The organism is Solibacillus sp. FSL R7-0668 (assembly GCF_038006205.1).
Taxonomy (GTDB): domain Bacteria; phylum Bacillota; class Bacilli; order Bacillales_A; family Planococcaceae; genus Solibacillus.
Genome location: NZ_JBBOUU010000001.1, coordinates 3,946,029 through 3,988,176 on the forward strand (window position 1 = coordinate 3,946,029; position 42,148 = coordinate 3,988,176).

At 37.1% G+C, this 42,148-nt stretch carries 42 protein-coding genes; 6 read left to right on the forward strand and 36 right to left on the reverse strand.

Going from position 1 to position 42,148, the window contains the following annotated elements; all coding sequences use genetic code 11:
* The first annotated feature begins 121 nt into the window (after window positions 1-121).
* Genes MKX47_RS19840 through MKX47_RS19855 form a run of 4 tightly spaced genes read left to right on the forward strand, consistent with a single transcriptional unit; the run spans window position 122 to window position 4,163 of the window.
* Window positions 122-712 carry a restriction endonuclease subunit S gene (locus MKX47_RS19840; protein WP_340777577.1) on the forward strand — a complete coding sequence of 197 codons (591 nt, stop codon included), beginning with the start codon at window positions 122-124 and terminating at the stop codon, window positions 710-712.
* Between the two features lie 22 nt (window positions 713-734).
* Window positions 735-2,288, forward strand: a complete 1,554-nt coding sequence (locus tag MKX47_RS19845) for a type I restriction-modification system subunit M (protein ID WP_340777579.1) — start codon at window positions 735-737, stop codon at window positions 2,286-2,288.
* Window positions 2,289-2,290: 2 nt separating this feature from the next.
* Entirely contained in the window at window positions 2,291-3,478 is a 1,188-nt protein-coding gene (locus MKX47_RS19850) for a restriction endonuclease subunit S (RefSeq protein ID WP_340777581.1), read from the forward strand.
* Window positions 3,479-3,500: 22 nt separating this feature from the next.
* Entirely contained in the window at window positions 3,501-4,163 is a 663-nt protein-coding gene (locus MKX47_RS19855) for a hypothetical protein (protein ID WP_340777584.1), read from the forward strand.
* A gap of 73 nt (window positions 4,164-4,236) precedes the next feature.
* On the opposite strand, the gene rlmH is transcribed toward MKX47_RS19855, so the two are convergent.
* From rlmH to rpsF, 22 genes are all read right to left on the reverse strand, one after another.
* Window positions 4,237-4,716 carry a 23S rRNA (pseudouridine(1915)-N(3))-methyltransferase RlmH gene (gene rlmH, locus MKX47_RS19860; RefSeq protein ID WP_340777586.1) on the reverse strand — a complete coding sequence of 160 codons (480 nt, stop codon included), beginning with the start codon at window positions 4,714-4,716 and terminating at the stop codon, window positions 4,237-4,239.
* Window positions 4,717-4,806: 90 nt separating this feature from the next.
* Window positions 4,807-4,971 (reverse strand): CxxH/CxxC protein, encoded by a 165-nt coding sequence (locus MKX47_RS19865; RefSeq protein ID WP_340777588.1) that lies wholly within the window; start codon window positions 4,969-4,971, stop codon window positions 4,807-4,809.
* Between the two features lie 166 nt (window positions 4,972-5,137).
* Window positions 5,138-6,412 carry a S1C family serine protease gene (locus tag MKX47_RS19870; RefSeq protein ID WP_340777590.1) on the reverse strand — a complete coding sequence of 425 codons (1,275 nt, stop codon included), beginning with the start codon at window positions 6,410-6,412 and terminating at the stop codon, window positions 5,138-5,140.
* 163 nt (window positions 6,413-6,575) lie between these two features.
* Entirely contained in the window at window positions 6,576-7,364 is a 789-nt protein-coding gene (locus MKX47_RS19875; RefSeq protein WP_340777592.1) for an MBL fold metallo-hydrolase, read from the reverse strand.
* A 15-nt stretch (window positions 7,365-7,379) separates the two neighbouring features.
* On the reverse strand, window positions 7,380-8,210 hold the full coding sequence (locus MKX47_RS19880; protein ID WP_340777594.1) for a two-component system regulatory protein YycI: 831 nt from the start codon (window positions 8,208-8,210) through the stop codon (window positions 7,380-7,382).
* Window positions 8,197-9,522 carry a YycH family regulatory protein gene (locus MKX47_RS19885; protein ID WP_340777596.1) on the reverse strand — a complete coding sequence of 442 codons (1,326 nt, stop codon included), beginning with the start codon at window positions 9,520-9,522 and terminating at the stop codon, window positions 8,197-8,199. Before MKX47_RS19885 ends, MKX47_RS19880 begins: the two co-directional genes overlap by 14 nt.
* Window positions 9,519-11,357 carry a cell wall metabolism sensor histidine kinase WalK gene (walK, locus tag MKX47_RS19890; RefSeq protein ID WP_340777598.1) on the reverse strand — a complete coding sequence of 613 codons (1,839 nt, stop codon included), beginning with the start codon at window positions 11,355-11,357 and terminating at the stop codon, window positions 9,519-9,521. The genes MKX47_RS19885 and walK overlap by 4 nt, the downstream gene beginning before the upstream one ends.
* A gap of 5 nt (window positions 11,358-11,362) precedes the next feature.
* Window positions 11,363-12,073, reverse strand: a complete 711-nt coding sequence (yycF, locus tag MKX47_RS19895; RefSeq protein ID WP_340777600.1) for a response regulator YycF — start codon at window positions 12,071-12,073, stop codon at window positions 11,363-11,365.
* A 225-nt stretch (window positions 12,074-12,298) separates the two neighbouring features.
* Window positions 12,299-13,765: a peptidoglycan DD-metalloendopeptidase family protein gene (locus MKX47_RS19900; RefSeq protein WP_340777601.1), complete on the reverse strand. Its 1,467-nt coding sequence runs from the start codon at window positions 13,763-13,765 to the stop codon at window positions 12,299-12,301.
* 400 nt (window positions 13,766-14,165) lie between these two features.
* On the reverse strand, window positions 14,166-15,452 hold the full coding sequence (locus MKX47_RS19905; protein WP_340777603.1) for an adenylosuccinate synthase: 1,287 nt from the start codon (window positions 15,450-15,452) through the stop codon (window positions 14,166-14,168).
* 184 nt (window positions 15,453-15,636) lie between these two features.
* Window positions 15,637-16,989 (reverse strand): replicative DNA helicase, encoded by a 1,353-nt coding sequence (gene dnaB, locus MKX47_RS19910; protein ID WP_340777605.1) that lies wholly within the window; start codon window positions 16,987-16,989, stop codon window positions 15,637-15,639.
* 12 nt (window positions 16,990-17,001) lie between these two features.
* On the reverse strand, window positions 17,002-17,448 hold the full coding sequence (rplI, locus tag MKX47_RS19915; RefSeq protein WP_340777608.1) for a 50S ribosomal protein L9: 447 nt from the start codon (window positions 17,446-17,448) through the stop codon (window positions 17,002-17,004).
* Complete coding sequence (locus MKX47_RS19920) at window positions 17,445-19,418, reverse strand: DHH family phosphoesterase (protein ID WP_340777611.1); 1,974 nt, start codon at window positions 19,416-19,418, stop codon at window positions 17,445-17,447. Before MKX47_RS19920 ends, rplI begins: the two co-directional genes overlap by 4 nt.
* A 13-nt stretch (window positions 19,419-19,431) precedes the next feature.
* Window positions 19,432-20,379, reverse strand: a complete 948-nt coding sequence (locus MKX47_RS19925) for a YybS family protein (RefSeq protein ID WP_340777613.1) — start codon at window positions 20,377-20,379, stop codon at window positions 19,432-19,434.
* Between the two features lie 250 nt (window positions 20,380-20,629).
* A complete protein-coding gene (gene rpsR / locus MKX47_RS19930; protein ID WP_188227411.1) occupies window positions 20,630-20,869 on the reverse strand; it encodes a 30S ribosomal protein S18 in 240 nt (79 codons plus the stop codon).
* A gap of 169 nt (window positions 20,870-21,038) precedes the next feature.
* A complete protein-coding gene (locus MKX47_RS19935; RefSeq protein ID WP_340777618.1) occupies window positions 21,039-21,491 on the reverse strand; it encodes a DUF6262 family protein in 453 nt (150 codons plus the stop codon).
* Window positions 21,484-23,121, reverse strand: coding sequence for a tyrosine-type recombinase/integrase (locus MKX47_RS19940; protein ID WP_340777620.1), 1,638 nt, complete (start codon window positions 23,119-23,121; stop codon window positions 21,484-21,486). The genes MKX47_RS19935 and MKX47_RS19940 overlap by 8 nt, the downstream gene beginning before the upstream one ends.
* On the reverse strand, window positions 23,114-24,523 hold the full coding sequence (locus tag MKX47_RS19945) for a tyrosine-type recombinase/integrase (RefSeq protein ID WP_340777622.1): 1,410 nt from the start codon (window positions 24,521-24,523) through the stop codon (window positions 23,114-23,116). The genes MKX47_RS19940 and MKX47_RS19945 overlap by 8 nt, the downstream gene beginning before the upstream one ends.
* On the reverse strand, window positions 24,524-25,612 hold the full coding sequence (locus tag MKX47_RS19950) for a tyrosine-type recombinase/integrase (protein WP_340777624.1): 1,089 nt from the start codon (window positions 25,610-25,612) through the stop codon (window positions 24,524-24,526).
* Window positions 25,613-25,955: 343 nt separating this feature from the next.
* The gene (gene rpsR / locus MKX47_RS19955; protein ID WP_172954456.1) at window positions 25,956-26,195 is read right to left on the reverse strand and encodes a 30S ribosomal protein S18; all 240 of its coding nucleotides are present in this window, start codon (window positions 26,193-26,195) and stop codon (window positions 25,956-25,958) included.
* 326 nt (window positions 26,196-26,521) lie between these two features.
* Window positions 26,522-27,082 (reverse strand): single-stranded DNA-binding protein, encoded by a 561-nt coding sequence (ssb, locus tag MKX47_RS19960; protein ID WP_340777625.1) that lies wholly within the window; start codon window positions 27,080-27,082, stop codon window positions 26,522-26,524.
* 38 nt (window positions 27,083-27,120) lie between these two features.
* Complete coding sequence (gene rpsF, locus MKX47_RS19965; RefSeq protein WP_340777627.1) at window positions 27,121-27,411, reverse strand: 30S ribosomal protein S6; 291 nt, start codon at window positions 27,409-27,411, stop codon at window positions 27,121-27,123.
* 176 nt (window positions 27,412-27,587) lie between these two features.
* Here rpsF and MKX47_RS19970 point away from each other — a divergent pair, with 176 nt between their 5' ends.
* Window positions 27,588-28,127: a DUF3267 domain-containing protein gene (locus MKX47_RS19970; protein WP_340777630.1), complete on the forward strand. Its 540-nt coding sequence runs from the start codon at window positions 27,588-27,590 to the stop codon at window positions 28,125-28,127.
* A 44-nt stretch (window positions 28,128-28,171) separates the two neighbouring features.
* Here the strand turns inward: MKX47_RS19970 and ychF are convergent, their stop codons facing one another.
* The 3 genes from ychF to MKX47_RS19985 form a co-directional block, all read right to left on the reverse strand.
* Window positions 28,172-29,272, reverse strand: a complete 1,101-nt coding sequence (gene ychF, locus MKX47_RS19975) for a redox-regulated ATPase YchF (RefSeq protein WP_340777633.1) — start codon at window positions 29,270-29,272, stop codon at window positions 28,172-28,174.
* A 95-nt stretch (window positions 29,273-29,367) separates the two neighbouring features.
* Window positions 29,368-29,568, reverse strand: a complete 201-nt coding sequence (locus tag MKX47_RS19980) for a DUF951 domain-containing protein (protein ID WP_340777636.1) — start codon at window positions 29,566-29,568, stop codon at window positions 29,368-29,370.
* A gap of 3 nt (window positions 29,569-29,571) precedes the next feature.
* Window positions 29,572-30,462, reverse strand: a complete 891-nt coding sequence (locus MKX47_RS19985) for a mechanosensitive ion channel family protein (RefSeq protein WP_340777638.1) — start codon at window positions 30,460-30,462, stop codon at window positions 29,572-29,574.
* A gap of 109 nt (window positions 30,463-30,571) precedes the next feature.
* Between MKX47_RS19985 and yyaC the strand changes: the two genes are divergently transcribed.
* Window positions 30,572-31,195: a spore protease YyaC gene (gene yyaC / locus MKX47_RS19990; RefSeq protein ID WP_340777641.1), complete on the forward strand. Its 624-nt coding sequence runs from the start codon at window positions 30,572-30,574 to the stop codon at window positions 31,193-31,195.
* Here the strand turns inward: yyaC and MKX47_RS19995 are convergent.
* The 11 genes from MKX47_RS19995 to rpmH form a co-directional block, all read right to left on the reverse strand.
* Window positions 31,112-31,819 (reverse strand): DUF554 domain-containing protein, encoded by a 708-nt coding sequence (locus tag MKX47_RS19995; RefSeq protein WP_340777643.1) that lies wholly within the window; start codon window positions 31,817-31,819, stop codon window positions 31,112-31,114. The genes yyaC and MKX47_RS19995 overlap by 84 nt on opposite strands.
* Before the next feature lie 207 nt (window positions 31,820-32,026).
* Window positions 32,027-32,872 carry a ParB/RepB/Spo0J family partition protein gene (locus MKX47_RS20000; RefSeq protein WP_340777645.1) on the reverse strand — a complete coding sequence of 282 codons (846 nt, stop codon included), beginning with the start codon at window positions 32,870-32,872 and terminating at the stop codon, window positions 32,027-32,029.
* On the reverse strand, window positions 32,865-33,626 hold the full coding sequence (locus tag MKX47_RS20005; protein WP_340777646.1) for a ParA family protein: 762 nt from the start codon (window positions 33,624-33,626) through the stop codon (window positions 32,865-32,867). Before MKX47_RS20005 ends, MKX47_RS20000 begins: the two co-directional genes overlap by 8 nt.
* 234 nt (window positions 33,627-33,860) lie before the next feature.
* The gene (gene noc / locus MKX47_RS20010; RefSeq protein ID WP_340777649.1) at window positions 33,861-34,748 is read right to left on the reverse strand and encodes a nucleoid occlusion protein; all 888 of its coding nucleotides are present in this window, start codon (window positions 34,746-34,748) and stop codon (window positions 33,861-33,863) included.
* Between the two features lie 180 nt (window positions 34,749-34,928).
* A complete protein-coding gene (gene rsmG / locus MKX47_RS20015; RefSeq protein ID WP_340777651.1) occupies window positions 34,929-35,645 on the reverse strand; it encodes a 16S rRNA (guanine(527)-N(7))-methyltransferase RsmG in 717 nt (238 codons plus the stop codon).
* An 89-nt stretch (window positions 35,646-35,734) separates the two neighbouring features.
* Window positions 35,735-37,630, reverse strand: a complete 1,896-nt coding sequence (mnmG, locus tag MKX47_RS20020) for a tRNA uridine-5-carboxymethylaminomethyl(34) synthesis enzyme MnmG (RefSeq protein ID WP_340777653.1) — start codon at window positions 37,628-37,630, stop codon at window positions 35,735-35,737.
* A gap of 43 nt (window positions 37,631-37,673) precedes the next feature.
* Window positions 37,674-39,059: a tRNA uridine-5-carboxymethylaminomethyl(34) synthesis GTPase MnmE gene (gene mnmE / locus MKX47_RS20025; RefSeq protein ID WP_340777655.1), complete on the reverse strand. Its 1,386-nt coding sequence runs from the start codon at window positions 39,057-39,059 to the stop codon at window positions 37,674-37,676.
* A gap of 172 nt (window positions 39,060-39,231) precedes the next feature.
* Window positions 39,232-39,990: an RNA-binding cell elongation regulator Jag/EloR gene (gene jag, locus MKX47_RS20030; RefSeq protein ID WP_340777657.1), complete on the reverse strand. Its 759-nt coding sequence runs from the start codon at window positions 39,988-39,990 to the stop codon at window positions 39,232-39,234.
* Window positions 39,991-40,767: a membrane protein insertase YidC gene (gene yidC, locus MKX47_RS20035; protein WP_340777660.1), complete on the reverse strand. Its 777-nt coding sequence runs from the start codon at window positions 40,765-40,767 to the stop codon at window positions 39,991-39,993.
* A gap of 199 nt (window positions 40,768-40,966) precedes the next feature.
* Entirely contained in the window at window positions 40,967-41,320 is a 354-nt protein-coding gene (gene rnpA / locus MKX47_RS20040) for a ribonuclease P protein component (protein ID WP_340777662.1), read from the reverse strand.
* A 90-nt stretch (window positions 41,321-41,410) separates the two neighbouring features.
* Window positions 41,411-41,545, reverse strand: coding sequence for a 50S ribosomal protein L34 (gene rpmH / locus MKX47_RS20045; RefSeq protein ID WP_008408389.1), 135 nt, complete (start codon window positions 41,543-41,545; stop codon window positions 41,411-41,413).
* Between the last annotated feature and the right edge of the window lie 603 nt (window positions 41,546-42,148).

Here is a 42,148-nt window from a genome sequence, read left to right on the forward strand (position 1 = left end):
CTTTTTTGTTATTTTAAAAAATATCACAAAAAAATAAAATTTAGTGTTGATATTTTTTAAAATATCATTTATTATTTATTTATCAGCAATGATATATTAAAAAATATCAAGGAGGTGTACGATGAAGCTTTATGAGATTGCCGAATTTACACAAGGTGCATTTGCAAACCGTTTAGAAACTTTATCAACAGATATTGAAACAACAAAAGTTAAGCCTCTTTCATTAAAAGAGTTTAACGAAACACTTGGTTTAGCTTATCGAATTTCAAATGAAAAAGATGTAAAAATTACTGTACCGAAAGAAAAATTAGTCCCACAACTGTTAACTGATACGGATAGTCTTGTTTTACACACTCATACGCAAAAAATTGCGTTGTTACCTGAGAAATATAGTGGTTTATTGTTAACTAATAACTTTATCAAAATTCAATTATCCTGTGTTGTAGACAAAGCCTTTTTTGAGTGGTACTTTAATGAACACCCTGCCATTCAAAAACAATTAGCCTTTTTAAGTGAAGGGACAGTTAGTTCATTATTGAAACTGTCACATTTGAAAGATTTAGAAATTGAATTACCGCCTATCCAACAGCAAATTACAATTGGAAAAATTGCTCAGTTAAAAAAGAAAAAAGAATCATTAATGACTGAGAAAAATGAATTACAGCAACTGTATATTCAACAAATGCTAATTCATAGTATGGAAAATAACTAATACACTCCTGGAGGAATTAATAATGACGACAAGCGAAAAACAACGCCAGCAACAAGCTGAACTGCATAAAAAATTATGGGCAATGGCAAATGACTTACGAGGTCAAATGGATGCCAACGAATTTAAAGATTATATTCTAGGATTAATTTTCTATCGTTACCTTTCAGAAAAAGTAGAAGCACGCGCTAACGTGTTACTAAAAGAAGATAATATTTCATTTGCATATGCATGGGAAAACGACGAATATCGTGAAGACTTAGCAGAATATCTAATCGATGAATTGGGTTATATCGTAGAGCCACAATTTCTATTCTCTCACTTCCTTGAAGAAATCGAAAAAGGGACAAACGGTAACTTTGACGTAGAAATGCTTCAAAATGGTGTCAAAGCCATTGAATCTTCTACTTTAGGAACAGATAGCCAAGACGATTTCCAAAACCTATTTGATGATATGGACTTAACTTCCTCACGTTTAGGACGTACAGTAAAGGATCGTACGAGCTTAATTAGTAAAGTTATTGTCAATATTGCAGACATTCCATTTTTACAAGACGATGTCGAAATTGATATTTTAGGCGATGCCTACGAATACATGATTTCTCAATTCGCAGCAAACGCTGGGAAGAAAGCTGGAGAATTCTATACACCACAACAAGTCTCAAAAATTTTAGCCAAAATCGTCACTGCTGGAAAGTCAGAAATTCGTGATGTATATGATGGTGCTTGTGGTTCAGGTTCATTACTATTACGTGTAGGGAAAGAAGCGAAAGTACACAAATATTATGGGCAAGAAAAAGTATCAACAACATACAACTTAGCACGTATGAACATGTTGCTACATGATGTTCCTTACCAACGCTTTGATATTCGTAATGCTGATACATTAGAAGAGCCACAGCATATCGACCAACGTTTTGAAGCAATTGTTGCCAATCCTCCGTACTCTGCTAAATGGAGCGCAGATGATAAGTTCATGGATGATGAGCGCTTTAGTGCCTATGCAAAACTAGCACCAAAATCTAAGGCAGACTTCGCCTTTATTCAACACTTTATTCATCAATTAGATGATAACGGGACAATGGCTGTCGTACTACCACATGGTGTTCTATTCCGTGGTGCAGCAGAAGCATCAATTCGTAAGTATCTAATCGAAGAAAAAAACTACTTAGATGCGGTAATCGGATTACCAGCAAATATTTTCTACGGTACAAGTATTCCAACATGTATCCTTGTATTCAAAAAATGTCGTAAAGATGATGATAAGGTGTTATTCATTGATGCATCGAATGAATTTGAAAAAGGTAAAAATCAAAACCTTTTATCTGATGAACACGTTGAAAAAATTATTGCAACTTTCCTAAGTCGTGAAACAATCGATAAGTATTCATACGCAGCTACATTAGCTCAAATCAAAGAAAACGACTACAACTTAAACATCCCTCGCTATGTAGATACATTTGAAGAAGAAGAACCGATTGATTTACAAGTAGTAGCGCAACGTCTGAAAGAAATTGATAAGGAAATCGCAGAAGTGGATCGTGAGCTAGAGAAGTACTTTAAGGAGTTGGGAGTTTAAGGATGAATGCACCTAAAGTTAGATTCAAAGATTTCACAGAGGGTTGGAAAGTCATTAAATTAAACAGCTTGATGTCATTTAATAATGGCATTAACGCTGAGAAAGACAATTATGGACATGGGCGGAAATTCATTAACGTATTAGATATATTAAATAATAATTTTATAAAATATAAAGATATTATTGGTTCTGTATCTGTTTCTGAAAAAGTAGAAAAATCAAACAAAGTTGAATACGGAGACTTATTATTTTTGCGTAGCTCTGAGACTAGAGAAGATGTAGGTAAAAGTTCTGTTTATTTAGATGAAGATGAGTTTGCATTATTCGGTGGATTTGTTATACGTGGAAAAAAACAAGCTGAATATCACCCATATTTTTTGAAGCTCAATCTGGAATCACCTAAAGTACGTGACCAAATTAGTACCAAAGCGGGCGGTAGTACACGCTTTAACGTTAGTCAATCTATTTTAAGCTCTATTGAAATTAGTATTCCTAGCGAAAGTGAACAAGAAAAAATTGCTGACTTCATAAGTTATTTCGATAAAAAAATCCAACTTCAACAAGAAAAAATAGCCTTGCTGAAAGAACAGAAAAAAGGTTATATGCAGAAGATTTTTAATCAAGAATTGCGGTTTAAAGATGATATGGGAAAAGATTTTCCACAATGGACAATATCGTTTTTAAAAGACATTGTTTCAAAAAAGTTTAAAGGAAGCAATGCAGATTATACCGAAGACCCATCTCAAGGAAATTTACTTTTACACAATGAATTTCTTGAACTTGGTATAAACCCCCTATATGTAAAAAAAGAAAATGATGTTTCTAATAAAAACATTTTGATTTTATGGGATGGTTCTCAAGCAGGTAATATTTATTTTAATAGAGAAGGTGTACTTGGGTCAACTTTCATTGCATTAGAATTGAATTCAAAAATAAACTCAAACTTTATTGGCCAACAATTGCAATACTTTGAGCCAATTATAAAACAATCTTGGAGGGAGGGTTCAGGAGTTCCTCACGTTTCAAAAAGCTTTATAGATAGATTTAATGTCAAGATTTGCTGTGAAGAAGAACAACAAAAGATTTCAGACTTCTTGAATACGTATGATAAGAAAATTAGCATTGAAAAGTCTTTACTCCTAGAACTTGAAAAACAAAAACAAGCCTTCATGCAACAAATATTTATTTAATAAAAAATAAGGGGGTTTCCCAATGAAAAATATTTTCTCCTATAATAGTGATATCGACAAAAATGCTTACATGAATTGGAGAACAAACCGGTTTGATCATATTCATAATATGCATGTAATAGCGGAAGGATTTATGAATTCTGCAATCTCATTAGCCCAAACATGCTTAAAGGATAATCGTGACAAAAAAGCAGATATGTTAATTTTTCCGATACTATTTAATTTAAATCATGGTATCGAAGTATACTTGAAAGCCATGTGTTGGAACTTAAATCAGCTATTAAATAAAACTGAAACCTTTGAGTCATCTCATAATCTTAAGAGTTTATTAGCGGCAACGAAAAAACTTACAGTAGATTTTGATAACAGGACTGAAGCATTACAATGGTCTTTACGGTTAGAAAAATATATTGATGAACTTTACACTAAAATGGAAACTGTCAAAGATAATGGAAAAAAAGTATATGATATTACTTTTGCTCGTTATTCATTAACAAGAGATTTGGAGCCCCAATTTTATATTACAGAGCTTAACAACGTTGTTATTGACTTAGAAAACTTTTTACAATTCTTTACTGAGGTATATAAAGATTTAGACAATATGTCATCTTATTTGTTAGATATATTGGATCAAAGAAATGAACTTAAATCTGAAATGGAATCTGAATATTATTCAAATTTATAAATAATATTAATTAAAACAGCACCTTCCACACATGTTGGAATGGTGCTGCATCTATTTTCAGAAAAAACCGCACTTACTTATGATACGGTTCACCCTTAATAATCCGAAAACTGCGATAAATCTGCTCCACAAGCACTAGCTTCATTAGCTGATGTGGCAGTGTCATCTTGCCGAAGCATAGCTTTTCGTCCGCGCGCTTCAATACTTCATCATGCAAGCCTAGTGAGCCGCCAATGACAAAGGCTATTTTACTTTTGCCATACGTCATCAGTCCATCCAAATCTGCGGCCATTTCTTCACTCGTTTTCATTTTGCCATCAAGTGCCAGGGCAATGACATAGGTCCCGTCATGAATCTTAGCTAAAATACGCTCGCCTTCCTTACGCTTTACCATATCCATTTCGATTTCACTTAATGTTTCTGGCGCCTTTTCATCAGGCACCTCCACTAAATCGATTTTCGCATAGCCACCTAGACGCTTTACGTATTCATCGATGCCCATCTTTAAATACTTTTCTTTCAATTTACCGACAGAGATGATTGTAATATTCACAACTTATCCACCTTTACATTCCATTTACAAACAAGTTATCCACAAAAGTTATCCACATATTCACAGTTGATATCCATATATTGTGTAAAGTTATTTACTTGATACAATATATGTTGCTTGCTGTTCACAGTAAGAACAAGCTGTTGATAACTTTTTGTCTTCTTTTAAAAATTCCATTATTGGGTATTCTCCCGTTTGTGCCACATGCATATCTAAAGCATGGTCTATATGGGTTTCACAGCTATAATTTGTCATTTTGTAATCCTTCTTTCTTTTCTGAAATTTCCACAAACTTATTCACAATTTCAAAGATGTTATCCACAATCCATTGTAACAAACTAAAAACAGGTAGAAAAGAAAAGCCTTTTTTCTTCTCTACCTGCTGTGAGTAATTGTTTAAATGTATTCAGTTATCCACAAATTATAATTGTGCATTTTCTACTAACTCTAATTGAGCTTCTACTAATTTCCCTTGACGGTACACTTTCATTTGTAAAGTATCACCGATTTGTTTTTCATTGTATAAATGTTTACGCAATTGAATGGCATTTTCAATTTTTTGACCATCCATCTCTACGATGACATCATATTGTTGTAAACCAGCTTTTTCAGCTGCTGAATTGCGTACTACTTGAGAAATCACGACACCGCCTGTGACTTCTTGCGGTATTTGTAATGTTTGTTGCTGATAGTAAGCAGGTACTTCGGCTAGATCAATTAATGAAATACCCATTGTTGGACGCTTTACTTCACCATTTTTCTCTAATTGCTCTATAATCGGAATCGCAGAGTTAATCGGAATCGCAAAGCCTAATCCTTCTACTGATGATTGGGCAATTTTCATTGAGTTAATCCCTATTAAATCACCTGCAATATTGACTAATGCACCACCTGAGTTCCCTGAGTTTATCGCAGCATCCGTTTGCAGCACATCTGTTGACCAGTCTTCCACACCATCTTCATTTAAATCGACTGGCACAGAACGGTCTTTCCCCGAAATAACACCTGTAGTCACAGAGCCATAGAAATCTAATCCAAGTGGGTTACCAATAGCAATAACCGTTTCCCCTTGCTTTAACACATCTGAATCACCAAACTGGGCCACGGTTTCAATACCTTTACCTGCAATCGAAATAACGGCTAAGTCTGTCCACATATCCCCTCCGACTAATTGGGCTTCCGTCTTTGAGCCATCATCTAATGTTACTTCAATTTGTTTCGCACCATCTACTACATGATAATTCGTCACAATAAATGCTCGGTCACCTTCAACTTTATATATAACACCAGAGCCACTTCCTACTGCTTCTGTTGTTGATGTGTTTTGGCTCCAGAAATTCGGTGCCACATCTTGAATATTGGTAATACCTACAACCGCGCTCGATACTTTTTCTACCGCGCCTGTTACATCAGATGTCACTTCCGTTGCAGTTTGTCCAATTGTTGTACCCGATGCATTATTAACCTGGCTAGACCCTGGGAGCTGATTTGCTAAAGACGGTAACAGTAGCCAAAGTAATAGCGCTCCGACAATGATTCCGCTTAGACCTGAAACAAAATAGCCCCACTTACTGCCACCCTTTTTTTGCTTGCTATTTTGACGTTGTTTTCGCTCTTCTTCCTCGCGTTTTAAACGGGCTTCAAGCTCTGCAATACGGTCTAATTGTTTTTGCTCGTCCTCTGGAAAATAACCCATTTTACTCATCCTCTCTGTTGTTTCTATTCTTACTGTTAGAATACACAGTAAACATTAAAATTAGATGAAAATTAGTTAAAACATGCCTAAAATAATTTAAAAAACTAAAAAAGAAGTGCCGCAAAGATTATTACTTCACGGACACTTCCTATTATACCCCTATTTAGATCGTTACAAGCTTTGTTGGAATATTGGCATCGGTGTCATGCAAATTCAAGTATTCACCGGTAATAATCCCGCATGATTCTAGTGTTTGCGAAACACTCATACGTGCTAATTCCTTCATATTATTGTCTTTACTTAAATGCGCTAAGTAAATTTGTGTTGGCTTTTCGGCTACAACATCTGCCATCGCAACAGCAGCATCTTCATTTGAAACATGCCCCACATCCGATAGAATACGACGCTTTATGCTCCATGGATATTTGCCCATTTGCAGCATACTCACATCATGATTACTCTCAAATACATACGCATCTGCTGCGGCAATATAGCCCTTCATTCGGTCGCTTACATAGCCTGTATCTGTAATTACGACCAATTTACGACCATCCTGCTGGAATGTATAAAACATCGGGTCTGCCGCATCATGTGATACCGCAAAGGATTGAATATCAATACCACCGAAAGTTTTAACCGTTTCCATATCAAAATGATAGCGCAAATCAGAAGGGATTGTACCGATTAATCCATCCATCGCTCCCCATGTTTTGGCATTCGCAAAAATCGGGATATTGTATTTACGTGCCACAACACCCAGCCCTTTAATATGGTCACTATGCTCATGCGTCACTAAAATACCCGATAAATTTTTCATATCACGGTCAATTTCAGCAAATAACTGCTCCATCTTTTTACCGCTCAAGCCAACATCCACTAGAAAGGAATGCTCATCATTTTCTACATATACTGCATTGCCAGTACTACCACTTGCTAAAACGCTGAATCGCATCGTTAAAACTCCCTACTACTCCAAATCCTCTTCAGGCTCAACAATTTCAGATAAATCATTTTGAATTTCTACAATCTTGCCATCTACTGCATTCACAAAATGAATTTCCTCAGATTTATCCGCTAAACGCACACGTACTTCCCAAGTTGGGGCAAATACCTGTGTTTGTGTTAATTGCACAATTGTTGAATAGCCTACTTTCATTTTTAAAATTTGAGAATCTGGTTTCAATAAATTTTTGCCATATAAAATTTGTAACACTTGAATCGGTGTTAATAAATTTTGTTGTTTTTCTAATTTTTCATGTTTTTCGAGCATCGTTTGCTCATACGCTATGACACGGTCCTCATCATTCCAAAAAATTTTCACATAGCCACGGACATTATAGTAAAGGGTTAAATCATTTACTTTTTGGAAGAAGGTCGCGACTTTATTTTCATTATCAACATTCCATAATTCATAGGAATCCCCTTTATGAACATGGCTATGGAGGAATTCTGTAAATTTATCATGTGTGCCCGTTTCCTGTAGCTTCACAGGCTTGTCCATCGTCACAACCAGCTTATTGCCATTTTCGATTTCTGTACGCTGATTTGCAAAATACGGCACTTCAGATGGCGTAAAGTTTTTAATTTGACCCGAGTAATAGGCCGCGCTTTCATTATTATTTGGTAAAGCCGAATACGTAATATTATCCTCTTTCAAAAGTGATTCTAATTTTGTCGTTTCCCCAAGCACTTCAATCTCTTGCCCTTCATTGTAGCGCTCTAAATATTGCGTATATAAAAAGACATTTAAAATTAAAAATACCCAAATAAAAATCGTCTTCGTTCTATTCCAGTCCATTCATTACACCTCCTATTTGTTCCGGTGTAAGGCGTGTCCGAGCATTATTAGAAATAACGAACCAACTTGGCTCTAAAATATACGAGTCCGGATTTTGCATTAAAAAGTAGCCCATCACAATTTCATCAATCTCATCAAATGGATAATCCTCTAAATTACGCAAATATTTGACCACTGCTTCCCCTGAAGGCAAGCTTTGCACCGAGCGTTCATTCGGAATATCTCCCTCAAGTGAATAATACGGACGGCGATAACGGAATAGTCGGTTTTCCCCCCAAGTCGTAATAATTTGCGTTGTTGTTATATTGCTACTATATACAGGATAGCCTTGTAAAAAGAGCTGATATACCATATTATGCTTTTCAATATTCATCGAGGACAAACGGAAATCGGCTGTAAAGCCCCCATGATCATTTACAAAATCAAAGCTCTCTGATAATAATTTTGAGGCTGGAATCGGCGCTATGCTTTCTGCAGGTGGATATACATAATTTAAAATACGGTTTTGCCTATCCACCGTCATTAATGATGTACCATCTGTATATTTATCCGACTGCTCATTTTCGACATTACGCTGAACAATAGTCGGATCGGTAAAGACAATATTTTTAAAGTTTTCTGGTGATATTTCATCATCTAAGTATGTGTATTTCGTAGCCTCAATGGCATCCTTTGGTACATATAATGAACGCATAGCATCGCGTTCCACTTCAATATAGCTCGTATAGTTTTGGGATGGCTGAATGACCTGTGCTAAAAAGCGTTGACTATCAGGTAAATTAACATAGCCTTGTAGCAATATGCGCTGTTCAGTATTTAAAAACAAAAGCTGGAGCTGATCATATTGTTCTGCATTCGACCAATCAATAATTAAGTGGGTAAAACTCGTATCTAGCTGATCCTTATCCGCAAAGGTTAAGACATTTGAAAAGGATTGCATCGGAATTTCTTCATTGAAAAATAAGGTTACTCGATTATTGATGCTTAATTGCTCATTCACTTTAGTATCTGTAATCGAATTATTGAGTAATTTAATGCCTTGAACCTGCCAAGTTATTAAATTACTATAAAACTCATTTAATACGCTGTTTGAAACGGTTCCTGTAAATGCATCATTTTCACGAAATAACACGCGATACGGCTTCAGGATATCCTGATATTGCTTTGGACCTCCAATCGGCACTTCTTCCACTTGTGTTTCTTCGATGAGCTCATAATCTGGCTGGTAATTCCAAATGATCAGTGTAAGGACGACGCTTAAAAACACAAGGAACGCCAATATAAATGATTTGATTTGCTCAACATATTTCATTCCCAATCCTCCGCCTCATCCAGTGCATATGGTAATGTGAAAAAGATTGTTGTTCCTTGTCCTTCCTCACTTTCTGCCCAAATTTTCCCGCCATGTGCTTCAATCATCTCACGTGCAATGGCAAGACCTAAACCCGTACCACCCATTGATCGTGCACGTGCACGGTCTACGCGGTAGAAGCGGTCAAAAATACGACCGACATTTTCTTTTGGAATCCCCATGCCATCATCTGAAATCATGACGCGCAGCATATTATCATGCACGGTAAAACCAAAGCGAATATTACCGCCGTCTGGAGAGTATTTCAGTGCATTCGAAATAATATTGTCAATTACTTGTGTTAATTTATCAGTATCAATATCTACGTAATAGCTTTTCTCTGGTAAAAGACGTATAAATTCTACATGTTGCGATTTTGACATTTCAAAGCGGTCAATAATACGCGTAAAGAATTTATTGAACTCGACGAATTCAAAATTCAACTCATACTCTTGGCTATCCATTTTCGATAGCTGTAATAAATCATTCACTAAACGAATCATGCGCTCGGTTTCTGTTTGCGTAACATTTAAAAATGTCGGTGCGATATTTTCATCACGCCACGCGCCATCAGCCAATGCTTCTAAATAGCTGCGCATCGTTGTAAGTGGTGTGCGTAACTCATGCGATACATTGGCCACAAATTCACGGCGCTCCATATCGATTTTTTCCTGCTCGGTAATATCGTGTAATACGGTAATTAGACCATTAACAAAGCCTGTTTCCTTTTGAATAACTGAAAAATTCGCACGCAAAATATACGGGGCATCATTCATACTGAAGTCCAGATTTACCGGCTCCTTCATATGAATCAAGTCTTCAAAACTATATTCCTGATCGAGCCCTAACACCGATGCGATAGGTCGATTCAAGGTTGTTTCACGTGAATCATGCAATAATTCGAGAGCAGGCTCATTGATTAAGATAATTTTTCCTTTACGGTCTGTTGCAATGACGCCGTCCGTCATATTACTTAATACACTTGCTAGCTTGCGTCTCTCTGCCTCTGTTGTCGATTGTGCTTCTTGCAGGCGATTGGTTAAATGATTAAATGCAATGGCAAGCTGTCCAATTTCATCGGTTCCATAAACCCGTACTTTACGCGAATAATTCCCTCTCGACATGGCCTGTGCCTGCTTTCGCATATCTGAGATTGGTCGTGTAATGGTACGCGCTACTAAAATACCTAATATAATCGTAATAACGAGTGACATCGCAATTCCCGCAGCAAAAATGCGGTTAATCTCACTTAACTGCTCATAAACCTTTTCAATATTTGACTCGACATAAACAGCACCCATTACCTCACCACTTGGACCAACTGTTTCCGTAATAGGAGAAGCGAGTACCCACACACGCTTGCCTGTATCACGATCCAGCGAAATCGAATCAAACATTGTTTCTGCTGAAATCGCTTTACGTATATTTTCTTCGTTTGCCCGTTGCCCCACAAGTGATTGGTTATTTGCACCCGATATCGCTAATATACGATTCCGATTATTGACCACGTAAATTTTATTAATATCTTCCGTCGAAAATTCATGTAAAATCGTGCCTAACCTTACCTCTAATGGTGGTGCTGTATCATCACTCTCTTTTTTTAACATTTCCTCACGAATGCTATAGTGTACCAGCTCAATACGCTGACGAATCGAATCCTGAAAATTGGTTTTTAAATTGGTCTCTAATTGCTTCATAAAGTAAATCCCAATAATTTGAAGAGCAATGATGATCAACAACATATAAATTAATACAAGCTTGACATGAATTGATTTGAAAAAACCTACTTTTTGCATGTAATTTACTCCTGTTCAGGATTTCGTAAGTAGTAGCCGACTCCTCGTCTTGTCACAATCCACAAAGGATGGCTTGGATTGTCCTCAATTTTTTCACGTAAGCGACGAATCGTTACGTCTACTGTTCGTACATCACCAAAATAATCATAGCCCCATACCGTTTGTAAAAGATGCTCTCGCGTCATTACCTGTCCGATATGCTTCGCTAAATAATGCAATAATTCAAATTCACGGTGCGTTAATTCGATTGCCTCGTCACGCTTTAACACTAGATACGCATCCGGCTGTATTGTCAGTGAACCAATGACAATATCATTCGTCTCCGCTGGTGCTTCTTCCACTTGTGCAGGTACATTCAATCGACGCATATTTGCCTTCACACGCGCGATTAATTCACGCGTACTAAATGGCTTTGTTACATAGTCGTCCGCACCCATTTCAAGACCTAACACTTTATCGATTTCCGAGCCCTTTGCTGTCAGCATAATAATTGGAAAATTATATTTTTTGCGTATTTCGCGACACACTTCCATGCCATCACGCTTTGGTAACATAATATCTAACAGCATCAAATCTGGCTGCTCTTCTTCCACCTTTTGTAGTGCTTCTTCACCGTCATACGCGCAAATTACACGATAACCTTCTTTAATTAAATTAAATTGCAAAATATCTGCAATCGGCTTCTCATCATCAACAACTAAAATCGTTTTATCCATCTTACATTCCTCTTTTCTTTAGAATAGCTCTATATGAAAGATTCTATATATTACTCTATCACGCTTTCGCTTTTGACGCATTATACAGATGTTTGTAAATTATTTTCCGGGAAATAATTCATTATTTCAATAACATAAATCGGTTAAATTTTCTGCTGAAATAAACTCAACTCTGATTTAACCAAAAAGCAGTCTCACAAACAATTGTGGACTGCTTTTGAATCATTAATTTAAATAAGCTAATGGATTTACCTCTGCTCCATTTTTGTGAACTTCAAAGTGTAAATGTGTTCCCGTTGAACGACCTGTTGAACCCATCACACCTATAGCAGCACCTTGTCCGACAACTTGACCTACTGACACGTCAATTTTTGATAAATGTGCATATAATGTTTCATAACCGTTATTATGATTAATCACTACATAGTTTCCGTAAGTTGAATGACGGCCTGCTGTTTTGACAACACCGTTATCCGATGCTTTAATTGTATATCCTGATGGACGCGCGATATCAATCCCATAGTGGTAACGCCCCCAACGACTACCCATCTGACTTGAAATATGGCCTCCCTCTGCTGGCCAAGCAAATTCACCTGTACCAACTGAAGGAATTACTTTTGTTCCAACGACCACGATATTATCTTTAGGCTCAATAACGATATTCTCATCTGTTTGAATACGCTCTGTGCGTACGCCGTTTTCTTCAATAAGGGTATATGATACTTCCTTCTTACCGATAGCCCCTTCTTGCTCTACAATTTCTTCACCCTTTAACATCGTTGGATCTTCTTTAACCACTTTTTCATAGTTGATTGGTTCTAACGTTTTCTTTTCATAAATAGCCTTCACAGTTACGTATGGCTTTTCTACAGTTACATTTAGTTCCTGGCCAATTTGTAAAGTCGTATTGGCATTTAATGAAGGATTTAATGCTAATAGCTCTCGTGTTGTTAAGTTGTGTGCTTTCGCGATTGAGCCTAAAACATCACCCGATTTCACGATATATGTTTCTTTTGCCTCTACACCCGTCTGTAAAAGATTTATTGCCTTTTCAACAGATGTCACTTCCGCAGGCTCTACTAAAACTTCTTCATTCGTAATATCTGCTGATAATGTAACATCTACTAATTGTGTTTCATCCTTCTGTAATGCGGGTATAGCAGAAGGAGTATTATTTTTTAATTCATCTAGCTGACTTGGTGTAACATATTGAAGCTTTAATCCATCAATTACGGCTTCAACATCTTCTTTGGCCTTCAATGTAGCTACTGCTGTATTGCCTACTTTTAGCGAGTAGGCCTTTGCCTTTGCAGTAATCGCTTCTTGAAGGTCTTTTATTGCTTGATCCTCATTTGTTGCTACTTCAAATACTTGCTCTGGCACAATCGTAATATCTGCTCCAGCATCAAGCTCTATATTTTGATATTGCTGACTTGCCTCTTGTTCCTTTTGCTTTACAATTTTTTGTACGGTTGCTTCATCCGCAACTGAACTTACGTAATCATTTGCTACGTAAACATGATAAATTTTCGCGAATTCGTCTTTATCTGTCTCATTCGCAAAACCAAGATTAAATGTCACTGTCGAAACTAGTAATGCTAAGATTGCAGCGATTTTAAGTTTACCATTGTGACGATTAATTAGACTTGATTGTTTATGATTCAAGTCTAACTGGCTTTCGTTTGTTTCCATGCTTATGCTCCTTTCGAGAATTTTTATACTATATATTAAAATGAAATATTCTAATGATTTATAAAACACACTTTGCTACTGTACCATAATTCTTATTTCAATTGAACTATTTCAAACTTTTTGTAATGTATTTGTATTATTTTCTAAAAATTTGTTACATTCTCAATACTAGCATCGGCAATACTATATCTTTATATTCATTTACTACTTTTTTTATTCTTTGGATGTATCAATCTCACGTATTCATATAGAAAGAGGCTAATCCAGAATATGATTTCCGGACTAGCCTCTCATAATAAAAATATCAGACTTTCTTTCCAATCAAACTCCAATAATGAATAGAAAAGCGTTGTGTTAAGTTTATACTTTCGCAACGCTTTCCTTTATGTGAATCTATTTTTTAAGCCCAAATCTCATTGACAATGTTCGTTTGTTCGCGTGCTGGACCCACAGAAAATGTCATTAATTGTATACCTGTAAGCTCTAAAACACGGTTAACATAGTGCTGTGCATTTTGTGGTAAGTCCTCAAATTTCCGCACGCCTGTAATATCCTCAGACCAGCCAGGTAGCTCTTCATACACCGGCTTGCACTGCTCTATTATTTCTAAATTGGCTGGGTATTCCGTAATAATTTCGCCATTATAGTCATATGCCGTACAGATTTTCACGGTTTCAAGACCGGATAATACATCAATTGAATTTAGCGCTAAATCCGTAATCCCTGATACACGGCGAGAGTGACGTACGACAACGGAATCAAACCAACCAACACGACGTGGGCGACCCGTTGTTGTACCATATTCACGGCCTACTTCACGAATTTGATGACCTACTTCATCATGTAATTCTGTAGGGAACGGACCATCGCCAACGCGTGATGTATATGCCTTACACACACCTACAACGCGTGATACTGCATTTGGACCAACGCCTGAACCAATGGCAATTCCGCCTGCTACAGGATTGGATGAGGTTACGAAAGGATATGTCCCCTGGTCGACATCAAGCATAATTCCCTGCGCACCTTCAAATAATACTTTACCGCCATCATCGATAATATCATTTAGCACCTTTGATGTATCCGTTACATATTGGGCAATTTCTTGTCCAAATGCATAATATCCTTCAAAAATATCCTCAAACTGTATTGCTTCTACTTCATAAAATTTCGTAAATAAACGATTTTTTAATGCCAAGTTTGCTCGCAGCTTCTTTTCAAAAACCGCTTTATCTAATAAATCTGCCACACGAATTCCAATACGTCCTACTTTGTCTTGGTAGCATGGGCCGATTCCTTTCGCCGTTGTTCCAATCTTTTGATCACCACGGCTTTGCTCGTCCACAATATCTTGATGAATATGGTACGGTAAAATGACATGCGCGCGATTTGAAATACGTAAATTTGATGTATCAATGCCACGTGCCTGTAAACCTTTTAATTCTGTCACAATTGACTTTGGATTTATCACGACACCATTCCCAATAATCGATAATTTATCCGAATAAAAAATACCTGAAGGAATTAAATGCAACTTGTACGTTTCTTCACCAATTTTGATGGTATGACCTGCGTTATCGCCACCTGCAAAACGGGCAATGGCATCTGCCTTTTTTGAAAGGAAGTCAGTAATTTTCCCCTTACCTTCGTCTCCCCACTGTGTACCTACTACCACTACTGCTGTCATCTATACGCACCTCCAACGAATGAGTCCCCTAAAATGATTTAGGCGCTCCATTCTTATTCATAAAATAGTCTCTCCAAGCTTTTTCATATTGAAGCATGAACATTTTAACAATAAAAAATAAAAAAAGTCAACAAAAAACACGAACATCTCTGAATCACTATCAAAGAACGTTCGTGTTTAATCGCTATTCCTCACGTGGAGGTGGGGTAAATTCTAAATTTAAGAATTTATTATATTCTTTTCTGAATGCTAAGCTCACTGTACCGGTAGGACCATTACGTTGCTTCGCTATAATAATCTCGATAATATCCTTACTTTCTGATTCTTTATCGTAGTAGTCATCACGGTAAAGGAACGCTACAATATCGGCATCTTGCTCGATTGAACCCGATTCACGTAAGTCACTCATCATCGGACGCTTATCTTGGCGCTGCTCTACACCACGAGAAAGCTGTGATAGTGCAATAACAGGTACTTGTAATTCACGCGCCAGACCTTTTAACGAACGAGAAATCTCAGATACTTCCTGCTGACGGTTTTCTCCAGGTTTACCACTTCCTAAAATCAGCTGTAAATAATCAATTAGGATCATGCCTAGCCCATTTTCCTTTGCTAAGCGTCGGCATTTGGCACGGATATCGGCCATACGTACACCCGGTGAGTCGTCGATATAAATGCCGGAGTTCGATAAACTTCCCATTGCCATCGTCAGCTTGCCCCAATCTTCCGTTTCTAAAGCGCCGGTACGTAAGCGCTGTGCGTCAATATTGCCCTCTGCACATAACATACGCATGACAAGCTGGTCGGCACCCATCTCTAGAGAGAAAATCGCGACATTTTCACGCGCCTTTACGGCAACACTTTGGGCGACATTTAACGCAAAGGCTGTTTTACCAACGGATGGACGTGCTGCTACAATAATTAAATCATTGCGCTGGAACCCTGCCGTCATTTTGTCTAAATCACGGAACCCTGTCGGAATACCTGTCACGTCCCCGTCACGAGCTTGGAGCTGCTCAATATTATCAAATGTTTGAACTAATACATCCTTCACATGCTTAAAGTCGCCCGCATTTTTACGGTTTGATACTTCAAGCATTTTCTTTTCAGCTTCTGCTAAAAGAACTTCTACTTCATCTTCACGCGTATAGCCATCATCCGCAATTTTCGAAGCGACGCGAATAAGGCGACGTAATATCGCCTTTTCTTCTACGATTTTTGCATAGTGTGCAATATTGGCAGCAGTCGGAACCGCATTGGCAAGCTCCGTCATATACGTTAAGCCACCAACATCCTCCAGCTCTTTTTTTGCAGATAATTCTTCTGTAACAGTAACAACATCAATCGCTTTCCCTTGGTCGCTTAAATTCAGCATTGTTTGGAAAATCTTCTGATGCGCAATATGATAAAAATCATCAGCAATAACTATTTCAGATGCTGTAATCAATGCTTGTGGCTCAAGGAAAATGGCGCCAAGTACCGAGGCTTCTGCTTCGGTATTATGTGGCGGAACGCGGTCCATCATGGATTCGCTCATTGTTGTCGCTCCTTATTCTGCAATAACATGTACTTTTAATGTTGCCTTTACATCGTGATGTAACTTAACAGGAACATCCGTAAAGCCTAATGAACGGATACCATCATTGCAATCCATTTTACGTTTATCTACTTTAAAGCCGTGTTTCTTTTGTAATTCATCAGCAATTTGCTTTGTTGAAACAGAGCCAAATAAACGGCCGCCTTCACCTGATTTTGCTTTCACTTCTACTGTTATTTTTTCTAATTCAACCTTTAAATCTTTCGCTGCTTGTAATTCAGCTGCGGCATTTTTTTCTGCTAGACGTTGTTGCCCTTGTAATTCGCTCATTGCTTGGTTGTTTGCTTCTTTTGCATGACCATTTTTAATTAAAAAGTTGCGTGCATAGCCTTCTGCAACCTCTTTAATTTCGCCTTTTTTCCCTTTACCTTTAACATCCTTTAAAAATACTACTTTCATGATTGTTTACTCCCTTCGACTATTTCAGTAATTGCTGCATATAAATGCTGTTTTGCCTCATCAATCGAGCTAACGGCCATTTGTGTTGCAGCATTTGTTAAATGACCGCCACCGCCGAGCTGCTCCATTATCAGCTGTACATTCACTTCGCCTAATGATCGGGCGCTAATCCCCATTAGGCCATCACTACGATGTGCGATTACAAACGAAGCACCAATATCTTTCATCGTTAACAAAATATCGGCCGTTTGTGCGATGAGCACCGAATCATATACTGTTGAATTTTCGCCATGTGCTACTGCAATCCCTTTATAAGGAAATTCAACGGTTTGGATAATTTTCGAGCGCGTTACATACGTTTCAATATCTTCCTTCAATAAACGCTGAATGAGTACAGTATCTGCACCAAATGTACGTAAATACGAGGCCGCCTCAAAAGTACGGGCGCCTGTTCGCAATGTAAAGCTTTTCGTATCAACAATAATACCAGATAACAGCGCGGTTGCCTCTAATGGCACTAGCTTTTCATTCTGTGGCTGATATTCAAGCAACTCTGTCACAAGCTCTGCTGTAGACGAGGCATAGGGCTCCATATAAACTAATGTCGGGTTCGTAATAAATTCCTCACCGCGACGATGATGGTCAATAACAACGACCTTATCCGTTTTACTTAATAAACGGCTATCTATTACTAAACTTGGTTTATGCGTATCAACAATAATGACGAGCGACTTTGAAGTCATTTTTGATAATGCATCATCTGGTGTGATAAAACGATCATAGAAATCCGTTTTTGCCTCTAGCTCATTCATTAAACGTTCGACACTACCATGTACTTCATCAAAGTTCACGATAATATCGCCCTCTATGCCATTCATTGCTACCATTTTACGTACACCCACACAAGCACCAATTGAGTCCATATCCGGATTTTTATGACCCATAACAAATACGCGATCACTATCTTGAATTAAGTCACTTAGTGCATGTGAAATAACACGAGCACGTACCCTTGTGCGTTTTTCAACAGGGTTGGTTTTTCCGCCATAAAAACGGATTTTCCCATTCGATTGCTTAATCGCTACCTGGTCACCACCACGTCCTAATACTAAATCCAATCCCGACTGTGCAAGCTGCCCAAGCTCTACTAAAGATTGAGAGCCTGCGCCAACACCAATACTTAACGTCAGCGATAGATTTTTCTGCATCGTGCGCTCACGAACAACATCTAAAATCGAAAAACGCTTTTGTTCTAGCTCTGCTAAAATTGCATCATTAAATACCGCAATATAACGATCCGATGCAAAACGTTTTACGAAAATATCATATTGCGCAGCCCATTCATTAATAATTGACGTCACCATGGTATTCGTTAAACTGCGAGATTGATCGTCCATACCAGACGTTAATTCATCATAATTATCTATAAATATTATCCCAAGCACAGTACGATCTGCTAAATATTGCTTTTCAATCTGTACTTGCTTCGTCACATCAAAGAAATACAAGATCTTTTCTTCTTTTTTATAAAACACATTATATTTGCGATCAAATAAAGCAATCGTCATTTCTTCTTTCTTCCCTTGCATCACAAGGGTATGCAGCGTTTCAGAAATACTAAATAGCTCCTGCCCTACTAATGATTCTAGTTGAACTACACGTTGCATAAATGGATTAGCCCATTCAATTGAAAAATCATCATTTAAAATAAGAATCCCAAACGGCATCTCCAAAAATGCCTCTTCACCAACATCCTTCAGACGAAACGATAATGCTTCAATATGCTTTTCCGTTTCTAAATACGTTAAGAGCTCTACACGCCACGTATAATACATCGCTACCGCAAAAACGAATACAAAGGCAATCCCAATCCATACATTCCACATCATAATAAGGACAGCTGCTACTAAGCTTAGTAAGAACAATACTAGCAATGGATATCGAATTGGTCGTTTACGAAAAATCCCCATTTCAATCAGCTCCTCATTTTTGACTCTTTTGTACAATAAATTCTCGAGCATTAAACCCTAAATCAATAATACCAATTAGAATAACAAACGAATAAAATGGAATCGCCATTAGCGTACTAATCACCTTTAAAAACTTCGGTTGTTTATAGCAATCCAGCACATAGTGGATAAACGAGATCCCTTGTATTGTTAGTAATACCCATAAAATCATCGAAACATTTAACATAACCATCCCTAATGTTGAATCTATCTCAGGACGGACAAATAAATTAACTGCTAATACAATGAAGTAATACCAAAGAATCGAGCGTGGTAAGCGTAGTTTACTAAATTCAGCAAATTTAGGTACATCTACTTTCAAGCGTTTTAATATCGGTAAGTTCACCGAAATAAGTACCAACGCAAATAAGAGCATCGAAAGCGTGATTGCAGCCGGAACAACCATGTCTAACATATCTAACATATTCGTTAAATTATCCATTGTTTCCTTTGGCATTGCTTGTCCTGTCATTTGCTCTGTCATTTTAATGGATTCTAAATACGTTTTCCGCATCAAATCCAATGACTCTCTAATAAAATCAACTGCAAATAAACGAACCGCGATTACATATTGAATCGCAAATGTAATGATTAAAATGACACTTGTGGATAAAAACATAAATACTTTGCTTTTTTTATTATAAATGGCGTCACCAATCGTCATACCTGCTGCTGCAAAGATTATCGAAGCGGGTATTAGGAGCAATCCACCAATAAAAAAAGTAACGATAATTGCCGCAATAGTTACGAATAGCGATGATTTTCGATCATAGTGTGCACTATACCAAATAAGTGGTAGTGGTGCGACTACTGCTGCAAGTAAGTTCGCTATAGGCACATAAAAAACGATGGCCATCAACACTGTAAACAGTGCAATCATCATCGCGCCGTGTGCTAACTTCCTTGATTGATTATTTTGCATGGAGAACCTTCCTTATCTAATGTTCGAAAGACTACATAAAGTGCAAATACACACAGGTCTTTCCTATGCCGAGTCCTATATATGATTCATCGGCCCTTTCAACTTTTCTCACCATTCTATTGTACCATTTTTACATGTTCAAACAAACTAACGCCACATACAATACATAAAATTGAACAACAAAAAACCACTCAAATCCAAAAATAGATTGAGTGGTTTTTAAAATGGTTACCTAATAACCAAATGAGACTTATTTGTCTTCAGCAACGAATGGTAATAATGCCATAATACGTGAAACTTTGATTGCAGATGTAAGTTTACGTTGGTATTTAGCAGAAGTACCTGTTACGCGACGTGGTAAAATTTTACCGCGCTCAGAGATGAATTTCTTTAAAAGATCTACATCTTTGTAGTCGATGTGCGTAATGTTATTTGAAGTGAAGTAGCAAACTTTACGGCGTTTGCGGCCTCCGCGACGTGGTGCCATTATCGTGTTCCTCCTTTTAATTTTTAAGTTTATAGATGCGTGTTCTTAGAACGGTAATTATGTTTACCGCCCTATGTGTAATCTTTGATTTAACAATGGTTACTTAAATAGTATACGCTTTACTGTGTAATCTTCAAATGAAAATATCTTTACTTCCAAGAGGTTTTACATTTTACGAATCTTTATTCAGCTTAGTTATTTTTGACGCTTGAATATGCTGGATATATTGTTCAAGGTCATAAATTCTTCGCTTCAAATTTTGATTCTCAATTGTTAGAGATGCATTTTGGTCTAACGTCATTTTCTTTTCTTCCTTTAGCTGTTTATTTTCAGCTCTTAGTTTTTCAATTCTTTCAGCTTGTAATGTTCCATTTGCCCGTTTTTCACGTTTAGGAGCCTCTACAGGGGCGTTTTGGTCTTCTTGTAGAGAAATAGCTTCTTCTACTAACTCCTTTAAATCGAGGCGATTGTAAAGAGTTTTACGGGATATTCCTGCTGCCGCAGCTACACCAGCTATTGTAATAGGCTTACAAGCCTTTTTGAGCTTCTTTAAAGCTTCTTCAACCTTAATAGTTGATTTTGTTCGGTTAAACTCTGCTAAAGGCATCTTTTTATTTTCAGTCATCAATAGAACCTTCTTTCAATGCGACTTTTAGCTGTAAATCAGTAATGTATTTCACTAATTTCCCTTGTTGGTAGTTTAATTTTGTAGTATAAACACTATCAGTAGGGGAGTTGGCTAACTCTGCTTTCACTTTTTCTAACCGTCTTTCGTATACAGGTAAGTGATCTGCTGAAGCGATAAACTCACTACAACCTAAACATACTCCATCTTGTGCACAAGGTTCGCCTCGCATTGGATGATGTAAACATAATCCGTGTGGTAGAAGTTCGATTTTTAATGCTCTACGCATCTTATCAATTTGTTCGACTGTTTTCCCCTTAAATGGATTTACTTCGCCTTCAATTGACTCTAAGACAATTTTATTTGTTGAAGAAATAGGTGTTTCACCAGTTAAAATATTTTCAATTATTTTCTGCTTCTGTCCTTTAGTATGGTCATATGTTTCAGTCATCATAATGGATTCGTGATTTAACATTTCTGCTACATCGTGTATTTTCATTCCATCTTTTAATGCGTACGTCGCAAAAATATGTCTGAAATAATGTGACGTTAATACCAATGGCTTTCCATTAGAATCTAATATGTTATTTTCTTTGACGAAAGGATTTAAAAAACTTCGATTCCAGTTACCGTGATCAGCCAATAGAATACGAGGTGTATTATTTAGTGAATCTTTATATGCTGACACATATAAGAATAAATATGACATTCCTGAAAGTTCTCGTAATGGTTTAGAGAATTCCTCTAGCTTATGAATAGCTTTAACGACCATCTCATTTGCAGGTCTATCAACATCAACTTTAGTTTTCTTAGTCTTAGTAGTTGTATAAGTAATCTGATACTCTCCACCAATCACTTTTACACATCCCGATTTAACTGTTAGACATTCACTAATACGTATACCTAGTTGAGTCATTAAGATTACGCTAGTGGCTGCGAAGTAACGTGAAACGTCTTTAATCTTGTATGTTGAAATGTTTTCGGTATCAATCACTTCAAATATATCAGAAATTGTTTTTTCAGCTGTCTGTAGTAATAAATCGATTTCACTGTTTGCTGGTAGAACTTTATTTGTTTTACCGAATTTAGTGTCAATTTTGATGCCTTTGTTATTAATGATCAGCTCATCGTAAACAAGTTCATAACCTGCGGTTTCCTTTGCAGAATCCCATCCACGAGTGGAACCTCTAAGTAATAGCTCTTTCATTACCTGACCATTTTTCTTTTTACTTACACCTGATAATTCTGATCCTAGAACGAAATTCAAGTAGGATACAAATTCAGTCTTAGTAAAGTCTTTAAACGAAGTTATATGTTCATTTTGTTGTAAGAATATTGGTAGTCGAGAAAACGCTGATAGCTTTCTTTTAACAGAGTTAAAAGTATTAAGCGTAAGCTCACTTAGAATATAGTGTTTGATTACTTTTTGTATACGAGGGTAATCTTTAAACTCACTAAAATTTAGTCGCAGTTTACCTGGTTTAAGATGTTCAAATTCATCTGCTAGGATTTCACTGAAGTCCCATATATCATCTGAAAAAGTACTCTTTCCTACTTTGAAATCTTTCTCATTATTTTTTTGGATTGGACCTTGTTCAGTTATTAAAAGTTTCAGCTTTAATTCACCCAATATTTTCACCACCTTGTAAAGCTTTTAAGCGATCTATAATAGTCTCTAAAGCTTTCTCAGTTTGGTTCAATACGTGTTCATTTCCAAAAAGGTCTTCTGCCATATATCTTGCCTTGTCAGCTCTTATACGTCTTAAATGATCTTCGTGAACATCTAGAAACTCAGGAGTCGTAATAAACTTAGGACAGAATAGACATGCATTAGGTTTTTTACAATTAGGTACTTCTTTTGCCAATGGCTTACCACAAGCACCGTCAGGTAGCTGTACAACTAACTTCGTTTCCTGCGTTATTTCTTCACCAGAATCAGTTTTAATGTCTTCTAGAGACTCTTTAACAGTACCGATAAATCCTAATTTCTTGTATTCTTCCGTTAGCTTGTCATTTCGAACTTTTGCATACAGCCTTGTTGAGTGCATCGATTGGTGACCGAGATATTGTTGTATCTCAAAAGGGGACAGACCGTTGTTCAACATTTCGGTTCCTAAAGTATGTCTAAAACTGTGAAAAGTTATCGTTCGAGGTAAATGGTTTCTAGCTAACCAAATTTCAAGTTTTTCCCTTGAGTCTTTTGGATTAATAACTCTGATATCACCATTTTGTCCTCGATAAGAAAACAACTTATCTTTAGGATTATTCAACCCTAATTCGTCAAGTTTTTTTACTAGATATTGAACTGCCGACTTCACTTTATTATTTACAGGAATGTAGCGTTCAGTTAGATTTTTAGGGCTTACAACTTCTAAAAGGTTCTTACCTAAAATATCTACTTCTATACAATCTTTAGTTAATAATAAAGCTTCTGAAATTCGAATTCCTGTGTGTCTAATAATAGCGACCATAGGATGTATTAAATAACCTTTAATATTTCGCTTCCCATCTTCTTTTTCCTTTATTTCAAAAGGAACTTCGAGAGACTTGTCGATTACTGCCAAATGGTCATCTTCAATAACTTTCGTTTTCAGAGTATCTTGTGTTTTTAACATTCGAAATTCTGTTCCATCAAATATTGTATGTTTAGGGAACCCAAGCATTTGAAAGAAAGTCCCGTGATCTAGAATAGATTTTAATGCTGCAATAACAATAGATCTTGTACTAGCAGAAGACTTATTCTCTAACAAATAAAGTACGAATAGCTCAATCATTTCGTATTCAATTTCTTCAAATGTTTTAATATCTATTTCTTCTTCCTTTAGGAATTCAAAAAAGGCTTTTAAGGAATAGTTGTATCGATGTAGTGTTGAAACACTTTTAGTTTCCATATTTAAAAGTTTGCTGGTAATTTCCTTGATGGTATCTCTAAAATACCCTTCGGGTATGAAGTCGAAGCTGAAATTATACATTTCATTTTTTCCATCAATTGACCAATAATCACTTTTAATATCCAGTAATAAGCTAGTCATCTACTTTAGCCCCCTAGTATTTAAAAATCTCTCGTACGATAAGGACAAAGTTTTTAGTGATGGCTTTGCATATTTAGCTGTAGTTTCAATACTTCCATGTCCCAATCTTTCTTTGATAACATTAATGTCTACGCCCATATCTTGTAATTCAGACGCATGCGTGTGTCTTAATGTATGAGCTGTTAATTTAACACCTTTTACATCTAGTGCTGCATTTAACTTTGCAAAGAAAGCAATAATAGACTGTCTAGTTATTGGTTGCCCTAATGTGTTACTTGAGTGAGAAACAAATAAATACTCAACATCTGTTTTGCCAGGTCTGTGATATAAAACATACTCATCAATTTCCTGTAACAGTTCTGAAGCAACAGGCACAGTACGTTCACCAGTTTTTAATTGCCTATCCTCTAATTCATTTGGACGTTCTATAAGATAGATATTACCTGTCTTTTTATCAGGATCAGGATAATCAAAATCATCCATTCTTAAATGCAATAATTCTGATGTTCTAAAACCTGTTTCGTATAAGATTTTAAAGATTAATTTATTTCTAATTAATAAATCTTCATTACCACCATATAAGGTTTCAATCGCTTCATAATATCTAATCGCATCATTATCATATAGCCTCTTTTTATCTGTTTTCTTAGGTGCTTTCCTCTTGAAATAACTTTGGAAATTCCCCCATTTAGGGGCTATATGCTTTAAGAATCCATAATTCATATTGTTGTTACTTTCTACAGTTACAACAGGGGATTCCACATACCCACCTATAACTTCTAAATGTCTATAAAATGAACCTAATGTTGCTAGATATCTATTCCAAGTAGGGGGAGATATCTTTCTTCCTTTTCGTTGGTCTAAAAACTCTAAAAACCCTAATAATTCTGATGGGTGAACACTATAAAATTTTAAATCATGTTGTTCTAACCAAATATAATAAAGTTTCAAATCATCCAAATAGCCTTTAATGGTATTAGGAGACAAACCTTTTTTCTCTAACGTGTTCGTAAAATTTAAAACCTCTGGAAGTATCCTCATATTAGAATCAACTAATACATATGAGGTTAAAGTTCTTTCAATTCTCAAAAAGCATCACCCTATACACGATATTCTGATTACACACTTATACACCAAAGTATATCATCTGAACATTGCCATATAAAGTTTTAAAAAGGATTACACACACCAATTAATCGATGTGAATAATCTGTTCTTATATACTTTTTAAGAAGTTACTCATTACATTTAAAATTGAACCTTACCTATCGCTATTACAACCTATGGAGAAAATAAGCAATCTTTTTTATAAAAATCAATCTTAGTAGCTCCACTTTTTCTTTAGAGCAGTATTCTTTGTGAATACAGCGTAAATAAAAAAGCACAACAAAGGTTATGAAAACCCTGTTGTGCTTTTATTAATAAATAAATTTTATTTCTCTTCAGCAACGAATGGTAATAAAGCCATAATACGTGAAACTTTGATTGCAGATGTAAGTTTACGTTGGTATTTAGCAGAAGTACCTGTTACGCGACGTGGTAAGATTTTACCGCGTTCAGAAATGAATTTTTTTAATAAATCTACATCTTTGTAATCGATGTGCGTAATGTTGTTTGAAGTGAAGTAGCAAACTTTACGGCGTTTGCGACCTCCGCGACGTGGTGCCATTATGGGTGTCCTCCTTTAATAATTTTTTTGTAGACTATTCGACACTAGAATATTAATTATCCTATTAGACGTATCTGAATAAACTCACCAGAATCTTAATATTTCCCCCTATTACACAATATTCTAATTACACACTTATACACTAAAGTATATCGTCTGAACATTGCCATATATAGGTTTGGAAAGGATTATACACACCAATTAATCGATGTGCATAATCTGTTTTTATATACTTTTTAAGAAGTTACTGGTTACACATTAAAAACGTAAATAAACTTAGGTATATCAACGTTATTACACATTACACACTTTAGTTTATTTACCATTTTTCAAAACGGTAAATCGTCTTCAGAAACCTCGATTGGTCCTTTGCTATTTGCAAATGGATCTTCATCTACACGTGTATAGTTTTGCTGATTTTGAGGTGGTTGCTGATAAGAACCATAAGAATCTTGTGGTTGCGCGCCCCCAAATTGCTGGTTTGGCTGATTGTATGATGGTTGTCCACCATAGTTTTGCCCACCACCATATTGTTGGTTGCCTTGCATACCTTGAGATGCATTTGCTCCTCCACGCGGCTCTAAGAACTGCACAGCATCTGCAACGACATCTGTTGTGTATACACGCTTCCCATCTTGTCCTTCATAGCTACCTGTTTGAATACGGCCTTCCACACCAATTAAACTTCCTTTTCGCATGAAGTTCGCTAAGTTTTCAGCTTGTTTTCTCCAGGCAATACAGCCTATGAAATCTGCTTCACGTTCACCAGATTGGTTCGAAAAAGTACGATTTACAGCAATTGTAAAACGTGCCATTGGAACGCCACTTGGTGTATAACGAAGCTCAGGATCCTTTGTTAGTCTTCCAACTAATACAACACGGTTAATCATCAATGCACCCTCCTTTTTTCAGCATTTTTATTTAAAAATTATTTGTCATCTTCGCGTACAGCGATGTGACGGATGATGTCTTCGCTGATGTTCGCTAAACGAGTATATTCGTTGATAGCTTCTGTACCAGCGTTAACTTTCACGATTTGGTAGAAACCTTCGCGGAAGTCGTTGATTTCGTAAGCTAAGCGACGTTTACCCCAGTCTTTTGCTTCAACGATCTCTGCACCATTTGAAGTTAAGATCTCTTCGAAACGAGCTGTTAAAGCTTTTTTCGCCTCATCTTCAATGTTTGGGCGGATAATGTACATTAATTCATACTTTCTCATTTGTGTTTGCACCTCCTTATGGACTTGGGCTCTCCTGTCTAGCAGGGAGCAAGGAGTAAGTAACTTCTATTACTCACATCAATGAATTGTATCATACTTACAATTTAGGCGCAACCCAATACCGCTCTTAATCTTTATTCACCTTTTGTTATAATCATTAATAAGGGAGGTGCCTTATGAACAATCATCAGCCAATTATTATTGAATTAAATATGCAAAAAATTGCGCGTGACAATATTATTTGGACAATAGGTCTCATTATTTTTACCGTACTATTAAATGCACTTATTCATCAACGCTTTACTGCTCATTTTTCGTGGTTGGATTTTATCTATTTATTTCTTGCTTATATCGTACTGATTGTTTCACATGAAACCTTTCATTTACTAGGCTTTATGATTTTTGGTCGCGTTTCCTATAAAGACCTTGATTACGGTATCAATATAAAACTGGGTGTCGCGTATGCTACAACACATCAGCCGCTTTCAAACGCTGCGATGAAAAAAGCACTGCTACTCCCTTTTTGGACGACTGGTGTTACACCTACGATTATTGGGCTAGCAATAGATAATTTTTTAGTCGTTATTGTTGGGGCACTACTGATGGCTGGCGCGATTGGTGATTTTTATATGTATAGGGAGTTGCGTAAATATCCGAATGACGCCACGGTAAAAGATGATCCACAACAACCCAAATTATATGTCTATATAGATTAAAAAGATGATTTGTCCACAGTAGCATGCGGCAAATCATCTTTATTTTATACGTTAAATAAGAACTCCATTACGTCGCCATCTTGGACAACATATTCTTTACCTTCCGCGCGTACACGACCTGCTTCTTTAGCAGCTGGCTTTGAGCCGTACTCTACTAAATCTGTGAACGCTACTGTTTCTGCACGAATAAAGCCACGCTCGAAATCAGTATGGATGATTCCTGCACATTGAGGCGCTTTCATGCCTTTACGGAATGTCCAAGCACGTACCTCTTGTACACCTGCTGTAAAGTACGTAGCTAATCCTAATAAGCTATAAGAAGCTTTAATTAATTGATCTAAGCCGGATTCAGCAATTCCTAGTTCTGCTAAGAATTCTTTTTTCTCGTCATCCTCTAACTCAGAAATTTCCTCTTCAATTTTAGCACAAATTGTAATGACTTGAGCGCCTTCTGCTGCAGCATACTCTTGTACCATTTGTAAATACTTGTTATCAGCTGGATCTGCTACCTCGTCCTCTGAAACATTTGCTACATAAAGCATTGGCTTAATTGTTAGTAGGTGTAGGCCTTTAATAACCTTCTTCTCGTCATCCGAAAGTTCCGCTGCACGAGCAGGCTTTTCAGCTTCTAACACTTCTTTTAATTTTTGAAGAATAGGTTCTTCTACCATGGCATCTTTATCTTTTTGCTTTGCCATTTTCGCTACACGCGCAATACGTTTATCTACTGATTCCATATCCGCTAAAATTAATTCTAGGTTAATGACTTCGATGTCATCGATTGGGTTAACTGTACCCGCAACATGCGTAATATTTTCGTCTTCAAAACAGCGCACAACTTGGCAAATGGCATCTACTTCACGGATATGTGCTAAGAATTTATTTCCTAGCCCTTCACCTGTAGAAGCACCTTTTACGATACCCGCGATATCTGTAAATTCGAATGTTGTAGGAACTGTTTTCTTTGGTGTAACTAATTCTGTTAATTTGTCTAAACGCTCGTCTGGAACGGTTACGCTACCTACGTTTGGTTCGATTGTTGCGAACGGGTAGTTAGCCGCAAGAGCACCTGCTTTTGTAATTGCGTTGAATAACGTCGATTTCCCTACGTTCGGTAAACCAACGATCCCTGCTGTTAATGCCATTTGGACACAACCTTTCTATATTCAGTACATTTTTTGCTAAAATTCTATAACCTTGTCTATTATATTGATTCCCAACTAAAAAGTCTAATTTACCCTTAAGCCTCGCCCGACTTATTTAACACCTTTTTCATTTTCTTTTCAAATTCGCGGCGAGCAATCATCACACTATGACCACAGCCCTCGCATTTAATGCGAATATCTGCCCCAAGTCGAATAATTTTCCATGCATTTGTTCCACATGGATGCTGCTTTTTCATCTCTACAACATCGTTTAACTCATATTGTTTGGCTTCCATCCACTATTCTCCCCCTTTATCATAGAACATCATTTTCGGCACGGCTAATGGAATACCATTGCGCATTAAAATATCCATAACATCCTTACGAATTACACGTGAAATGGCGTACTGCTGCAATGGCAATGTTTCTACCGTAATTCGAATCGTTGCCTCCGTACTTGTTGTGTTCGTGACACCTAAAAAAAGCGGTGCATTTACCAATTCCTCATGCTGGGAAGGTAATGTATCTAAATAATCTTGAATGATTTTTTGAACCTTTTCAATATCAGCATCAAGTGCTACTTGCATATCAATCATAGCTTTCGAATTATTAATTGAATAGTTAACCACTTCGGCAATGCTACCATTTGGCAAAATAAATTGCTCTCCATTATTGCCCTTTAATTTTGTCGTACGTAAGCCAATTTCCATGACGGTGCCTTCTGCTGCACCAATTCTTACATAATCCCCAACACTAAATTGATCTTCTAAAATGATAAAGAATCCCGTAATAACGTCTCTCACTAAGTTTTGTGCACCAAATGCAATAGCTACCGATGCAATACCGGCCCCTGCAATTAAACCTGCAATTTGGATATGTAACGCAGATAAAATCCCCATGATTCCCGAGAAATACACTAAATAGCTTAAGACACTTTGTAATAGTTTAACGATTGTCACTTGGCGACGCTCATTATTACGAACACGTATCATAAAAACGCGCGCAATGACTTTTTTTCCAATGAAGACAACTAAATATGAAATAACCCAAATAGCTACAACTTTTATAGTCACTTCTAAAACCATATCCCAAAATGCTTGGCTTGTAACATAATCCCAAAGCTTCGTCGTATAGCGTGCAAGACCTTTTAGATCTGTCTCAGCAATATCTATTGTTATTTCTTCTTCCAAAATTTTTCACCTCTTGTATAACGTTGTTGCATATTGAATATACTGCATAAATATATCGTATTTTTTCATATTTCTCGAGTATTCTATTTTAATTTAAAGGAGTGTATACATGACACAAGCCTCTGAAAAAAATTATAGCATCCATTACGAGCAAACAAGCGCTGTGTGGGAGCTAAGTGAAATTTTGCTGCAACTGATTCCATTTGATCATGAAAATTTAGTATTTTGCTGTATCGGTACCGACCGTTCTACTGGTGATGCACTCGGTCCTATTATAGGTAGCCAATTACAACAAACATTTTCATTTCCATTTGAGATTGTTGGCACATTACAAGCACCGCTCCATGCACTGAATATTATCGACCGCCATAAGCAGCTGTATGAACAACAAGAGCCTTATATTGTAGCCATCGATGCTTGTTTAGGGGAGTCAACTGCCATCGGTTCTATTTTAGTTCAACCTGGTCCACTCTATCCGGGGAAGGCCGTCAATAAACAATTACCCCCAATTGGCGATTTAGCCATTAAGGGCATTGTCAATATCGGTGGATTTATGGAAGCCAAAGTACTTTCGAATACGCGACTTCATGTTACCTATTCAATGGGGGATAAAATTGCCCGTGCCCTTCTACTTGCGTGGCAGCGTCATTTATTGAAACGGAAAAATAATAGCTACCAAAATGGCTACAATAATAATCGCTGGCAGCAAATTGGCTACACGGATTTTCGTTAAATTCGCGATATTTAAACCAATCGCTAAAATCATCACACCACCCGTAGCAGTCATCTCTTTAATAAATAAATCGAGCGCCTCAGTTGGAATATAGGTGCTAATAACACCAGCTAATAATGCAATTGCCCCTTGATAGAACAAAACAGGCACGGCTGATAGCATGACTCCTATACCTAATGTTGATGCCAAAATAATTGCCATAAAACCATCGATAATGCCCTTTGTAATAAGGACATCATGATCATTACGCAAACCACTATCTAACGCGCCAATAATTGCCATCGAGCCAATAACAAAAATTAAAGAAGCTGTTACAAAACCTTGAGCAATCGTCCCTTTTTGCGCGCGTTTTCCAAATAGTGATTCCACCCATAACCCGAAGCGATTAAATTTCCCTTCAAGATTCAGCCATTCACCTATAACCGTACCCATTACTAAGCTAACAACAATTATTATAAAATTATTGCTTTCTAAGCCCATTTGAATACCTAACACCGCGATGACTAACCCGATAATCGTCATGATTGTTTGTTGCATCGTTTCTGGGATATTTTTAATTAATCGACCAAAAAAAGCACCAAGAACGATCAATAGGGCATTGATAAACGAACCAAGTAATACCATGAAGTATGCCTCTTTCTTTTCATAATAGTCTCGATTTTATCACGCGCATCGTATAACTTAAATTCCATGTTCAAAATTCCTTGATATATCTTCATAGAACCGATAGATCATGTAACAATCCATACATGACTATCAACCACCATCACCAAAGTTTCCAGTCTAAACACAAAGGGCTTGTCCTGATTATTTTCCGGACAAGCCCTTTCATTATGCTTCTTCAAGATTTAACATTTCCAAAATGCGCTGTAAATCGTCTTCTGAATAAAATTCAATTTCAATTTTCCCTTTATTCTTTGCCTTTTTAATTTGTACCTGTGTTCCAAAATATTCACGTAATTGTGATTCCGTTGCTTGCGTATGCACATCTTTGTTGGATTTCTTTGTTTCACGTGAAACAGCTTCGTTTAAATCTTGAATGTATTTTTCAAGCTGACGAACATTTAAATGATCCTTCATTACCTTATTCGCAACTTCAGGAATACGTCGCTTATTTTTTAAACCAAGCAAAGCGCGACCGTGCCCCATCGATAACTTTCCTTCATTTACAAGCTCACGTATAGCCTCAGGTAATTGCAATAAACGAATTAAATTGGCAATATGTGGACGACTTTTACCTAAGCGCTGGGCCAAATCCTCCTGTGTAAAATTTAAATTTACAATTAGGCTATTATACGCTTCTGCTTCTTCAATAGGCGTTAAATCTTCACGCTGTAAGTTTTCTAAAATCGCGACTTCCATCATTTGTTGTTCATTAAAATCACGCACAATGACAGGTACTTCCGTTAGTCCTGCAAGTTTTGCCGCACGATAACGACGTTCACCTGCAACAATTTCATATTTCTTTTCATTTTTACGAACAACAATGGGCTGAATAATTCCATGTTCATGGACTGATTGTGCTAGTTCCTCTATCGCGGCCTCATCAAAGCGTTTACGAGGTTGAAATGGATTTTTCAAAATTTTAGCGATCGCAATTTGCTGTACCTGGTCTTCCTTATGTACGGCTTCCTCACGAAACAATGCATCAATACCTTTTCCTAAACCTCTAACCATTTTTAATCACTTCCCTTGCAAACTCTAAATATACTTCTGAACCACGTGATTTAGCATCGTATAATATGACAGGCTTGCCGTGGCTAGGTGCTTCACTTAAACGGACATTACGTGGAATAATCGAGCGATACACTCGATCTTGGAAATAACGCTTTACTTCATCAATTACTTGTAAGCCTAAATTTGTACGTGCATCAAGCATCGTTAATAGAACTCCATCAATCACAAGCTCCTTATTTAAATGCTTTTGTACGAGGCGCACCGTCGATAATAGCTGGCTCAGTCCTTCTAGTGCATAATATTCGCATTGCACAGGAATAATTAACGCATCTGCTGCGGTTAGTGCATTGATCGTTAATAATCCTAAAGATGGCGGGCAATCTACAATAATAAAGTCAAAATTCCCCTTTATTTCTTGAACCGCCTTCTTTAAGCGGACCTCACGTGAAATGGTCGACACAAGCTCAATTTCAGCACCTGCAAGCGAAATTGTTGTTGGCACAATATACAAATTTTCTACATCCGTTCGTTGAATTACCTCTTTGATATCTTCATCATTAATGAGGACGTCATAAATACAGCTTTCCAAATCACCCTTTTTTACCCCGAGGCCGCTTGATGCGTTACCTTGGGGGTCGATATCGATTAATAACACTTTCTTTCCTAAATAAGCTAAACATGCACTTAAATTAACGGATGTCGTTGTTTTACCGACACCGCCCTTTTGATTGGCTATTGCAATAATACGTCCCATACTCGCACCTGCTTTCATCACTTCATTTTAGGTATATTAGTGAATCTATCTATCATTTTATGATGACTTTATTGACGTTTTTTTCTTCCGCTACTCTCATCTTATCAAAAAACGAAATAAAAAGTTGCATTAGAAAAACTAATTTTGACTCTCTATATGGATCCCCTTTAAAGTTTATTCTTTCTTGCCCACAAAAAAACCTTCTACATACAAAATACATAGAAGGCCAGTCGCTTATTTTTTCTTAGGAATTTTGACAGTGATTTGATAGTAATCCTCTGTATCTTCTTCCTCTGTTTTTAAATTAATTCCACTTTTGGTTACCATCGATAATGATTGCTTGATTGTGTTTAGTGCGATACGTACATCTTTACTAATTGCCTTACGAGTAGATTTGTGTTTTTTTACTTCTGGCTCTTCTGGTTGAAGAATTTTTTGAATTTGTTCTTCAAGCTGCCTTACATTCCAATCAAACTCTTTTGTTGCAGCGATTAATTGCATTTGTAATTGCTCATCTTTAATCGCAATTAATGCTCGTGCATGACGCTCTGAAATTTCACGATTTAATATAGCATCCTGCACAAATTGGGGAAGCTTTAATAAACGTAATTTATTGGCAACGGTTGATTGGCCTTTCCCCAAACGCTGAGCAAGTGCCTCTTGTGTTAGCGAATGCAATTCTAATAATTGTTGATAAGCAAGCGCTTCCTCAATAGCTGTTAATTCTTCACGTTGAAGGTTTTCAATAAGCGCAATCGATGCCGTTTCACGATCATTTAAATTACGCACAATAGCAGGTACTTCTGTCCATTGTAGCGATTTCATAGCACGATAGCGACGTTCGCCGGCAATAATTTCATAGCTACTTGCATCATCCGTGATTGGGCGGATTACAATTGGTTGAATGACACCATGTGTATGAATTGTTCTTGCTAATTCTTCAATCTTCTCATCATCAAAAACTGTACGTGGCTGATAACGGTTCGGAATAATTTTATCTATTGGAATTTTAACTACTTCTTCTGAAGCCATCGAGATATTCTCCATTACTTCTACTTCACTGTTTACTTCTGGCTGCTCCTTAGTCCCGCCTCCGAAAAAACGTGAAAAAGTACTTCTCATCCGTGTGGCACCACCTTTAAGAAACTGTCTAGTTCATATACAATATTATTTCTGATTCATTCAAAAATGTACAGTGTCCAATGAACAGTAATTTTATAAAAATTAACATAAATATAATTATGTATGCATCAAAAGACGAAAACATTTCATAATTTATATTTTTCTCTCAATTTACTAGATTTATTTTATCGGTGTTTTATTCGGAACACCTGGTTTACGTGGGTATTTTTTTGGTGTTGCTTTTACTTTATCAAAAACATAAAGCGAACGCTCACTTTCTTCGACTGGTAAAAGGAACGCGAACTCTTCTTTTAATTTTGCCCCTAATGTTGTAATCGCTTTTGCGGCATCCTTCATTTCTTCTGCCCCAGCTGCTGCTTTTAGTGCAACAAAGTAACCACCCTCTTTTGCAAGTGGGATACATAGCTCCGATAAAACAGATAGACGTGCAACTGCGCGTGCTGTAACAACATCAAACTGCTCACGGTAGTTGGCATTTTGACCGAACTCTTCTGCTCTTGCATGGACGAATGACATGTGATCTAAGTTTAATTCATTCGTTAAGTGATTTAAAAACGTAATGCGCTTATTTAAAGAATCGACAATCGTAATCTCTAAATGTGGGAAACAAATTTTAATTGGGATACTAGGGAAGCCCGCGCCTGCACCAACATCACACACGGTTGTTACTTTTGTGAAATCAAAGTAAAATGACGCGCTAATGGAATCGTAAAAGTGTTTTAAGTAGACACCTTCTAAATCTGTAATTGCTGTTAAGTTCATTTTTTCATTCCACTCTACTAATAGCTCAAAGTATTTGCGGAACTGTGCGATTTGCCCTTCAGAAAGCTCGATGCCCTTTTGCTTGAGGGCTTCAATAAACTGCTGCTCGTTCATAATAACGCTCCTTTTATACAATATAAGTCATTCTTGTTAGCTTATCATACATAAAGAACGAGCGCCTTTGAACAAGACGCTCTACTTCATTAATGACTGACTTTTGCAATTTTTCCTTGTTCAATATAGACAAGTAAAATCGAAATATCCGCTGGGTTCACACCTGCGATACGCGATGCCTGTGCGATGGATAGCGGGCGCACTTGCTTTAATTTTTGTAACGCCTCTGTAGCTAAGCTACTAATTGCATCATAATCAATATTTTCTGGGATTTTTTTATCCTCTAGCTTTTTCGTTTTTTCTACTTGTTGAAGCGCCTTTTGAATATAGCCCTCATATTTCAATTGAATTTCAACTTGCTCGCGAACTTCTTCACTTAATACTTCTTCAGTTGGCTCAATTAAACCTGCTACTAAATCATAGGTCATTTCTGTACGTTTCACAAAGTCTGAAGCACGAATACCATCTTTTAACTCTGTACCACCTACTGAGCGTACCGTAGCCTGTGTCTGCTCATTCGGTTTCACGATAATACTGCGTAAACGAGCAATTTCGTCTTCTATTTGCTGACGTTTTTTCGTAAAGCGCGCATAGCGTTCATCCGAAATTAAGCCTACTTGATGACCCACATCTGTTAAACGTAGATCGGCATTGTCATGACGCAGTAGTAAACGATATTCTGCGCGTGATGTTAATAAGCGGTATGGCTCGTTTGTACCTTTTGTTACTAGGTCATCAATTAACACGCCGATGTAAGCATCAGAACGCGAAAGAATCACTTCTTCTTTGCCTTGTACTTTCAGACCTGCATTTATCCCAGCCATTAAGCCTTGGCCTGCTGCTTCCTCATAGCCTGACGTACCATTTAATTGACCTGCCGTATATAAGCCTTGAATCGCTTTTGTTTCAAGCGTTGGCCATAACTGTGTCGGCACTATCGCATCATACTCAATGGCATAGCCCGCGCGCATAATTTCTGCATTTTCTAAGCCCGGAATGGAGGCAACCATTTTACGCTGCACATGCTCTGGTAAAGATGTTGAGAAGCCTTGAACGTAAACTTCTTGCGTGTCACGTCCTTCTGGCTCTAAGAAAATTTGATGACGTGGCTTATCCGCAAAGCGTGTAATTTTGTCTTCAATTGACGGGCAATAACGCGGACCTGTTCCTTTAATCATACCGGAGAACATCGGTGAAAGGTGTAGGTTCGCATTAATGATGTCATGCGTATTTTCGCTCGTATAGGTTAACCAACAAGGTAGCTGATCGGTAATAAATTCTGTTGTTTCATAGCTGAATGCACGTGGCTCTTCGTCACCCGGTTGAATTTCTGTTTTTGAATAATCAATCGTACGGCTATTTACACGTGGAGGCGTACCTGTTTTGAAACGCACCATATCAAATCCAAGTTCTTTTAAGTTATCCGCTAATTTAATCGATGGCTGTTGGTTGTTTGGACCAGATGAATATTTTAAATCACCGAGAATGATTTCACCGCGTAAAAAAGTACCTGTTGTTAAAATAACTGCATCTGCACGGTAGATAGCACCTACTTGTGTAAGCACACCTTTTACTTGGCCATCTTCAATAATTAATTCTTCTACCATTGCTTGGCGAATTTGAAGATTTTCCTCGTCCTCTAATAAGCGCTTCATTTCACGTTGGTAAAGCTGCTTGTCCGCTTGAGCACGTAATGCACGTACTGCTGGACCCTTTGCTGTATTTAGCATACGCATTTGAATATATGTTTTATCGATAACGCGTCCCATAAGACCACCTAATGCATCGATTTCACGTACAACAATCCCTTTTGCAGGACCGCCGACTGATGGATTACATGGCATGAACGCGATTAATTCTAAGTTGATTGTGAGCATTAATGTTTTTGCGCCAGTTTTTGCTGCGGCATAAGCAGCTTCAACACCAGCATGGCCTGAACCGACAACAATTACATCATAATTACCTGCTTCATATTGTGTTGACATGGATGTTCTTCCTTTCTGAATTTCTGCTTTAAAAGCACTTCAGTTATTTTCCTAAACAGAATTGTGAGAACAGCTGGTTAATTAAGCTTTCCTGCACAGTATCACCAATAATTTCGCCGAGAATTTCCCAAGTACGCGTAACGTCGATTTGAATCATATCCACCGGTACACCCGCTTCTGCTGCTTGTAATGCCTCTTCTATTACGGCTTGAGCCTGATGTAATAGCGCGATATGACGTGCATTGGAAACATAGGTTAAATCCTGTGACTCTACCTGTCCTTCAAAGAAGAGTGCCGCAATGGCTTCTTCAAGCTCGATTACACCCTCTTCTTTTAATAGTGAAGTCGTCACAACACGATGCTTTCCTGCAAGCTCATGTACACGATTTAAATCGATTTTACGTTCGATATCAGTTTTATTGACAACAACGATGTAATCCATCGCTTGAATCGTTTCAAATAAACGCTCGTCTTCTACCGTTAATTCCTCACCGTAGTTTAAAACGAGTAAAATTAAGTCTGCATCTTTTAACGCCTCTCGTGAACGCTCTACGCCAATACGCTCAACAATATCTTCCGTTTCACGAATACCTGCTGTATCAACTAAGCGTAAAGGTACGCCGCGCACATTTACATATTCTTCAATGATATCACGCGTTGTCCCGGCAATATCCGTAACAATTGCTTTGTTTTCTTGCACTAAACTATTTAAAAGTGAAGATTTCCCTACATTTGGACGACCTAATATAACCGTCGACAAACCTTCACGTAAAATTTTACCTTGCGATGACGTTTGTAAAAGCTTAATAATTTCATCACGTACCCAGCCGCATTTTTCCTGTAGCACTGGAATCGTCATTTCCTCTACATCATCATATTCTGGATAATCAATATTCACTTCGACTTGTGCAAGCGTTTCGATTAATGCTTGGCGTAGTGATGTGATTAAACGAGATAATTTCCCGTCCATTTGATTGAGTGCGACATTCATCGCGCGGTCTGTCTTTGCACGGATTAAATCCATGACAGCCTCTGCTTGTGACAGGTCGATACGGCCATTTAAAAAGGCACGCTTCGTAAATTCCCCAGGCTCTGCTAAACGCGCACCTGAACGTAACACAAGCTGTAATACACGATTTACTGACACAATACCACCATGACAATTAATCTCTACAACATCTTCACGTGTAAATGTTTTAGGACCACGCATCAAGGACAGCATTACTTCTTCTACAACTTCATCTGTTTTTGGATCAACTAAATGGCCGTAGTGAATCGTATGTGTTGGGACTTCCATTAAGCGTTTATTGTTTGGTGATTTAAATATTTTATCTGCAATTGCTACTGCTTCATCGCCACTTAAACGGACAATTGCAATAGCACCTTCTCCCATTGGTGTGGATATTGCAGTAATCGTATCGAATTCCATTTATATCCTCCTATATCAGCGTTATCCACATGTGGATAACTCACTTCCGAGCTATACTTTCTAACAATTTAGACTAACATATTTTAAGCAAAATCTAAAGTAATGAAGTTTTTCGAAACAGTCACAAAAAAACGACCTATCCCAAAAGAATAAGTCGCCGTTGTCTAAATGTTTATTTCACTGGTTCAATGACTAAATAACGATTCGGTTCAGTACCTTCTGAATGTGTTTCGATATCTAAACGATTTGCTAAAGCATTATGAATGATTTTGCGCTCGTATGATGCCATTGGTTCGAATGCAACCGGTTTTCGTGTACGAATTGCTTTGTCAGCCATACGAGCAGCAAGCTGTTCTAATGCGACTTGGCGACGTTCACGATAATCTTCTACATCCATTTGTAAAATCATAAACGATTTTGCTGATTTGTTTAAAATAAGCTGCGTTAATTGTTGCAAGCCGTTCAATGTTAGCCCGCGCTTACCAATTAGTAATGCGGCTTTTTCACTTGATAACTTAAATGACACGTTCTTGCCATCTGAAGTATGTTCAATTGCTAAATCTGTAACACCCATTTCTAAAGCAATGCTCATCAAGTAGTTTTTTGCTGCTTCAATTGGGTCAACTTGTGCAATTTCTTGCTCCATTAATTGCACATCGTGTACAGATATTAGCTCTTGTTTCACCGCTTCTTCAATTTCGACTTCCTTTTCAGGAGTCTCTTTTACTAAAACGGCTTCACTTTCTTGTTGTTGAATACTTTCTTTTACCGTTACACAAACTTCTGCGTTACGTGCTCCGAAACCTAAAAATCCTTTTTTACCTTCTTGTAAAACTTCCACATCAACTTGTTCACGACTATGGCCAAGCTTTTGTAACGCTAATGAGATCGCTTCTTCTACTGTTGCGCCTATTTGCGTAGTTTGTTTCACTTATTTCGCCCCTTTGTCAGTAGCATCCGGTTTATTTTTATTCCAAGGTTTATAAATTGCAAGGTTTTGTAATACAGAAATGATGTTACCTACTACCCAGTATAATGAAAGTGCTGCCGGTAAGATAATACCGAAACCAACGATCATTAATGGCATAATGTACATCATAATTTTCATTTGTGGGTTATCTACAGCTGGACCCGTCATTAGCACAACATACTGAATTAGACCCGCAATAACGGCAAATACAATACTTGGTTCTGCTAATGGAACCGATAAAAATGAACCTAACTCAAATGCAGGTGTCGCATTCATACGGCTAATTGCATGATAGAAACCAATTAAAATTGGCATTTGGATAAAAATTGGTAAACATCCAGCTAGTGGGTTAACCCCAGAAGTTTGCATTAACTGCATCATTTCTTGCTGGTATTTTTGTTGTGTAACCGCGTCTTTAGAGCTATATTTTGCTTGTAACTCTTTTAACTTCGGTTGAATTTCTTGCATTTTTTTAGAGCTTTTAACTTGCTTGATCGTCAAAGGTAAAATGATTAAACGAATAATAATTGTTACAATAATAATTGCAAACGCATAATTCGCTACATTGCCTTCAAACATATCTGCAAATAGTTTGATAAATGATACTAGTGGCCAAACGATGTATTCATTCCAAAAGCCTTCACTTTTAGATGAAATCGGTTGGTCAAACTCTGTACAGCCTGATAACAGTAAAGCAACTGATACAAGCGACAGCATTATCCAAAGATTTTTCTTCAATCTTCTTCCTCCTAAAGCAAAACTATTCAGTTAATATGACACCAGTTTATCATGTGCGCCTATTTGTACACTACTAATTGTTTCGATAATTTAAAAATTAATCCCTTTTTATTTCAAACTATTGAATTGTTTATTTAAAAAATATTGCCTATTAGAAAAACAGATTCCGCGCCATATAGCGTGAAATCTTGTTTTTGCATTATTGCTTTGGTGAACCTTTATACACTCTTGCAACTTTCAAAACATGCTGCAAGCTTTTTTTAGTTTCATGAAAATCTAACATGGCCGCCTGCGTTCTGGCGATAATAACATAATCGTAATCTTGTTTTACTTCATCTTTCATTTCCAGAAAAGCTTGGCGAATATAACGCTTCACTTGAACACGTGTGACTGCGTTTCCTACTTTTTTGCTCACTGATAAGCCAATACGAAACGCCTGTTGGTCCTGCTGCTTTAAGCAATACACGACAAATTGGCGATTCGCAAATGACTTACCTTTTTTAAACACCTTTTGAAAATCTTCATTTTTCTTAATGCGTTGGCGTTTATTCATTATCCATTCACCTGCTCCATCTAATCATTGGTACTTTTTTGCTTCGTACAATATAAAAGAAAAAAAGACCACTGATGTGGCTCAGTGGACTTATGCTGATAATACTTTTCTTCCTTTTTTACGACGACGAGCTAATACGTTACGGCCGTTTTTTGTACTCATACGAGCGCGGAAACCGTGAACTTTGCTGTGCTTACGTTTTTTAGGTTGGTACGTACGTTTCATTTATATACACCTCCTGAATCTGAGTGTTACTATATCTATTTCTACATACAGACCATGACATTATATAAATAAATAGTACTCTTTGTCAATGGCTCTATTTAATTTTTCTATTTTTATTTACAGGTCCTCTTACAATCCCCCTCCCATTCCTTTAAAACAGTTATCCACAAAATTTTTCATAGTTTAAATAAACGCTGTGCATAATTATTTTTGCTTAAAATTTATCCACAACCGTTATCTACAACTTTTTCACATAAACAATACCTGTGGACAACTTGTACGTGTATAGTTTATTATTATGTGGATAAAGTCGTTTAAGTATTGAATTAACACACTTTATTTGATACGATAGTTGTGTTTTACTTTGTGGAAATCTTTTCTGGGAAATATTTTATCCACAATTGTTAATAATCTGTGGACAAAGATTTCCACTGAATTTGAATAACGTTTATCCACAACATGTGGTTATGTGTATGAGATGCCATTTTACTTAAAAATGCATACTAAAAATAGCTCTGTTTTCTATTAATTATTTTTTAACAGAGCCTTTCTTTATTTATATACGAATCAATATTGAACTGACTTATGAAAGGAAGAACGAGC

Excerpts from the sequence above, each read along its gene's own strand:
- MKX47_RS19840 (WP_340777577.1), top strand. The coding sequence starts at position 122 with ATGAAGCTTTATGAGATTGCCGAATTTACACAAGGTGCATTTGCAAAC.
- MKX47_RS19845 (WP_340777579.1), top strand. The coding sequence starts at position 735 with ATGACGACAAGCGAAAAACAACGCCAGCAACAAGCTGAACTGCATAAA.
- MKX47_RS19850 (WP_340777581.1), top strand. The coding sequence starts at position 2,291 with ATGAATGCACCTAAAGTTAGATTCAAAGATTTCACAGAGGGTTGGAAA.
- MKX47_RS19855 (WP_340777584.1), top strand. The coding sequence starts at position 3,501 with ATGAAAAATATTTTCTCCTATAATAGTGATATCGACAAAAATGCTTAC.
- MKX47_RS19865 (WP_340777588.1), bottom strand. The coding sequence starts at position 4,971 with ATGACAAATTATAGCTGTGAAACCCATATAGACCATGCTTTAGATATG.
- MKX47_RS19870 (WP_340777590.1), bottom strand. The coding sequence starts at position 6,412 with ATGGGTTATTTTCCAGAGGACGAGCAAAAACAATTAGACCGTATTGCA.
- MKX47_RS19875 (WP_340777592.1), bottom strand. The coding sequence starts at position 7,364 with ATGCGATTCAGCGTTTTAGCAAGTGGTAGTACTGGCAATGCAGTATAT.
- MKX47_RS19880 (WP_340777594.1), bottom strand. The coding sequence starts at position 8,210 with ATGGACTGGAATAGAACGAAGACGATTTTTATTTGGGTATTTTTAATT.
- MKX47_RS19885 (WP_340777596.1), bottom strand. The coding sequence starts at position 9,522 with ATGAAATATGTTGAGCAAATCAAATCATTTATATTGGCGTTCCTTGTG.
- walK (WP_340777598.1), bottom strand. The coding sequence starts at position 11,357 with ATGCAAAAAGTAGGTTTTTTCAAATCAATTCATGTCAAGCTTGTATTA.
- yycF (WP_340777600.1), bottom strand. The coding sequence starts at position 12,073 with ATGGATAAAACGATTTTAGTTGTTGATGATGAGAAGCCGATTGCAGAT.
- MKX47_RS19900 (WP_340777601.1), bottom strand. The coding sequence starts at position 13,765 with ATGGAAACAAACGAAAGCCAGTTAGACTTGAATCATAAACAATCAAGT.
- MKX47_RS19905 (WP_340777603.1), bottom strand. The coding sequence starts at position 15,452 with ATGACAGCAGTAGTGGTAGTAGGTACACAGTGGGGAGACGAAGGTAAG.
- dnaB (WP_340777605.1), bottom strand. The coding sequence starts at position 16,989 with ATGAGCGAATCCATGATGGACCGCGTTCCGCCACATAATACCGAAGCA.
- rplI (WP_340777608.1), bottom strand. The coding sequence starts at position 17,448 with ATGAAAGTAGTATTTTTAAAGGATGTTAAAGGTAAAGGGAAAAAAGGC.
- MKX47_RS19920 (WP_340777611.1), bottom strand. The coding sequence starts at position 19,418 with ATGGGGATTTTTCGTAAACGACCAATTCGATATCCATTGCTAGTATTG.
- MKX47_RS19925 (WP_340777613.1), bottom strand. The coding sequence starts at position 20,379 with ATGCAAAATAATCAATCAAGGAAGTTAGCACACGGCGCGATGATGATT.
- MKX47_RS19935 (WP_340777618.1), bottom strand. The coding sequence starts at position 21,491 with ATGACTGAAAATAAAAAGATGCCTTTAGCAGAGTTTAACCGAACAAAA.
- MKX47_RS19945 (WP_340777622.1), bottom strand. The coding sequence starts at position 24,523 with ATGACTAGCTTATTACTGGATATTAAAAGTGATTATTGGTCAATTGAT.
- ssb (WP_340777625.1), bottom strand. The coding sequence starts at position 27,082 with ATGATTAACCGTGTTGTATTAGTTGGAAGACTAACAAAGGATCCTGAG.
- rpsF (WP_340777627.1), bottom strand. The coding sequence starts at position 27,411 with ATGAGAAAGTATGAATTAATGTACATTATCCGCCCAAACATTGAAGAT.
- MKX47_RS19970 (WP_340777630.1), top strand. The coding sequence starts at position 27,588 with ATGAACAATCATCAGCCAATTATTATTGAATTAAATATGCAAAAAATT.
- ychF (WP_340777633.1), bottom strand. The coding sequence starts at position 29,272 with ATGGCATTAACAGCAGGGATCGTTGGTTTACCGAACGTAGGGAAATCG.
- MKX47_RS19980 (WP_340777636.1), bottom strand. The coding sequence starts at position 29,568 with ATGGAAGCCAAACAATATGAGTTAAACGATGTTGTAGAGATGAAAAAG.
- yyaC (WP_340777641.1), top strand. The coding sequence starts at position 30,572 with ATGACACAAGCCTCTGAAAAAAATTATAGCATCCATTACGAGCAAACA.
- MKX47_RS19995 (WP_340777643.1), bottom strand. The coding sequence starts at position 31,819 with ATGGTATTACTTGGTTCGTTTATCAATGCCCTATTGATCGTTCTTGGT.
- MKX47_RS20000 (WP_340777645.1), bottom strand. The coding sequence starts at position 32,872 with ATGGTTAGAGGTTTAGGAAAAGGTATTGATGCATTGTTTCGTGAGGAA.
- MKX47_RS20005 (WP_340777646.1), bottom strand. The coding sequence starts at position 33,626 with ATGGGACGTATTATTGCAATAGCCAATCAAAAGGGCGGTGTCGGTAAA.
- noc (WP_340777649.1), bottom strand. The coding sequence starts at position 34,748 with ATGAGAAGTACTTTTTCACGTTTTTTCGGAGGCGGGACTAAGGAGCAG.
- rsmG (WP_340777651.1), bottom strand. The coding sequence starts at position 35,645 with ATGAACGAGCAGCAGTTTATTGAAGCCCTCAAGCAAAAGGGCATCGAG.
- mnmG (WP_340777653.1), bottom strand. The coding sequence starts at position 37,630 with ATGTCAACACAATATGAAGCAGGTAATTATGATGTAATTGTTGTCGGT.
- mnmE (WP_340777655.1), bottom strand. The coding sequence starts at position 39,059 with ATGGAATTCGATACGATTACTGCAATATCCACACCAATGGGAGAAGGT.
- rnpA (WP_340777662.1), bottom strand. The coding sequence starts at position 41,320 with ATGAATAAACGCCAACGCATTAAGAAAAATGAAGATTTTCAAAAGGTG.
- rpmH (WP_008408389.1), bottom strand. The coding sequence starts at position 41,545 with ATGAAACGTACGTACCAACCTAAAAAACGTAAGCACAGCAAAGTTCAC.